Source organism: Pseudoalteromonas sp. Z9A6 (assembly GCF_011378805.1).
GTDB classification, from domain to species: domain Bacteria; phylum Pseudomonadota; class Gammaproteobacteria; order Enterobacterales; family Alteromonadaceae; genus Pseudoalteromonas; species Pseudoalteromonas distincta.
The window spans coordinates 57,672-115,342 of the sequence record NZ_WTKZ01000008.1; the positions used below are offsets into that span (position 1 = coordinate 57,672).

General features: G+C 38.3%; 54 protein-coding genes, 7 tRNA genes and 1 pseudogene. 18 read left to right on the forward strand and 44 right to left on the reverse strand.

The window, feature by feature from the left end:
• Positions 1 to 17: 17 nt before the first annotated feature.
• The 17 genes from GQR53_RS05020 to GQR53_RS05100 all read right to left on the reverse strand — a co-directional run bounded on the left by GQR53_RS05020 (position 18) and on the right by GQR53_RS05100 (position 12,267).
• Positions 18 to 93: transfer RNA gene (locus GQR53_RS05020), tRNA-Lys, on the reverse strand.
• Positions 94 to 117: 24 nt separating this feature from the next.
• Positions 118 to 193: transfer RNA gene (locus GQR53_RS05025), tRNA-Lys, on the reverse strand.
• 83 nt (positions 194 to 276) lie between these two features.
• Positions 277 to 352: transfer RNA gene (locus GQR53_RS05030), tRNA-Lys, on the reverse strand.
• Positions 353 to 437: 85 nt separating this feature from the next.
• A tRNA-Lys gene (locus GQR53_RS05035) sits at positions 438 to 513 on the reverse strand.
• 84 nt (positions 514 to 597) lie between these two features.
• Positions 598 to 673 (reverse strand) — tRNA-Lys (locus GQR53_RS05040).
• A 70-nt stretch (positions 674 to 743) separates the two neighbouring features.
• A tRNA-Lys gene (locus tag GQR53_RS05045) sits at positions 744 to 819 on the reverse strand.
• A gap of 226 nt (positions 820 to 1,045) precedes the next feature.
• Positions 1,046 to 1,795, reverse strand: coding sequence for a tol-pal system protein YbgF (gene ybgF / locus GQR53_RS05050; protein WP_165743053.1), 750 nt, complete (start codon positions 1,793 to 1,795; stop codon positions 1,046 to 1,048).
• A gap of 13 nt (positions 1,796 to 1,808) precedes the next feature.
• Positions 1,809 to 2,351, reverse strand: a complete 543-nt coding sequence (gene pal / locus GQR53_RS05055) for a peptidoglycan-associated lipoprotein Pal (RefSeq protein WP_002960636.1) — start codon at positions 2,349 to 2,351, stop codon at positions 1,809 to 1,811.
• A gap of 34 nt (positions 2,352 to 2,385) precedes the next feature.
• Positions 2,386 to 3,744 (reverse strand): Tol-Pal system beta propeller repeat protein TolB, encoded by a 1,359-nt coding sequence (gene tolB, locus GQR53_RS05060; protein WP_165743054.1) that lies wholly within the window; start codon positions 3,742 to 3,744, stop codon positions 2,386 to 2,388.
• A 9-nt stretch (positions 3,745 to 3,753) separates the two neighbouring features.
• Positions 3,754 to 4,680, reverse strand: a complete 927-nt coding sequence (tolA, locus tag GQR53_RS05065; RefSeq protein WP_165743055.1) for a cell envelope integrity protein TolA — start codon at positions 4,678 to 4,680, stop codon at positions 3,754 to 3,756.
• A 4-nt stretch (positions 4,681 to 4,684) separates the two neighbouring features.
• Entirely contained in the window at positions 4,685 to 5,113 is a 429-nt protein-coding gene (gene tolR / locus GQR53_RS05070) for a protein TolR (RefSeq protein ID WP_002960641.1), read from the reverse strand.
• Positions 5,100 to 5,804 (reverse strand): protein TolQ, encoded by a 705-nt coding sequence (gene tolQ, locus GQR53_RS05075; RefSeq protein ID WP_002960643.1) that lies wholly within the window; start codon positions 5,802 to 5,804, stop codon positions 5,100 to 5,102. The genes tolR and tolQ overlap by 14 nt, the downstream gene beginning before the upstream one ends.
• A gap of 968 nt (positions 5,805 to 6,772) precedes the next feature.
• Positions 6,773 to 7,780, reverse strand: a complete 1,008-nt coding sequence (ruvB, locus tag GQR53_RS05080; protein ID WP_165743056.1) for a Holliday junction branch migration DNA helicase RuvB — start codon at positions 7,778 to 7,780, stop codon at positions 6,773 to 6,775.
• A gap of 7 nt (positions 7,781 to 7,787) precedes the next feature.
• Complete coding sequence (ruvA, locus tag GQR53_RS05085; protein ID WP_002960647.1) at positions 7,788 to 8,405, reverse strand: Holliday junction branch migration protein RuvA; 618 nt, start codon at positions 8,403 to 8,405, stop codon at positions 7,788 to 7,790.
• Between the two features lie 2 nt (positions 8,406 to 8,407).
• On the reverse strand, positions 8,408 to 8,932 hold the full coding sequence (ruvC, locus tag GQR53_RS05090) for a crossover junction endodeoxyribonuclease RuvC (RefSeq protein WP_002960649.1): 525 nt from the start codon (positions 8,930 to 8,932) through the stop codon (positions 8,408 to 8,410).
• 130 nt (positions 8,933 to 9,062) lie between these two features.
• Positions 9,063 to 11,564, reverse strand: coding sequence for an FtsX-like permease family protein (locus GQR53_RS05095; protein ID WP_165743057.1), 2,502 nt, complete (start codon positions 11,562 to 11,564; stop codon positions 9,063 to 9,065).
• The gene (locus GQR53_RS05100; RefSeq protein ID WP_008137049.1) at positions 11,554 to 12,267 is read right to left on the reverse strand and encodes an ABC transporter ATP-binding protein; all 714 of its coding nucleotides are present in this window, start codon (positions 12,265 to 12,267) and stop codon (positions 11,554 to 11,556) included. Before GQR53_RS05100 ends, GQR53_RS05095 begins: the two co-directional genes overlap by 11 nt.
• Between GQR53_RS05100 and GQR53_RS05105 the strand changes: the two genes are divergently transcribed.
• Both GQR53_RS05105 and GQR53_RS05110 read left to right on the forward strand, forming a co-directional pair.
• Positions 12,268 to 12,891, forward strand: a complete 624-nt coding sequence (locus GQR53_RS05105; RefSeq protein WP_165743058.1) for an arylesterase — start codon at positions 12,268 to 12,270, stop codon at positions 12,889 to 12,891.
• A gap of 111 nt (positions 12,892 to 13,002) precedes the next feature.
• Positions 13,003 to 13,079: transfer RNA gene (locus GQR53_RS05110), tRNA-Pro, on the forward strand.
• Positions 13,080 to 13,287: 208 nt separating this feature from the next.
• Here the strand turns inward: GQR53_RS05110 and GQR53_RS05115 are convergent.
• From GQR53_RS05115 to GQR53_RS05135, 5 genes are all read right to left on the reverse strand, one after another.
• Complete coding sequence (locus GQR53_RS05115; protein WP_165743059.1) at positions 13,288 to 14,352, reverse strand: replication initiation protein; 1,065 nt, start codon at positions 14,350 to 14,352, stop codon at positions 13,288 to 13,290.
• 77 nt (positions 14,353 to 14,429) lie between these two features.
• Positions 14,430 to 14,648, reverse strand: coding sequence for a helix-turn-helix domain-containing protein (locus tag GQR53_RS05120; protein ID WP_165743060.1), 219 nt, complete (start codon positions 14,646 to 14,648; stop codon positions 14,430 to 14,432).
• A 287-nt stretch (positions 14,649 to 14,935) separates the two neighbouring features.
• Complete coding sequence (locus GQR53_RS05125; protein ID WP_165743061.1) at positions 14,936 to 15,415, reverse strand: dual specificity protein phosphatase family protein; 480 nt, start codon at positions 15,413 to 15,415, stop codon at positions 14,936 to 14,938.
• Positions 15,416 to 15,446: 31 nt separating this feature from the next.
• A complete protein-coding gene (locus GQR53_RS05130) occupies positions 15,447 to 15,815 on the reverse strand; it encodes a hypothetical protein (RefSeq protein WP_165743062.1) in 369 nt (122 codons plus the stop codon).
• Between the two features lie 88 nt (positions 15,816 to 15,903).
• Positions 15,904 to 16,095, reverse strand: a complete 192-nt coding sequence (locus GQR53_RS05135; RefSeq protein ID WP_149592645.1) for a hypothetical protein — start codon at positions 16,093 to 16,095, stop codon at positions 15,904 to 15,906.
• Positions 16,096 to 16,187: 92 nt separating this feature from the next.
• Between GQR53_RS05135 and GQR53_RS05140 the strand changes: the two genes are divergently transcribed.
• From GQR53_RS05140 to GQR53_RS05170, 7 genes are all read left to right on the forward strand, one after another.
• The gene (locus GQR53_RS05140; RefSeq protein ID WP_149592646.1) at positions 16,188 to 16,448 is read left to right on the forward strand and encodes a helix-turn-helix transcriptional regulator; all 261 of its coding nucleotides are present in this window, start codon (positions 16,188 to 16,190) and stop codon (positions 16,446 to 16,448) included.
• Between the two features lie 98 nt (positions 16,449 to 16,546).
• A complete protein-coding gene (locus GQR53_RS05145; protein WP_165743063.1) occupies positions 16,547 to 18,034 on the forward strand; it encodes a hypothetical protein in 1,488 nt (495 codons plus the stop codon).
• Positions 18,035 to 18,683: 649 nt separating this feature from the next.
• Positions 18,684 to 18,905 (forward strand): hypothetical protein, encoded by a 222-nt coding sequence (locus tag GQR53_RS05150; protein WP_008136222.1) that lies wholly within the window; start codon positions 18,684 to 18,686, stop codon positions 18,903 to 18,905.
• Positions 18,898 to 19,779, forward strand: coding sequence for a site-specific integrase (locus GQR53_RS05155; protein WP_165743064.1), 882 nt, complete (start codon positions 18,898 to 18,900; stop codon positions 19,777 to 19,779). The genes GQR53_RS05150 and GQR53_RS05155 overlap by 8 nt, the downstream gene beginning before the upstream one ends.
• 657 nt (positions 19,780 to 20,436) lie before the next feature.
• Positions 20,437 to 21,042, forward strand: coding sequence for a hypothetical protein (locus GQR53_RS05160; RefSeq protein ID WP_165743065.1), 606 nt, complete (start codon positions 20,437 to 20,439; stop codon positions 21,040 to 21,042).
• A gap of 11 nt (positions 21,043 to 21,053) precedes the next feature.
• Positions 21,054 to 21,359: a hypothetical protein gene (locus tag GQR53_RS05165; RefSeq protein WP_165743066.1), complete on the forward strand. Its 306-nt coding sequence runs from the start codon at positions 21,054 to 21,056 to the stop codon at positions 21,357 to 21,359.
• 1 nt (position 21,360) lies between these two features.
• Positions 21,361 to 21,762 carry a protein-export chaperone SecB gene (locus GQR53_RS05170; RefSeq protein ID WP_165743067.1) on the forward strand — a complete coding sequence of 134 codons (402 nt, stop codon included), beginning with the start codon at positions 21,361 to 21,363 and terminating at the stop codon, positions 21,760 to 21,762.
• Between the two features lie 87 nt (positions 21,763 to 21,849).
• Here GQR53_RS05170 and GQR53_RS05175 read toward each other — a convergent pair whose 3' ends face one another.
• The 7 genes from GQR53_RS05175 to GQR53_RS05205 form a co-directional block, all read right to left on the reverse strand.
• The gene (locus tag GQR53_RS05175; protein WP_165743068.1) at positions 21,850 to 23,112 is read right to left on the reverse strand and encodes a tyrosine-type recombinase/integrase; all 1,263 of its coding nucleotides are present in this window, start codon (positions 23,110 to 23,112) and stop codon (positions 21,850 to 21,852) included.
• 370 nt (positions 23,113 to 23,482) lie between these two features.
• On the reverse strand, positions 23,483 to 24,214 hold the full coding sequence (locus GQR53_RS05180; RefSeq protein WP_165743069.1) for a hypothetical protein: 732 nt from the start codon (positions 24,212 to 24,214) through the stop codon (positions 23,483 to 23,485).
• 141 nt (positions 24,215 to 24,355) lie between these two features.
• Complete coding sequence (locus GQR53_RS05185; RefSeq protein WP_165743070.1) at positions 24,356 to 24,685, reverse strand: hypothetical protein; 330 nt, start codon at positions 24,683 to 24,685, stop codon at positions 24,356 to 24,358.
• Between the two features lie 144 nt (positions 24,686 to 24,829).
• Positions 24,830 to 25,285 (reverse strand): RNase H family protein, encoded by a 456-nt coding sequence (locus GQR53_RS05190; protein ID WP_206013170.1) that lies wholly within the window; start codon positions 25,283 to 25,285, stop codon positions 24,830 to 24,832.
• A 160-nt stretch (positions 25,286 to 25,445) separates the two neighbouring features.
• Positions 25,446 to 26,189: a hypothetical protein gene (locus GQR53_RS05195; protein ID WP_165743071.1), complete on the reverse strand. Its 744-nt coding sequence runs from the start codon at positions 26,187 to 26,189 to the stop codon at positions 25,446 to 25,448.
• A gap of 4 nt (positions 26,190 to 26,193) precedes the next feature.
• A complete protein-coding gene (locus tag GQR53_RS05200) occupies positions 26,194 to 26,955 on the reverse strand; it encodes a hypothetical protein (protein WP_165743072.1) in 762 nt (253 codons plus the stop codon).
• 1,378 nt (positions 26,956 to 28,333) lie between these two features.
• Positions 28,334 to 28,918, reverse strand: coding sequence for a recombinase family protein (locus GQR53_RS05205; RefSeq protein WP_165743073.1), 585 nt, complete (start codon positions 28,916 to 28,918; stop codon positions 28,334 to 28,336).
• Positions 28,919 to 29,395: 477 nt separating this feature from the next.
• On the opposite strand from GQR53_RS05205, the gene GQR53_RS05210 reads away from it, so the two are divergent.
• Together GQR53_RS05210 and GQR53_RS05215 are read left to right on the forward strand one after the other, a co-directional pair.
• On the forward strand, positions 29,396 to 29,599 hold the full coding sequence (locus tag GQR53_RS05210) for a hypothetical protein (RefSeq protein ID WP_165743074.1): 204 nt from the start codon (positions 29,396 to 29,398) through the stop codon (positions 29,597 to 29,599).
• A 34-nt stretch (positions 29,600 to 29,633) separates the two neighbouring features.
• Positions 29,634 to 30,194 carry a hypothetical protein gene (locus GQR53_RS05215; RefSeq protein ID WP_165743075.1) on the forward strand — a complete coding sequence of 187 codons (561 nt, stop codon included), beginning with the start codon at positions 29,634 to 29,636 and terminating at the stop codon, positions 30,192 to 30,194.
• Positions 30,195 to 30,263: 69 nt separating this feature from the next.
• On the opposite strand, the gene GQR53_RS05220 is transcribed toward GQR53_RS05215, so the two are convergent.
• From GQR53_RS05220 to GQR53_RS05230, 3 genes are all read right to left on the reverse strand, one after another.
• Positions 30,264 to 31,160, reverse strand: coding sequence for a site-specific integrase (locus GQR53_RS05220; RefSeq protein ID WP_165743076.1), 897 nt, complete (start codon positions 31,158 to 31,160; stop codon positions 30,264 to 30,266).
• Positions 31,161 to 31,588: 428 nt separating this feature from the next.
• Positions 31,589 to 31,837, reverse strand: a complete 249-nt coding sequence (locus tag GQR53_RS05225) for a hypothetical protein (protein WP_002960658.1) — start codon at positions 31,835 to 31,837, stop codon at positions 31,589 to 31,591.
• 92 nt (positions 31,838 to 31,929) lie between these two features.
• On the reverse strand, positions 31,930 to 33,567 hold the full coding sequence (locus tag GQR53_RS05230) for a cyanophycinase (RefSeq protein ID WP_165743077.1): 1,638 nt from the start codon (positions 33,565 to 33,567) through the stop codon (positions 31,930 to 31,932).
• A gap of 262 nt (positions 33,568 to 33,829) precedes the next feature.
• Here GQR53_RS05230 and GQR53_RS05235 point away from each other — a divergent pair, with 262 nt between their 5' ends.
• The 3 genes from GQR53_RS05235 to GQR53_RS05245 all read left to right on the forward strand — a co-directional run bounded on the left by GQR53_RS05235 (position 33,830) and on the right by GQR53_RS05245 (position 35,629).
• Positions 33,830 to 34,216 (forward strand): hypothetical protein, encoded by a 387-nt coding sequence (locus GQR53_RS05235; protein ID WP_165743078.1) that lies wholly within the window; start codon positions 33,830 to 33,832, stop codon positions 34,214 to 34,216.
• 98 nt (positions 34,217 to 34,314) lie between these two features.
• Entirely contained in the window at positions 34,315 to 35,229 is a 915-nt protein-coding gene (locus tag GQR53_RS05240) for a zinc dependent phospholipase C family protein (protein ID WP_165724316.1), read from the forward strand.
• Position 35,230: 1 nt separating this feature from the next.
• On the forward strand, positions 35,231 to 35,629 hold the full coding sequence (locus tag GQR53_RS05245) for a hypothetical protein (protein ID WP_002960664.1): 399 nt from the start codon (positions 35,231 to 35,233) through the stop codon (positions 35,627 to 35,629).
• A 23-nt stretch (positions 35,630 to 35,652) separates the two neighbouring features.
• Here the strand turns inward: GQR53_RS05245 and GQR53_RS20655 are convergent.
• Together GQR53_RS20655 and GQR53_RS05255 are read right to left on the reverse strand one after the other, a co-directional pair.
• Positions 35,653 to 37,923 (reverse strand): annotated as a pseudogene (locus tag GQR53_RS20655) (EAL domain-containing protein).
• A gap of 126 nt (positions 37,924 to 38,049) precedes the next feature.
• Complete coding sequence (locus tag GQR53_RS05255; protein ID WP_165743079.1) at positions 38,050 to 40,899, reverse strand: UvrD-helicase domain-containing protein; 2,850 nt, start codon at positions 40,897 to 40,899, stop codon at positions 38,050 to 38,052.
• 271 nt (positions 40,900 to 41,170) lie between these two features.
• Here GQR53_RS05255 and GQR53_RS05260 point away from each other — a divergent pair, with 271 nt between their 5' ends.
• From GQR53_RS05260 to GQR53_RS05270, 3 genes are all read left to right on the forward strand, one after another.
• Positions 41,171 to 41,908, forward strand: coding sequence for a hypothetical protein (locus GQR53_RS05260; RefSeq protein ID WP_165743080.1), 738 nt, complete (start codon positions 41,171 to 41,173; stop codon positions 41,906 to 41,908).
• A gap of 114 nt (positions 41,909 to 42,022) precedes the next feature.
• Complete coding sequence (locus GQR53_RS05265) at positions 42,023 to 42,937, forward strand: M14 family metallocarboxypeptidase (RefSeq protein WP_165743081.1); 915 nt, start codon at positions 42,023 to 42,025, stop codon at positions 42,935 to 42,937.
• A gap of 73 nt (positions 42,938 to 43,010) precedes the next feature.
• Positions 43,011 to 43,421: a hypothetical protein gene (locus tag GQR53_RS05270; protein ID WP_165743082.1), complete on the forward strand. Its 411-nt coding sequence runs from the start codon at positions 43,011 to 43,013 to the stop codon at positions 43,419 to 43,421.
• Positions 43,422 to 43,463: 42 nt separating this feature from the next.
• On the opposite strand, the gene ccoG is transcribed toward GQR53_RS05270, so the two are convergent.
• The 10 genes from ccoG to GQR53_RS05320 all read right to left on the reverse strand — a co-directional run bounded on the left by ccoG (position 43,464) and on the right by GQR53_RS05320 (position 56,579).
• Complete coding sequence (ccoG, locus tag GQR53_RS05275; protein WP_165743083.1) at positions 43,464 to 44,846, reverse strand: cytochrome c oxidase accessory protein CcoG; 1,383 nt, start codon at positions 44,844 to 44,846, stop codon at positions 43,464 to 43,466.
• A gap of 145 nt (positions 44,847 to 44,991) precedes the next feature.
• The gene (locus GQR53_RS05280) at positions 44,992 to 46,410 is read right to left on the reverse strand and encodes a sigma 54-interacting transcriptional regulator (protein ID WP_165743084.1); all 1,419 of its coding nucleotides are present in this window, start codon (positions 46,408 to 46,410) and stop codon (positions 44,992 to 44,994) included.
• A 93-nt stretch (positions 46,411 to 46,503) separates the two neighbouring features.
• A complete protein-coding gene (locus tag GQR53_RS05285; RefSeq protein WP_007580355.1) occupies positions 46,504 to 47,808 on the reverse strand; it encodes an AarF/ABC1/UbiB kinase family protein in 1,305 nt (434 codons plus the stop codon).
• 68 nt (positions 47,809 to 47,876) lie between these two features.
• The gene (locus GQR53_RS05290) at positions 47,877 to 48,431 is read right to left on the reverse strand and encodes a DUF1439 domain-containing protein (protein WP_002960677.1); all 555 of its coding nucleotides are present in this window, start codon (positions 48,429 to 48,431) and stop codon (positions 47,877 to 47,879) included.
• A gap of 95 nt (positions 48,432 to 48,526) precedes the next feature.
• Complete coding sequence (locus GQR53_RS05295) at positions 48,527 to 51,208, reverse strand: DUF349 domain-containing protein (protein ID WP_165743085.1); 2,682 nt, start codon at positions 51,206 to 51,208, stop codon at positions 48,527 to 48,529.
• Positions 51,198 to 51,479, reverse strand: coding sequence for a DUF1315 family protein (locus GQR53_RS05300; RefSeq protein ID WP_007378333.1), 282 nt, complete (start codon positions 51,477 to 51,479; stop codon positions 51,198 to 51,200). The genes GQR53_RS05295 and GQR53_RS05300 overlap by 11 nt, the downstream gene beginning before the upstream one ends.
• Before the next feature lies 1 nt (position 51,480).
• Positions 51,481 to 51,807: a hypothetical protein gene (locus tag GQR53_RS05305; protein ID WP_002960680.1), complete on the reverse strand. Its 327-nt coding sequence runs from the start codon at positions 51,805 to 51,807 to the stop codon at positions 51,481 to 51,483.
• 139 nt (positions 51,808 to 51,946) lie between these two features.
• The gene (locus GQR53_RS05310; RefSeq protein WP_165743086.1) at positions 51,947 to 53,449 is read right to left on the reverse strand and encodes an alanine/glycine:cation symporter family protein; all 1,503 of its coding nucleotides are present in this window, start codon (positions 53,447 to 53,449) and stop codon (positions 51,947 to 51,949) included.
• A gap of 376 nt (positions 53,450 to 53,825) precedes the next feature.
• Positions 53,826 to 54,953, reverse strand: coding sequence for a M14-type cytosolic carboxypeptidase (locus tag GQR53_RS05315; RefSeq protein WP_165743087.1), 1,128 nt, complete (start codon positions 54,951 to 54,953; stop codon positions 53,826 to 53,828).
• 183 nt (positions 54,954 to 55,136) lie between these two features.
• Positions 55,137 to 56,579 (reverse strand): glyceraldehyde-3-phosphate dehydrogenase, encoded by a 1,443-nt coding sequence (locus tag GQR53_RS05320; protein WP_002960684.1) that lies wholly within the window; start codon positions 56,577 to 56,579, stop codon positions 55,137 to 55,139.
• Positions 56,580 to 56,753: 174 nt separating this feature from the next.
• Here GQR53_RS05320 and GQR53_RS05325 point away from each other — a divergent pair, with 174 nt between their 5' ends.
• Entirely contained in the window at positions 56,754 to 57,554 is an 801-nt protein-coding gene (locus GQR53_RS05325) for a DUF2989 domain-containing protein (protein ID WP_165743088.1), read from the forward strand.
• Positions 57,555 to 57,671 lie beyond the last annotated feature (117 nt).

Consider the following 57,671-nt stretch of genomic DNA (forward strand, 5'->3'; position numbering starts at 1 on the left):
TCATAAGGAATAAAGAATGGTGGGTCATGATGGATTTGAACCATCGACCAATTGATTAAAAGTCAACTGCTCTACCAACTGAGCTAATGACCCGCTCTTATATAACTTTTCATAAAATGGTGGGTTATGATGGATTTGAACCATCGACCAATTGATTAAAAGTCAACTGCTCTACCAACTGAGCTAATAACCCGTTCTATGCACTTATTCAATTATGAATGAAGCTTACGTAAATCCGCCGATTGATGCCAAACCGTATTCACAAGGAATAAAGAATGGTGGGTCATGATGGATTTGAACCATCGACCAATTGATTAAAAGTCAACTGCTCTACCAACTGAGCTAATGACCCGCTCTATTGTTACGTTTAAATGCAACTTACTACTTTGCGTAATTCCGCCGATTGGAACCAGTCATTATTCACAAGGAATAAAGAATGGTGGGTTATGATGGATTTGAACCATCGACCAATTGATTAAAAGTCAACTGCTCTACCAACTGAGCTAATAACCCATTCCAGATGCTAACTTATTACTAAGTTAAAGCTTACGTAAATCCGCCGATTGATGCCAAACCGTATTCACGAGGAATAAAGAATGGTGGGTCATGATGGATTTGAACCATCGACCAATTGATTAAAAGTCAACTGCTCTACCAACTGAGCTAATGACCCGCTCTGACGTTGCGTTTTATAACAACTTAGTATTGTACGTAAATCCGCCGATAAAAGACCATTCAAAGAATGGTGGGTTATGATGGATTTGAACCATCGACCAATTGATTAAAAGTCAACTGCTCTACCAACTGAGCTAATAACCCTCTCTTTTTGTCGCATTTCGAGTGGGGTAACCATTCGTTTGCTGCGGGCGCTTATAATACTTATTTATAAAATGAGTGCAACCGAAATTGTCTCTTTTTTTAAGTTTTTATGTCTAGATGCACAAAATTAAACCGTTTGTGCTCAAACTACATGCAAATCCAAGATTCTTCGGGAGTTTCCATGTAGTTTGCTCGCCTTAACTAGAAATTTAATCGCTAGTGAACTTTAGTTTCCCAAACGATCAGTTGCTAGTTTTGCAGCGGTAGTACTTGGATATTGATTGATAAGATCGCTCAATATTTTTTGTGCTTGCGCCGCTGAACCTTGATCTTGTAAAAGTGTGCCTAACTTTAGCATTGCATCGGGGCGTTTATTAGAATTTGGAAATTCGTTAACAACCACTTTAAAATGCTCTACCGCTTTTACGCCATCATTTTTAATAGTAAGCAACTGCCCTAACCAATAATGCGCGTTAGACGCATATACAGAGTTTGGATAGGTAGTTAAAAACGTTTGAAATTCAGGAATCGCTTGATCATAACGTTTATCTTTCATTATTAACGCAACAGCACGCTCGTACGCTTCATTTTCAGATAAGTCACTGCTGTAGCTCTGTGCATCGTTTGGCTGCGCCTGTTCGGCTACTGGAGCTGCTGTTGGCTGTGTATAAGCCTGGCTCACGCGGTTTTCAATTTCTTGATACAACTCACGCTGACGCTGCAGTACTTTTTCAAGTTTGTAGCTTTGCTCTTCAGTTACACCGCGAATTTGACTTACTTCGTCTTGTAACAAGTTAAGTTGTTGCTGTAACTCTACTTGTAAAAAGTTACGCGACTGCATCATATTCTCAAGCGACGCTAATCGCTTCTCAATACTTGATTGTGAACTTGCAGCTTCTGAAACAGGAGCGGGAGCAGCCATTAACTGGGTGCTCCCGCTCAATATCATGGCTGCCAAAATAATTTTCGGCTTCATAATATCTCTTATCTTAGTAAACTAGTACCGCACGGCGGTTTTTAGCGAAAGCTGATTCAGTGCGAGATTTAACCATTGGCTTCTCTTCACCGTAGCTTACCACTGACATTTGGCTAGCTGAAACACCTAAGCTTAATAGGTATTTTTCAACTGCTTGGCCACGGTGCTCACCTAGTGCAATGTTGTACTCTGGAGTACCGCGCTCATCTGCGTGGCCTTCAATTAGTACTTTAACTGATGGGTTTTGAACTAAAAACTCAGCATGTGCACGAAGTAAATCTGCGTACTTACCTTCAACAGTTGCTTTATCAAAGTCAAAGTAAATTACTTGCTCTTGACGAAGTGCTTCGTACTTTTGACGAAGTTGCTCTTCTGCTTGTTGCTCAGGAGAGATTGTAGCTACTTCAACTGTATCAGTGTTAGTTGATTGCTCAACAACGCCTTGATTTGATTGGTTTGCAGCACCTTCATCAATATCAGAAGATGAGCTACAAGCTGCTAATGTCATTACTGGCACAGCAATTAGCAGGCCTTTAAGTATTTTGTTAAGTTGCATTGAGTAGATTCCTATTTTGAGTAAACCAGTAATATTACTGTAAGTATGGCGACCAAGCTGGCGCCTTTACTTGTCCGTCTAGCACAGGTAACCGTGCTTTAAAGCGGCCGTCCATCGATACTAGCGCAAGTACCTGTTTATTATTATGGAGCGTGCTGTATATAATCATCGAACCATTTGGCGCTATGCTCGGTGATTCATCTAGGCGTGTTCTCGTTAATACTTGAAACGCGCCTGTAGCCAGCTCTTTCTTAGCAAGATGGTACTGCCCGTTGGTACGGTTAACCATCACTAATTCTTTTCCATCTGGTGTTATAGAACCAGCAAGGTTCATATCACCATCAAAGGTGAGTCGTTGTGACCTACCTGTTTTTAAATTTAACTTATAAATCTGAGCATTACCACCCCTTTCAGATGTAAACACAATATCTTGGCCATTAGGGTGCCAAGATGGCTCAGTATCTATGCTACGATGATTTGTTAAGCGTGTTTCTTTACGTGTAGCAAGGTCAAGCATGTAAACTTCTGTCGCACCCGTCTTATCCTTAGAAAGCACTAATAATAGCTTTTTACCATCTGGCGAAAACTGCGGTGCACCATTAATACCACGGTAGCTTGCTATTATTTCACGCTTACCTGTGTATATATCTTGAATGTAAATTTGGCTTTGACGGTTTTCAAACGTTACATACGCTAATTTAGTACCATTTGGTGACCATGCTGGCGACATTAATGGTTCTTTTGAACGAAGTAACACCTGTTCGTTAAAACCATCGTAATCGGCAACAACTAACTGATAAGGTTTAGGATCGTTATCACGTACTATTACATATGCAATTTTAGTTAAAAACGCGCCCTTTTCACCCGTTAGCTTTTCATAAATTACATCACTAATGCGGTGTGAATAACGACGAAAACCACTCTCGCCAATAACACTTTCACGCGCTTCTAAAATATGATCTTGGCTTTTAACTAACTTACCGTTACTCATCATTTGCGTATTGCCACCAGTAATTTGGCCACGAATCACATCAACTAATTCATAACGGACTAAATAACGCCCATCAGTTTGTTGTTCAACCTCACCAACAAGAACAGCTTCAACACCTTTATTAACCCAAGACGCATAATCAATTTCGCCATCTTTACTTGGCTGTTGCGGCATTTGCGCCACATCAACAGGTTTAAACTTACCACTGCGCATTAAATCGGCAGCAATAACACCACTTAGCTTTTCAGGGATTGGACCAACACCTTGGTATTTAAAAGGTACAATGGCTATAGGCCTTGCACCGTCTACACCTTCTGTTATTACAATTTCAAGCGCTGCATTGGCAACACCCGTAAACCCAAACAGTAAAACTAAACAGGCTATTTTTATTTTGTTGAACATATCATTCCTTTAAAATTCTGGCTTGATTGTTAAATTAATATTCTTAAGTTTTTCGAATACGTCTTTATCTTTAGATACCGGTAATGTGTCAGCCATGCGCACTGCTCTTAATGCAGCTTCACATACTAACTTGTCGCCACCTAATGATTTAACTTGCGTTACTAAACCATTAAAGCCCAAACGAATATTAACTCGGCACTGTTGGTTTTTCATTTTTTCATCAATCAGTAAGTTTTGCTGAATACGCGCCATAATTAATGCACGGTACTTATCCACTTCGCTCACCACTTGTTGCTGACGTATTTTACTACGGGCAGCCTGCTCTTTGGCAAGTTGCTCTTGTAACATTTGCTCTTGCATTGCTTGCTGGCGTTTACGTTCGGCCTCAGCAGCACGCTCTTTTGCTTCCTCTTCACGCTTTTTGCGCTCAGCCTCTGCTTTTTTAAGCGCTTCTTCTTCAGCTTTGCGTTTGTCAGCTGCTGCTTTTGCTGCGTTTTCAGCTTCTTGCTTTTGCTTTTCGGCTTGCTTAGCTTTAGCACGCTCTTTTTGCTCAATGGCACGTGCTTTTTTAGCTTCTGCCTCGGCTTGCGCTTTTTCTTTCTCTTTAGCTTTACGCTCTTGCTCTAGCTTTTTAATATTACGTGCTTCTGATTCGCGTTGCTTGCGTGCATTGGCCGCTCTGCGTTCTAAATCACGGATACGTTTATCTTCAGCACTTTTTTTATCTTTTTCTTTCTTTTGAAGTTCAGCAATTTTTTGCTCAACTTGTTTTTGATCAACTGTAACGGCTGATACCGCTTTATCTGGCGTAGGTATAGCCGAATTAAGTGTTACTTCCATTACTTTAGGTGTTGGCGGATGAATATTTGCAGAAGCATACAAAAACCCACCAATCCCTAAATGAAGTACTATTGATTTTACTACTGAACTACTCATACAGCTACTTCCCCTCAAAGGATTCAGTCATTAATCCTACTGATGGTACGCCTGCATTTTTCAAAAAATCCATTAGTAATAATACTTCTTGATACGACACCTTACCCGAGCCTTTAATCATTACCGGCACGTCAGGATTTTTCATTAGCTGTAATTTTATAACCGCCGCTACATCAAGTGCTTCCATAGGCTCTTCAGGATCAGTACCTACACTCACGTAATATTTACCTTGTGCGTCTATTGAGGCAATAATAGGCGGAGTATCTTTAGTATCAACTAAATCAGACTCTTCCATTTTAGGTAAATCAACTTTTACACCATGCGTTATAAGCGGTGCTGTAGCCATAAATATTATAAGTAGTACCAACATTACATCAATGTAAGGTACTACATTAATCTCTGCGACCGGACGGCGCTTTTTACGCTGATACATTCGCTTGTGCCTCTATTTGTGTAGCTGCTTGACGGTGTAAAATATTAGCAAACTCTTCCATAAAGTTAATATAGTGAGACTCAAGCTTTTCAACACTGTTTGAAAAACGGTTATAAGCAATAACAGCAGGGATCGCGGCAAATAAACCCATAGCAGTGGCAATAAGTGCCTCTGCAATACCAGGTGCTACCATTTGTAATGTAGCTTGCTTAACTTCACCTAGTGCAATAAAGGCATTCATTATACCCCACACTGTACCAAACAAACCGATGTACGGACTTATAGAACCTACTGTTGCTAAAAACGATAGACTAGATTCCATTTTTTCAATTTCACGAGAAAGCGCAACACGCATAGAGCGGTGCGTTCCTTCCATAACAATACTCGCACTTTGAAATGTATTCTTTTTATGACGAGCAAACTCTTTAAAGCCCGAAGTAAACAAAGCTTCAATGCCTTGAGACTGACCGCTGCGTGACGATATTTCGTTATATAATTTGCTTAAATCAATACCCGACCAAAACTTTTGCTCAAATTTCTTAGCATTTATTAGCGCATCCGATATTGCTTTTTTACGTTGAAATATAATTGTCCACGACATTACAGACATGGCAACTAGCCCTAACATTACTAATTGAACAAGCAAACTTGCTTCTAAAATTAGATCTAAAAAATTAAGCCCTGATCCCACGTTAAACTCCTAAATAATTTCAAAATACGGCAAATTGGTTAATTTGTGTAAATATGACCGCTTACACGGCCAAAAGTTGCATCTAGTGTATCTAGTCCATTTCAAGCTGACAACGGTATTGCTATGAATAGGCAACAAAAAACGTTAAAAAAACAGCTTTAGTTGGCATTTCCCTTTGCCTCAGTATTTTATTTAAACTTTGAAACAAACTCGCTAACTATAAATATGCGTAAATATATGCATGAAACGTCATAAAATGCGCCGTTTATTCAAAATAAGAGCATAAACACTCAAAACCTATAAGCCTCACCTGTACGTAATAATAAAACTAATACCGAGCTATAACGAAATAAATTACTTAAGTTATAAATTTCATAAACTTATAAATTTAACGATTAATTAACGCACAAGATTCAAACAACAATAAAACTCACTAAATTAGTTTTTCTAATCTGAAAATACAAATTTTCTAGTTTGAACAAAAAAGTAAACTTACGTATTATTCTCCCATACCGAGCTAGCGCACTGAATGAGATAGTTTCATTAAGCCAAGTTCTTAGTAATAGGGTATTTTATCGTATTACATTGTTTTACTCTTTCTGGATAAAACCAAATTTAGTAAAACGTAGTTCCCCTGGATTACTTCCTTCAACTTGTTGTTTGCCCGCATTTTTTGCGGGCTTTTTTTTGCCTGCAATTTAGTGCGCTACATATTTTATTTATAAACTAATAATTGCCCTACCTAATTTACAATAAGTAATTCGCTTACTAGTTTGAATGGTACGCAGGATAGCTTCGCGAGTCTTAACGCCCTGTGAATTAACAGTTAACTATAAAGCGTATTAGTATTTTGAAATAACATTTGCAACAGAGTGTTGAGGTTTTGAGTATAATAATTTGAAACAAAGGGATACTGAGACAATTACCTGCTGCGCAATAAACCACAGCAAGTAATGTATATGATGAGGCTAATCTTTTTTAGGAAGTAAACCAAAGTGATAGTATGCACTGTCAGACACTATGCGCCCACGTGGTGTACGCTGAATAAATCCTTGTTGGATCAAAAATGGTTCTATCACATCTTCTATTGTTTCGCGCTCTTCGCCAATAGCAGCCGCTACATTGTCGAGCCCTACAGGACCGCCCATAAATTTTTCGATTATGGCGAGTAAATACTTGCGGTCCATATAATCAAAACCACTTTTGTCTACGTCAATCATATCAAGGGCTTGCTTAGCTACATCGGCGTTTACTGTGCCGTCAGATTTTACTTGAGTGTAATCGCGTACACGGCGCAATAAGCGGTTTGCAATACGCGGTGTGCCGCGCGAGCGCTGAGCAATTTCGGTAGCGCCATCATCACACATCTCTAAATCAAGGTAATGTGCAGAGCGCCCTACTATGTGCGATAAATCTTCTACAGAATAAAACTCTAATCGCTGCACAATTCCAAAACGGTCACGCAGTGGCGATGTAAGAGAGCCTGCTCGTGTGGTTGCACCAATAAGTGTAAATGCAGGTAAGTCTAATTTAATAGAACGCGCAGCTGGGCCTTCACCAATCATTATATCAAGCTGGTAGTCTTCCATTGCGGGATACAGTATTTCTTCAACTTGTGGGCTTAATCTGTGTATTTCATCAATAAACAGTACATCGCCTTCTTCTAAATTGGTAAGTAGTGCGGCTAAATCGCCTGCTTTTTCAAGTACAGGGCCTGATGTTGTTTTAATACTTACGTGTAATTCATTGGCTACAATATTTGCAAGCGTGGTTTTACCAAGCCCAGGTGGGCCAAATATTAATAAATGATCGAGCGCTTCACCACGGGTTCGGGCAGCTTCAATAAAAATTTCCATTTGCTGCTTAACATGAGGCTGGCCTCTATAGTCGGCTAAAAGTTTTGGTCTTATTGCACGATCTATAGAGTCTTCATTTGTTTTTTCAGTCGCATCAATTAAGCGATCCGCTTCAATCATGGGTTACTCACAACATAGATTTTAAAGATTCTCTAATAAGAACCTCAGTAGACATATCGGGTTTACTTATCGATTTTACTGCTTTTTGAGCTTGTGGCAATTTATAACCTAATGCAAGCAGTGCCGATACGGCATCATCCGCTGCATTATTAGCAATTGTCGCATCGCTCATTGGCTCTATTACTGCGCTGTCGCTAAATGGCGTAAATAAATCATTACCCCAATCTTTTAGCCTGTCTTTCATTTCGAGTACTAAACGCTCGGCTGTTTTTTTACCTACACCGGGTAATTTAACAAGCGATGTTGAGTCTTCGTTATTTACACAACTTACAAATTGTTTTGCCGACATGCCCGATAAAATAGCTAAGCCAAGTTTTGGCCCTACGCCATTTGCTTTTAATAGCTCTCTAAACAAGGCACGTTCAACTTTATTGTTAAAACCAAACAATAGTTGAGCATCTTCACGCACTACAAAGTGAGTGTAAACAATCGCATTTTCACCAATTTTTGGTAAATCGTAAAAACAGGTCATTGGCATTTGTACTTCGTAACCTACACCACTTACTTCGAGTAATATTTCTGGTGGTTGTTTTTCGACTAAAATACCATTTAAGCGGCCTATCATAGTTATTTCCTTAAACGTCCTCTAACGGTTTTGCTTGCGCTGCCCGCTAGTTTAATTAAATTTTGTTCTGAGTGGGCGTGGCAAATCGCAATAGCGAGTGCATCCGCTGCATCGGCCTGTGGCGTACCGGGTAGTTTTAAAATATTTTTTACCATGTGCTGCACTTGTGTTTTATCTGCGCCACCGTTACCCACTACTGCTTGCTTAATTTGCCTAGCTGAGTATTCAAATACGGGTAAGTCGGCCATCGCAGCGCCAACAATCGCAGCGCCTCTAGCTTGACCTAGTTTTAAAGCTGAATCGGGGTTATGAGCCATAAACACTTTTTCAATGGCAAAGGTTTCTGGCGAAAACTGCTCAATAAGCTGTGTAATACCTTGGTAGATCATTTTAAGCCTAACCGGAAAAGGATGATCGGCAAGCTTAATACAGCCACTGCCTAAGTATGTAAATTTAGAACCTTGGTGGGCAACAACGCCATATCCGGTCAAACGTGAACCAGGATCGATCCCTAAAATAATGGCCAAACTTGCATTCTCATTGTTATTATTTTTAAATTACGCCAATAATGCCAGAGCACTGTATAAATTACCAGTACAAAAAAACAAAAATGCCCACGTACTAGGTGGGCATTTACAGGAGCATGTTAGTTTAAGCTTACCCTAGGGCACGTACTAATCCTTGGGTGTTTTGTTTAAGTGTTCGGGCAATCATTAAATAACCTAAACCAGCCACAAATACGCCGCCAGCTACCGGCCCAATAATCCATATATGTGGGTGTAGCTTACCGGCTAAATCAAACATTTGTTGCTGCACAATTAAAAGCGCTATATCACTAAAAAATGCGGCAACTAAACCGGCTAAACCACCGAGTAATAAAAACTCATACAGGGTCGCGTTTTTAATTAATCGGCTTTTAGCCCCAAGCGTTCTAAGTATTACAATTTCTTGCATACGCTCACCTAAACTAGCTTGCACTTGCGATATAAGCACAAGCGCCCCACACAGCACAACAATAGCCAGTACAAAGCCAATGGCGAGAGAGACTTGCGATATAGTTGTTTGTATTTGCTTAACAAAGTTATCAATATCAATGGCTGTAATAGTAGGGTAAGTACGTAATAACTGACTAAAGTCACGTTTTTGATCTGGATTTATACGTACCGACGAAATATACGTCGCGGGAAAATCTGCAAGTACATCTGGGCTTAAAATAATAAAAAAGTTAGGTTTAAGCGTGGCCCAATTAACTTTGCGCACACTGGTGATTTTAGCGTCGAACGACTGCGAACCAATTAAAAATGTAAGCGTATCGCCTATCTCAACATCTAAACGCTCAAGCATCGACTCCTCTACTGAGGCTTCAGCCATCGCATTTTCACCAAACCACGTGCCTTGTGTTACTTCATTTTGATCAGGCACATTTTTAAGCCATGTTAGATTTAGCTCACGACCAATACCTGCACGTGCTTCTTCGTCTTTTTTCTCGTTGTCTTGCAGCGATACAGAACGTGCTACCAACTCGCCGTTCACCGCATTTACGCGCCCACGAATAGTTGGATAAAACTCTGATACCTGAATGTCTTTTTGAGCTAAATATTCATTAATTGGCTCAAGCTCATTTTGCGTAATATTAACTAAAAACGCATTAGGCGCGTCGCTTGGAAGTTGCGACTGCCAATCAGCAATCATGTCATTTTTAAGCACAACTAAAAACAGAAGCAGTTTAATGGCTAACGAAAAACTAATAAGTTGAACAGCATTTACATTGGCGCGTTTTTGAATAGACGCAATGGCCAACGACCAACTATTACCTGGTTTTAAACCCAGTTTTCGGCCACCACCAAAAATAAGCTTCGATATTAAAAACAACACGCCAATTAAGGTAAGTGTGGTTATAAATAAGATAAGCGTTATTTTTATGTTGTTACTAAATAACCACATTAATAAAAACACGGTTAGCGCACTCATACCTAAATGCACACGGCTTACTGCCAACTTGTCGCCTAAGTTACGGCGCAGCACTCTAAGAGGTGGAATATCAAATAAATCAAACAACGGCTTAATAGAAAACATAACAGCACAAATTACGCCAGTACTAATAGCCACCAGCCACGGCTTAAAACCACCTAAAGGTAGCTCTGTGCCCATACTTTTTGATAAATAACTTGTTGCTATTTCTTGCAAGCCATAACCAATTAATAGCCCAATACTTACCGCCATTGCACACACAAGCAATAAATGAAGCATGTATATTTTGCGGATCATTGAGCGACTACCGCCCAATGTTTTCATCATTGCTACTGGGTCGTATTGACGTTCACAATAACGTTTTGCTGAAACAGCTATAGCCACTGCAGCCAAAATAATACCTAATAGGCCGGCAAGTAATAAAAAGCTCTCTGCGCGGTTTAAACTGTTTGAAATGGGTGATTGGCGGTCTTTAACGCCATACCATTGTTGGTTTTCTTTCATTTGTGGTTTAAGCCACTCGTAAAAGCTATTTATGTCGGCCTCACTACCGGCATAAAGTTGGCGGTAATAAACTCGGCTACCCGGTTGCACAACTTCGGTTTTTGCCACATCGTCAATATTAATAAGCACACGACGGCTGCTTGAAAACACATTAAATGGCGCATCAGGTTCTTCTACAATAACCTTTGAAACATTAAATAATGCAGCGCCAAGTTCTACTTGCGCACCTATATCAATGTTTAAACTATAAAATACCGACTCACTTAGCCACACATTACCAGGCGCTGGCCCGCTATTGGCAACTTTAGTTTCACCGGTTAGGGTATCTTTAACTTTTAACTGCCCTTTGAGCGGGTATGCATTAGATGCTGCTTTTACTGAGCTGAACTGCATTTCGTCATTGGCAAACAACATAGTGTCGAAATACACCATTTGCGCCGTTTTTAAATTTTGGCTCTGTGCTTGAGTAATAAAAGCGGTGTCCAGAACATGGTCGCTTGCAAGTACACGGTCTGCTGCAATAAAAGCACTGCTTTTTTGCGCAATACTTTGCCCTATTCGCTCAGTAACCATCGACAGTGTAAGCACGGTTAAAACAGCAAGGGCGATAGCTGCGCTTATAACAGTGAGCTCACCACGGCGAAATTCTCGTGAAAATAATTTAAGCGCTAACTTAACCCACATTAGCAACGTCCTCTACTTGGCTTTTTACCAGTAAACCCGCTTCTATTTGAATAATGTGCTCACATTTTTGTGCAAGCCCTTCATCATGAGTTACTAAAATAAGCGTAGTGCCGTGTTGCGTGTTTAAATCAAATAATAAGGATTCAATCATTTTACCGTTTTTGCTGTCTAAATTAGCCGAAGGCTCATCAGCAAATAGTATTTTAGGTGTACCAATAAATGCTCGCGCAATAGCAACACGTTGCTGTTCACCGCCAGAGAGTTGCGACGGATAATGATCAATTCGATGGCTCAAGCCTACTTTTTCAAGCAAAGCAATTGCTTGCTCTTTTGCATCACTTTCACCAGCGAGCTCTGCTGGCAGCATAACGTTTTCAAGTGCTGTTAAGCTTTGTACTAACATAAACGATTGAAACACAAATCCAATTTTAGCCGCGCGCAGTGCAGCACGCTCTTCTTCATCTAAATTGTGTAATGGCTCGCCATCTAAAAATATTTCGCCGCTGCTTGCGGTATCCAGCCCCGCTAATAAACTGAGTAACGTTGATTTACCAGAGCCCGACGTGCCAACTATAGCAACAGACTCGCCATGCTTGACATTAAAGCTGATGTCGCTGAGGATGGGCAGCTCACCTTCAAAGGTAGAGACTACTTTAGACAAACCATTAACCTGAATTATATTTAATTGAGAAAGCGCTGACATATGACTCATTCAATCCTTCGTTTAGTAATCATTTTATTTTTAGTTATCAAACCGCTGAGCGCAGCAGCCGACAACACGATTTTAATACTCGGTGACAGTTTAAGCGCAGCCTACGGACTTCAACAAGAAGAAGGCTGGGTAAAATTGTTACAAGATAAATACGATGACGAACAAGCCGACATTGAACTTATCAACGCCAGTATTAGTGGCGAAACATCTGGTGGAGCCCTACGCCGTTTAGATGCATTGCTTGAGCAATACGAACCCACTCATGTACTTATTGAGCTAGGTGCTAATGACGGTTTACGTGGTTTCCCAGTTAAAAAAATGCAAACTAACTTAACGTCTCTTATTCAAAAAAGCCAAGCAGCTAATGCGATGACCGCCTTAATGGAGGTTTACATTCCCCCTAATTACGGCCCGCGTTACAGTAAAATGTTTACTGACACTTTTTCGCGCGTTAGCGAAGAGACAAATGCGCATTTAATGAACTTTTTTATGCTAAACATTGCCGGCCAACCTGAATTAATGCAAAACGATAGTTTACACCCTAACAAAAAAGCTCAGTTATTAATACGCGATGAGATGTATGACTCGATCAAAAAGTGGTTAAATAAAGACTAGCCAATTAATACACCGCAAGAGTGCCTTTTTAGGTCTCTTGCATAATAAACACCCAAACAAACAATCGCTTATTGATTTTTAAAAAAATACACGTACTATTGCATACAACGTCGGTATGTGGCGCAGCTTGGTAGCGCACTGTCATGGGGTGGCAGGGGTCGAGAGTTCGAATCTCTCCATACCGACCAATTAATTTATTTAAATATTAAGTACTTATAATTTAAATAAAACACATATTGCTACACGCACACTAAATATTATTAATACATGTAGCATATATGTAGCTTCACTACTTACAGCTAATTCAGCTCTCTCATATGTAGTTATTAGATAAATAACTTTAATATGTAACATCATGCCCTATCTTATTTCCTAATACCCTGATGTGCAGCATAATTAACATATTTCTAGTAGATGTTTATATTTAGCAACAGCTTGTCGAGTCATTCCTATTTCGTTGGCTATAAGCACCTGTGAAGGCTTTTTCCCTTCACTTTGTATCTTCGTCATTGCTTTAGTAATTTTTTCCTCTGTGTTTATTCTACGTGCTTTGTGTGTAAACTTAGCCCCCTGCTGTTGAGCAAGTTTTGTAGTTACGATCTTAATTTGCAGTAAAAATAGTCCGGCTCTCCCACGGTTATTTGACGATCTATATTTAAACCAAGTGAAATTAGCCACACTCTTAACAATCCCTTTCAATTCGGAGTGGTTTAATGGGTGGGTTTTAGGAAGATCTGACGAACTGAACTCATTACACGACTGAGCAATATTAAATAAATGACTTTCCCATTGCTCATATGTCCAATTCTCTTTCGCATAATTAATGCGTTCATATGCTATGAATCTGAGTTCATGAAATACCATACAGTTTCGCGACTCAGCGACCAAAGACCAATCAAAGTCATATCGGCGTTTTTTTGTCACCTTTGTTAAATAATTATTTAATTCATTTAGACTGTATTCATGTGCATGAAGGAAAGATGTATTCCAACTCGAATTTAAAGGATTTTTACTCAAAGGGCCGTAATAGTCTGCATCAGCGCCTAATTGCAATGTCATCCCCTTTTTTACATCATCTAAAAACCTGACTGGTTTTTCACGCGATGCATTTGATGAAGGTACAAATTGAACTGCATAAAATAGATGCGCGCCACCAACTACTTTAGAGCTATCAGCTCGGTCTAGACCACTTACAATTATATTCGGTGGCGGTAATAACTTATCTTCCCAGCTGAAAGTGTTTTCATCATCAATGTCAAAAACCAACCAAAACACGATGTTTTTAGGGTTTATCTGAATATATTTATGAGTTTTTAACGCTAACTCACCATACCGATAACGTGCTTCATGTTTTATATCTGCACTAAGTGTTCTAGGTGGTGTGGTTTGAAATAATCTTTGTGTTAAAAGCAACTGAGCACACTTATTCTCAACCACTAATGGCTGTAATGCTGAATTCATAATAAAAATACCTATGTCAAAAGTAATCAACATGGCAGGCAAGAAGTGTAATTTTTTATGCCTGCCATATTAGCAAGCTATGTGTGGTCACCATACTTTCGAAGCCAAGTATCTAAAGTCGACTTTTCAAATAGTAGTTTGTTACCTAACTTAATACTTTCAGGCGAAAGTTTTTTAGCCAACTGCTGATCCCCCGCTTTTAAAGCGGCTTTACTTTTATTACGAATATTATAAATATGTTGAGTAGAACAGCTTAAATAAGCAGCTGCTTGTTGAGCGGTAATATATCCAGGCATAACAATCTCCAATACGTTAAAGAAGCGAAGAAATGCGCCACATAGATATGGCTTAATTGCATACACATACGTGTATGTACCTCGTTACGTATTGAAGGCAGCCCGTAAGCGCCTGTTTTTTCACTGTGAAAGTGATAGGTAGAATGTTCTGAACTTAATTAAATAGAGAAATTTCTTCGCGTTATAAATAAGCATATAACATATGCTTATTTATAAATTTAAATCACTTAGGAGTATAAATCAAGGAGTTTAGTCTCTAACGGGTATTGGGCTTTATAACACTCTATTTATAACCACCGTTTTTGAATGTAGCCCAAGTTTCCAAATTTAGGCTTATATTCACTGTAGTAGTTTTCACGAAATACTTTATCCGCGTCTTCCCTATCTATTAAACCGTTTTCAAGTAAATACATTAAAGCAATAGATGGGCTTCGAGATTCACCCAAGCTGCAATAGATAAATACTTTTTCTTCATTGTCTAAAGCTCTTTTTATAAAGCCTAACGCAGGATCGATCATTTCATTACTTACATATGCAGGGTTATCACCATCAATTATATTTAAATAAATCGCTTCCTCCGTTTCTTTGAATAAGTAGTAAGGGTTATCTTTGTTGCATCCCCTGCCACTCCAACCAACAACAGATTGGTGGGTTACATAGCCATTTGCTCTGTTTAAAGCACAAACAATTTTCATACCCTTTGATTTAGCAAGCTCATATTCTTCTTTAGTACCTACATAAATATCAAAATCGCCAATTTTTTTCATAATAAATCCCTTTAAATTTTGTTTGTGCCGTTTAATGAATTACTGAACGATGGGTTTTCAAACTATCACTACAATCATCACAAAGCATAAGCATCCACTTAAACACTGATTGAACATGTGCCTCAGGATAGTAATTATCGCGTCTTTTCACTTTTTCTGATCGATTATAAAACGATGAAAAAGACTCTAGCTGTATATCCCAAACCTCTGATTGCTCATTACTATAATCGTAAAACATGAAGTCTAAGGTAAGTAACTCACTAAGCACTTGTGCTTCATTAAGCTTACTTAAGTTATTTCTAATCGATAATAACTTATCACGGCTATTATCTTGGCCTTGCAGTTTAATATATAAAAAATCAATCGCGGGTAAAAATGCATAAACATTAAAATTAATCATAAAAAACTACGCAGCTTTTCAACTGCGTAGCCTGTATTTTGTGTAAAAACCCACCTAACAATTGCACCTAACAGAGTAGCTGTCAAAACTATTTGTAGAACTCACCACGGCTATGGGCGTCTCGCGCTTCTTGCTCTGTGTAGCTATCGCCATAATGATCGACATTTCCAGTTCCATCATTGTATTCATCTATGAACTTATCTTGCTCAGACTTATCATCAACATCCAGTAAAATATCAACCGTAACGGCTCCTATAAACTTAACTGCTTTCCACAACATTTGCTTCACTCGCTTCTATCTAAGTATTCCTTAGTATCGTGAACACATTAAAGCTAAGAAACTCTTAGTTTTCAAGTTAAGAATTAAATATAATGAAAACGAATGATGGTTCACCGTTTCCAAAACGGCTAAAAGAGGCAAGACTAGCAAAAGGACTTTCGCAAAAAAAACTAGGAATACTGGCGGGAATGGATCAGTTTGCGGCTTCGCCTAGAATGAATCAGTACGAAAAAGGCGTGCATTCACCCGACTTTCAAACAGTGCGAGCACTAGCTAAAGTATTAGAAGTGCCAACAGCATTTTTTTATTGTGAGGAAGAAGATATAGCTAATGCTATACTAAATTATAAATAAAAAGCTCATTAAATTAGTAAGGTATAGACATTTACCTTGCTGTTAATACTTGCTTACAATAATGTATAAGCCATTAAAAATAAAAAGAAGTGACAGGTATGTTTACTAGTAAATTTGAAGATTTATTGAATAAAGAGAAATCTTACTTATGGTCAAAGACTGCTGAAATTGAAGAGAATTTAAGGAAACTAGAATCAAGTCTCCGCGAGGATTTTATAAAATCAGGTACCGAGCTGCAAAAAGATGCTAACTATTCTTCTCGAAAAGTGACCGAATATAAAAATAAATCAAATAAATCAAAACAACTCGCTGAAGAAGCTGCTAAAGAAAGTATTAACTTACTTGATAAAATAAAAAAATATCACTCCGAATCTGAATCAAATAATAAACAAGCACAAGTTCTTCTTGAAGATGCTCGTGAAGCGGTTAATTATCTAGATGACTTAAAGCAAAAAACTACAAGCATTCATGATCAGATAACTGATCAATACGATACTTTATCTATACTTCCTGAGAAATTCTCTTCACTTGAAGAAGACCTTAATGAGCTAGAAGAAAATATAGGTACTGCTGAATCGAATACCCAAAAAATAAAAAGCCTACTGACACAATCGATTAATCATAAAAACAAGTTAACAGAAATTTATGAAGACTTTTATGGCTATGAACAAGAAGACGAAGAAGGAGAGGTTCATAAAGAAGTTGGCAAATTAGACAAACTTGAGTCTGAACATTCTCAAATAAAATCTGAATTAGAAATAACTAAAGAGGATTTAACCGAGCTTTCTAAATCGGCCTATCAGCGACTAGATCAACAGATCGATAACAATAAAGCTGATATTGACATTTTTATTTCTGAAAAGGAGGAAACCATAAAAGGAATTGAAGAAAAAATCAAATCTTTACTTCCTAATGCACTTACCGCAGGTCTAAGTCATGCTTATGAAGCAAAAAAGCTTGATGAAGTTAAAAACCATGAGCAGCTAAATAAGTATTTCTACTACAGCATCATTGCTATGGTCATTGTTTCCCTAGTACCTGTTATGCTCTCTGGAGTATTACTGTGGCAAGGTAAAGAGCTAACTGAAGTTATTCTAGATTCTCCAAAAATGTTTATGAGTGTATTGCCTATATATTTACCTTTCCTTTGGCTAGCATTTTCAAATAATAAAAAAGTTAACCTATCTAAGCGTTTAATTGAAGAATACACCCACAAAGAAGTTCTTAGTAAAACATATGAAGGCCTTTCGACACAAATCCAGGGCGTCAAAGATCAAGAAGCTTCTTCTGAGTTAAAAACAAAACTTCTATTTAATATATTGGAAATTAATGCTGAAAACCCAGGTAAATTGATTTCCAACTACGATAAGAGTGATCATCCTCTCATGGAAGCATTAGATAGAAGCTCTAAATTAACAGATTCGATTGAACGTTTAGCCAAAATACCAGGATTTAGCCGATTAGCATCCAAGCTTAGTGAAGGTTCACAAAAAATAATTAAGGAACAAGAAATTAGAGTAAATCAAGGATTAGAAGTCTCTGAGTCTTTGAAAGAAGATAAAGCTTCACCTAATCAAACAAATTAGCCATAGAAATATTGATAGTAAAAGTATTACTGAAACTATTTAAATATAAGTGTATTGGTTTGCTTTTTGGTAAAATATAGTCAAAAAGCAACCAAGCTTAATATATTTCTACCGCTTACAAATAAGCGACAACCAACGAAACTTCATCGGATATCATAAGGGTTTTCTAATACCTTACTTCTACAAATGAGCTAAAACCAATTTTAATAGAGGCATCATGAGCAATAGCCTCTCTTTAAACATTGGGGCTTCGCCCCTGTCCCCCGCTATGTCGAAGCAGAAAATCGGCTTACACATAGCGGGGGACAACACATTCATACTCTTATACGCAGGTTTTATTTGCAGATTGAAAAATATTTCTAAAGTGGTAATCTTATTGCTACTGAAGCTCTAACGAGCCAGAAAAAAACAGGCGCTATTCTGCTGCCTTCAACACGTAGTAACGAGGTAAATACTATCTTTTCAAAGGTAGTAACCAACCAAAAACGGCGCACTCCAGCTGCTGACAACACGTAGAAATGAGGTTAATAATCAGGCGAGATCAGTCCGAGCCTTTCGCATATGCGAAAAACAGGGGCGAATAGGCTTAAGTGCCGCTGAGCTTTATTGCCAGTCAATCTTACAACCTTAATACGACTGGAGTCATACCATGAAATTCGATGCCCTAATCGAAGTCCAAAAATTAAAATTTGAAAGTAAGTTAATCGCAGGAAGCCGTAAAAAAACATCTAAGCTTGATAAACATAAATTCGAGCTAATAGAAATTTACAAGCAAGGGTCAAACATTGTCGAGCTTCAGCGCTGGCTAAAGCGTAAAGGTATCAATGCTCATTGGTCAACAATTCAAAGATGGATTAAAAAACATGGCTAAATTTGCGAAACCAAAAACTCAAGCACACAATGTCATAAAAGGGCTTACAAAAAGTAAGCTTATAAAGTCTCTTGGAACTGCCAGAAACTACGAGCAATCACTTAACACCGTTGCCTCTTGGGCTAAAGATATTGGCATAAACGGTATTCAGGCAATGACCATCGATCAAGCACTCAATTATTTAGATTACCGTAAAGAAATAGTGGGTCAAAAGTCACTGGATATGGAGCGCCAAGCTATACAAGCAATGATGAGGCTAAACGGCAAACTTAAAGATAAGCAAACACTCCCTGTTATTAAATCAATTAATCAGCAAATTCTTAAATCACGTTCCTACACCACAGAGCAAGCACAAATAATAAGTAAGCACCAAACGTCTAAATATTCATTATCAACACAAATAGCACTCTCTTCGGGGCTTCGTGCGCATGAATTATTGACCATAGCCAAAGTTGAAGAGCGCAAAGCAGATAAACGGCCAGCTTTTGATTCAAAATGGTCTGGTAGAAACGGTGTACTATATACAGTGACAGGCAAAGGAGGCTTAACACGCGAAGTCCTAATACCTCACGATTTATCAGCTAAATTAGAACTTCGTAAACTTAAACAACCTGCCACTGTTGTTGATAGAAAAATAAACTACTTACAGCGTTACGATATTGGAGGTGGTAAAAAATGGTCTGATTCATTTAATAAAGCATCAAACCGTACGCTTTCATTTTCTAATGGAGCACACGGACTCAGGCATAGCTACGCACAAGAAAGGCTATTAGAGTTGATACTTAACCAGTATCCATATCAAATAGCATTAGAGACAGTTTCACAAGAAATGGGACATTTTAGGCCAGAAATCACTGAGGTGTATTTACGTTAAGTTAAAGCTACCGTGAAGATAGCTTTAATTTCAAGTCTTATCTATTTCTTTGAAGATTTACTAGGTTTTAATCCTGGGGTGTTCCCTGGAGTATTTTTGTTATCACGTCTACGTTTATCAGGTTTGCCAGTTGAATCAGCAATTGGTTTTGGTCCAGGTTTAAGAGCCACAATCGTTATCCTTTCAATTAAGAGGAAGTCCCTCAATTATGAGTATAGCTTTAAACAAAAATTTAGAGGTTGTTATTGATAAATACTTACTTCTTCATTAATTCGAAAAGATACAATTTTGAATGAAATCTAAAAGTAACGTGTTAAGGGTTCGCGTATGTAGTACAGCGTAAATATAATGACTTTAAAAAACTTAATTTGATGCACTCAAACTAGCTAGGTTTCAATTAAATATATCAATTGTACGCCTCAAACGCCCAACTCTTTTCAACTGCCGCACACGTCCTCAGGCATAGCTTCGCTCAAGGAAAAATAATTGAGCTTAATGCATTAGGCTTTAAATATAAAACGGCCTTAGAGACTGTTTCACAAGAGATGGGCATTTTAGACCTGAAATCACCGAAGTGTATCTTCAGTAAGAATTCATAACTAATTGCTATCATTTAATAAAGTGTTGCTACACTTGAAGACAAAATGTACTATAGCGATGAAAATAAGTGTCTATAATAACAATCAACATAAGAAACAAAAAATGACTGCTCACTTTGGCTACCACACTTGTAAATTGGAGAATGGATTCGAGTACATTGTCGAAAACATACCATTTCGCAGTGGTGATGGGGCTAACCAATGGCTCACACAGGGTTATTATTTCTGGACTGACTCTGATTATTGGGCAAAAAAGTGGGGGAAAGCAGGTCGTAGAGCTATAGGGGTATTTAGTTTAGACTTGTGTTTCAAAAAAGAAGTTTTAGATTTAGTCGGTAATGTTGAACACCAATTAGAATTTATTGAACTAAAAAATATAATACTTAATAAACTTGGTGAAGATGAAAAACGTAAAAGTGTAACAGTAAATCAAATATTAAATAAGTTAAAATGTTCTAAAGAAATATTTCCATATTTAGGTGTTAAAGCACAAGATGGAAGGAAGATAGAAAATATTAGTTTTGTAGATTCCCAATTTAATAAAGCGAAACTAGGTTTAATCACACGACAACAGCTTTGCGTTTTCGAGGAAGCAAAAGACCGCGTTGCCTTGTGTGGTTTCATTGAGCCATCAAAGTATGCTGAAAAAATGCCTGCGGCATGAAGGAGATAAGTATGTTAAGTTTACAAGAACGTGTAATATTACTCAAAGAAGAGTTATCTAAAGTTTCTGCTGAAGAATTATACAATGAACTTCAAAGCTATGAAGCTGTTGGTCCATTAGCTTGTGACTTTCTGAGCGATGAGTCAGATACACTTTCACATAAATACTGGAAACACTCCTTCAATAGTTTCCAAGCACATTACAATAATATTCATGATGAAATCACTGTTTTAGAAGTTACATATGTAAAAGATGAAAGAAGCAGTTTTATTTCAGCTTGTAACGATGATGATTACAATAACTGTTTAGCGGCATAAAATGAATATTCAACTACACATTAACAAGGCAAAAGAGATAAATCTAATTGACAAAGACCAAGTTGAGGACTTTGACCAAATTGATGAGTTTGGGTTCCATTATGAACCGAAGTTTTCAGATAAACCATCAGATAAATTTGATATCTTTTTTGCTCTAAGACTAAAAATTAAAAACTCTCATTTACTGTTACTCGAGTATGAATCAACTTTTAAACTTGATGATAAATTTGATGATGAATTTGTTAATTCTCATTTCCCGCATGTGAATGCTCCTGCAATTGCTTTCCCATATATGAGAGCTTTTGTAAGCACTCTTTTATTAAACGCAGGGTATGAACCAATAATGCTTCCAAGCGTTAACTTTTCTGCTATGTACAAAGATATGCAAGAAAAAGATAGTTAATGGAATTGGTGCACATGTTAAATCTAGAACATGTGAACCAAAACCTTTTTTCTGGGCAATAAATATTTTTAATAATGAAACTTGATTTTAGCTAAGCTTTAAAAGCTTATTTCCCCACAAAACTAAAGCAATTCTTCTTTTCTCCATATATTCCTGCATATTATAAACGCCCTGCACACCTTGTAATTGATGATTAAGTATTTTTTCAATCACTATAGGGTCAGTCCCAATATCGGTATCACCTAAACGAGTCGCGACTGTCCTCCGTAAGTCATGAGGTACAAACTTAGGGACTCCCAATTGCTCTAATTTACGGCTTATGGAGCGTGACAATGAGTGCCTGTCAATCGGCTGCTCACCTGGGCCTGATTTATTAGTTGTTGTACTCGGGAATACATATTTTGAGTTGAGATAGCCAAATGCTGCGCGCAGCTCATCAAGCAAAATAACCATATTTTGAGTAATTGGCACTTTGTGGGTTCTCTCGCCATATTTGTTTTGCTTTACTCGCTCTGCTGGGATTGTCCATATCATTTTATCAAAATCAAATTCTTGCCACTGTGCGCCTGTAACTTCTATTGGCCGACAACCTGTTAAAGTAATACATTTCAATGCGTAAATAACTTGCTGGCTAACACCTAGCTTTGGTAAGCGTTCAAAAACTTGAATCACTTCGTCAAACTCCAGTGCTCTGGTTCGAGACTTTTCAAGGCCACCTACGCTTTTCTTTTTAACCGTACTTACAGGATTGCCCTGCATAAGGTCTCGCTCAACACCGAAGTCGAACATTTGTTTTAAAATAGAGAGTGTTTTATTTGCTTGGGTATTTGAACCTCGATCTTTTATTGGATCAAGCACCTTATTAAGAATGTCACGCCGAGTTATCTCTTTGAGTTTATAATTTCCAATAAAGGGCAAAATGTCTTTTTTAAACATTCTCATTACAGGATCTACGTCTTTTCGGTTAACTTTAATGTCTCTTTCAATAAACTCTTGGGCAAGCTCTTCAACGGTTGGTGATGTATCTTCGATAAACTGCTGCTTTAGTGATAGCTGCTTAGTTTCGTATACGTCTTCACCTAAAGCAACTCGCCCTTTTAAGCTTTCAACTTCCTTGCGGACATCTTTTAAATCGCACTCACCAAAGTATCCTAAATGGTAATTACGCTGTTTACCTTTGATGCCACCAAAACGATAATTTAAGTAAAGTACAATTTTACGCTTTTTATCATTTTGTGTTTTACCTACACGTGCATGAAATCCACTTAACTTTGTGTCATTTATCCGTTTAATAGGTTCAGGGACTGAGCTTAATAACGAATCAGTTAATAACATTTTCACGACAGACATATGTAGCACCAAATATTAAAAATAAAGTACATGCAGCATATATGTAGCATCACCCGTATTCAACTACTTAATTCTACTTAGAGCTAACCCACACTAATAAATTAAATTTAAATCATTCATAACAATCAGTTAAATAAAAACTTAGTACTACTTGTAGCTACCTACTTCTACTTTAATCTAATCGTAACTTTTATGGGGTGGCAGGGGTCGAGAGTTCGAATCTCTCCATACCGACCAACTTTAAAAGCCTCAAAGATAATCAGAATCAACCACTTAGCAACACTTTCAGTTACTTCATGCAAGTCCTTCAGAAGCTTTAAATATACTCAAATTTGTGAACGTTCACAAGCCTGTTCACACATTCACATAACTAGTAAATTCTATAAAACTTCTTATATTCCTGTATTAAATCCATTGAAAACCCTAAGTCACCACTTAGTGCACCAGTTATAGCCTGTTGATATAATTGATTAATTTTAGAATCTCGATTAACAGCGTAAGCTACCCAATCAGACAAGTGATTTACATCAATACCTCGATGCTGCTCTTGAAGATAACCCTCAAAGCTGCCCATGAGGCTATCGGTCAGCTGCTCTATTTCTTTCTGAACACGTTCAGGTGTAACACCGTAGCTTTCACTAAGCTCCTGTAGCGCTTCATAGGCTAGTGTATTGCCAGCTAATACGTCTGATACAACATCGCTCGTAACCGCTGAGCCGAGTACGTCTTCAATTTGAGAGGCTGTATTCATTGTCTCAGCATCGTCTATAAGATAAGCGTCAGGGTTGTCGTAGGCTTCATCAGCTTCTTCAGGTTCAAACATTGCGTCAGCGTCTTCAAGGTAGTCTTCAAAGTTACCAGCGTAAATTGATTTGCTTACTAAGCCTGCTTCAATCATGTGGTCTACTTGTCCAGTGATACCATTCACAGTAATCAAGGTATCTGGTTGTATGTCTTCAAACTGTACGGGCTTACCTTGAGCTGTCTTAATGTCTGTCACTGCGTATTCATTGTTAGCTTCTTCAAGGTGTTCTTCATGCTCTAATAGTTGAGCTACTTGCTGTTGTGTTGTAGGGCATAGTTCATCGTAATGAATTGACATAAAGTCCTCCGTATATAAATTAATTAGTTAATTATCAAATGGTTACTGTTAAACCCTAAAGCTGTCAGAGGGTTTTCAAGCCTAGCTTTAACGGTAGTAATGTGATTGGTTAGGTAAAGTAAATGAATAGCGTAGAGCTGCTTATAGGCGGTTATACAAGCATGAAGCACATACCTTAGTAACCACACTAGATAGCTCTTCAGCTTTCTCAGTTTCACCACGTGTTAACGCAGCGAATGCTTCAACAACCACCATGTAGAACTCAACGTCTACCCACATTGCGTATGCGTAGAGTGCTTCGAGTGTTGCTAGGGTCTTAGTGCTAGGTTTCCCGTCTTTATCACGTCCTCCCTTTTCTACCCGCAAATTTGCGGTTTCAAAAAGTTTGTCTTTAGCTTTACCGCGCCAGTCGCTAGGTTGTTTACGGCCTTTCAAACCGAACTTACGGTAAATGTCATTAAGGTCAAACATGCCTTCATCGTTTGAAGTGATAGTTGCTGTTGTGTTGTTGAATGTTAAAGTTACTTCTCGTTGGGCTAAGGGTTTAACGCCTACTTACATTGGATAGGCTTCGAGTTTTGCCTAAGTACCTTTCTGACTTCATTGCGCCATCGGTTAAGCTGCTGCTTCACTCGCTAAGCTATCTGCAAGTTCATTGCCTTCAATACCAGCATGGCCTTTTACCCATGTAACGATAACACTCGGCTTAGACTGCTTGAGGTCATCAATAAGCAACCATAAGTCCTTATTAGCTACTGGCTTCTTACTGGCATTCTTCCAGCCTTTAGCTTTCCAACCGTTAAGCCACTCGTTGTAGCCTTGGCTAATGGTTTTGTTATCTGTGTGGATAACGTCACGGCCATTGCTAAGCTCTAGCCCTTTAATCAGCGCTAACATTTCACAGCGAACATTGGTCGTAGTACTTCCATCTTCAGGCTCAACGCGTGACTTGAAGGTTTCTATAAGCTCACCATTAGAGTTATAAACAGCAACGCCTATGCCTCCCAGCTTACAACCAGTCTGATTGTTAGGTGCGGCTCCGTCTGTATATATCATTTGTAAATTGTTCATTTCAGTTCCTCTTGTAGTAATATTTTAATTAAGCTCTATAAGCCCCTATAAGATCGAGTAAAAGTAAGCAATAGGATTGCTTGGCTTATAGCTGAAGCTCTTCTTATACGATCGCGCAGGGGCAAATAGGATGGTTTCTGTGGTTGATTTACTGATAGGTTTATTTGCTATTTACAAGCTGAGTGCTAAGCATGGTATTGACAGCTTCAAGCTCTTCTTGCATAGCTTCGTGACGCTTAATGCTAACTTTAGCCGACTCGATGTAGCTCTTACATTTATGTATGTGTCGGCTAATTCTTACTTTGTAGTCTGCTTCTGTTTCTTTAATTTGACGTTCACGCTCTGCTTGGCTTGTGCTGTCATCTTTGCGTAACTTAGCCACCTCAGAGGCACATTGCTTCTCCAGCCCTTGTGACGCATCAATTATCGATTGCTCGTTATGTTTGATTGTCTGGTTTTCCATGGTCAGGTTAATGCTATTCAATGAACTGACAAGCTCAGCTCGTCTTTCAATTAGCTTATCTACGCTTGGCTCAATCACTGCAAAGTCTGGGCGTTTAGTGCCATTGGGTAGCTCTAAGCCCTCAGTAGTATCTAACCAGATAGCATCAAGATGTTTGCCTTGCTCTTTCTTGCTCATGAACACCAACTTCCAGTAATGTGAACCTGCAATACCATTAAACTCAGATACAGCGGCTCTTCGATTCTCACTGAGCTGCTTAGCGTGTACTTCAGCTTCACGTTTATCAATGGCTTCTTGCGTGTATTTGATTTGATAGTCATCGAACTTGATGCGAGTTTGAGACGGTGTTAAGCCAGTTAGTTGCAATAGGTCTAAGCAAATAGCCTCTAATGCGTTTACACGGTCGATTAATTTGTTAGTTGTTTCCATTTTTTTACTCATATGTTTATCCTACTAAATATTTTCTGTGAATAGATTTAATGATGCGAAGACGGGTAAGTGACCTAGCGTACTCAGGGTCACCTTTATGCTTAGCTGCAAACACTTCTTTGGAAGCATTAGACAAGATTAAGCGGTTAGCGAAATGGCGATACCACAACGCCACATCGTTCGCTGAGATAAACGCTAGGGTTAATACAGGCTCAAGGATGCTGAGCATCTTCACAGCTCTATTGGCGTTTAATCTGTAGCCCCTTAGATTTCCTTTAGGTGTTTTATGCTTTGGCATTCTGACTCGTCTTAAGCAGCTCTTACGGCACACAAATACAGCAAAGGTCTTTCTGTTTGGGAACAGACTTTTCCTGTTGCTAGCCGTTAGGTAGATGCACAGCCATTGCTTCATTGTCTCCCGTCTGCCTACGCGTTCGACTGAGTGCTTGAGCAGGTAAAGTAGCTGTTGTTTTATTGGCAAGTCACCTAACCTACGATACTGTGATAGTGGTTTAAGGGCTTCAGCTTCATCAAGTAAACGGCTAAATGCTACGTTAAAATCATCTAGCTCAGCTTCTTCATACCATTGCTTTCCCCCGTTAAAGCCTAGCGCTAGCTCTTGGTCATATGAGGCATATCGTCTACTTAATGCTGGTGGCTTGAATGTTGGGTGGCCGTTATGATGCGCGCTTTCTCTATGCTGCTTACAGTACTGTGAGTACTTAGTGTTAAACTTTACATTAGAGCAGCCCCACACCTTACATGTAGCATTTGGCATAGGCTTACACCTCGGCTTTTAAGTACTTATGAAGACACTCGTTGATAATGCTGCTAGCGCTTGACTTGAAGCCTCGTGACTCTTGAAGCAGCTTCTGGTGACGCTTGAGCATTTCAAGATTTGTCTGAGTCAGGTTTACGCGAATGCTTGAGTGCGAAATGACTTTGTATGGTTTGGTTCGGTTTGTCATAAATATTCTCCTGTTTACTGGTTTTTTGTAAAAATAATTAAGCACAATCAAAAGAAGACTCTGCGACTACATGAGGGTGATGCAGCGGAGGAACTGACGAACAAAGTCCTCTCTTTATTGTGCTATATTGTGCTATGGCTATAAATGTGAAAGGGGGGCATGGTCTGTGTGCGTGATATTGGAGGATGAACACATAGGCAAGTTGCAAGGCACACAGATTGAGCCAATCAACTACAGATTAATAAGCACACTAACTTGGTTGTATTATAAGTAGATGGTAGCTAGTACAGCCTTAAGGAAGCTTCAAGTGCGTGTAACGCTACTTTGAGCTGTCTTGAAGTTGGCTTAAGCTTGTTTCTTATTAGTCATTCTTGATTAATAATCTATTGATAAATAACCAATGGAAGTCTTATAGCTAAACTTATAGTTATCTAAGTTGTTGGCTTAGTTTGATGACTTAGAGTTGCCCCCCTTACCCCCCACAAAAAGTGAGAAAGTAAGAGGGAAACCATAATCCAATAAGTAAAGATGCTTACGATGTTGGCTTGAGTTCGATTGACTTGTCGCTTGCCCCTGAGCCACTGCTCACCACCACAGAGTTAGCGACTGAGTATAGTCTCTGCGGTGTCCTTGTGGATGCAAGTAGAACGGCTACTATTCTCCTTAAGTCAGGGAGTGGTAACCAATTGATTTACTGTGGTTTATTTTGGTATCTTTTAATAAGGTGTCATCTTTCTTTTAACACGCTAATAGGGCTATTCCACTAATCAATCAAAGCAAGAATGATTCAGGATTAAAGTGAGACTATATCTATAGCCATGACGATCTGTAAGCCACTCAGGAATCCCTTGTCCCCCTTAGCAATGCAATGGCATTCATAATGAATTAAACGATCTTATAGCGGCTCTGAGGGGCTAGCATGATTGGCTTTCAGGGAAGGAAGGTCAAAGTGATAGTTAACCTTAAGCAGCCCAGTGACCTAGGGTTTGCTAAATGAAGTATGGTCAAACTACAATCTATATCAAGACACCAGCTCACAGATCGTCAGTGGCTCTACAAGCAGAGATTTAGCCTCAGATAAGCCAATGTGCCCACGCTAAATAACTCGATCTTATAGAGCCTTACAGAAGCTTATAGGCAAGCATTAAGCCCCACATGATAGTCCTCTTGCTTGGCTAAGTTCATCGGTTACTCAGCTACTTGCTCTGTCATTTCTTTTTTAATTAATTGAACAGTAGAAGCAGCAATGCCCAACTCTTTAGCTGTCTTACGGACGCTAAGCCCTTCATCAAGTAGCTCCTTAACTTTGAGCCTGTCAACCGACTTCTTCCTTCCCTTAAACTTACCAGCAGCTTTAGCTAGCGCTATGCCTTCACGTTGACGCTCTAAGAGCATTGCACGTTCAAACTCGTAGACAGCGCCAAGCATCTGTAGCATTAAGGTTTGCATTGGGTCATTAGTGTTGCCAGTGAACGTTAAGCCTTCTTTATGAAATACCACGGTACAACCTGAGTTGTTTATGGTTTTTATGAGGGTCTGTAAGTCAACGATGTTGCGTGCCATGCGAGATATATCATGCACATGAATAGTGTCACCTTCACGCATAAAGCTGAGTAATGCTTCAAGCTCAGGTCTGTCTCTATCCTTACCTGAACATTTATCAGTGAACACTTTGTCAAGCTCTACGCCATCCAACTGCCTAGCTGTGTTTTGCTCAACGGTACTTACTCGAATGTAGCCAATGTGTTTACCTTTAAGAGAATGATTAGCCATAATTAACTCCAAACTGTACTGATTTAACTTTAAGACCATTTAATTATCTGTATTGAAAATTATAAGTCAAGTCTTTTCGGTACAGGTTAAGCAGTAAAACTGTACTGATAGCACTGTACTGATTAGCCTATACCGTATTCAGTACAGCTTAAAGTTAACCATGAGGTCGCGAAGCTGTTTGATTGATAAACACTACTATTACCGACCTTCATGCCTTGAGGCTTAAACTAATTGTTAAGAAAATAAAATGCTAGTAAACGAGTACGCTGCGATAGAGTTGGTTCTTCATGGGGGTAAGGGGGGGAATCAAGCGTTTCTATATAGTCGAATAGGGTCACAGATTTTTTCACCAAAACATTCACATCCTCCAAAATTAAATAACTGTAAGCTTGTCATTGACTTTTTTTTGAACTAATGTAGGATGCGCACGCTGTTAAAATACGTTGAATATTAAGAGTGCTTACAAAGGGGCATATTATGATTAGGTTTTTTGCAAAGAAACGATCTAATAAAAAAGAAACTACTGATATCGAATCAATACTTGCGGTTCTTGAAGGACTTTCACTTGATATTGAACTCGATAAACCTACTAACAGTAAATCAAAAGCATCATTAAACAAGCGACTTAAAGATGCGTTTTCTATAGCGCAAACAGAAGTAAAATATAACGCAAAGGTATAACTACTAATCTTGTTATAACATGGAAGTATAAGGTTTGAATAAAAATAAAAATTGGGTTTATGAATGCCTTGTTGAAAATGATACTGACCCCGTAGGGTTTATAGCATATGCTTTTTACAAAAAATCCAAACATGATGCTGCGAAGGGCATGCGTGATAAAGGAATGTCTGAGGAAGAAATATCACGTAAAGTTCAAAATCATCACGATACCGTTCTCCAAAGCAATGAGCTTTTAGAGGGCTTTAACGCTAGGTCTAAAACGTTCCTAACTGAAATTAATAGTAGACTCAAAGCAAGCGTTAAGGAAGAGCTTCAAAAAGAATATGATAAAAAAATTAAAGAGTTAGAAAAGAAAGAAAAAAAAGCACTTGATACGGCTTTGCGCCAACTAAAAAATGCAGCCAAGTCCTCTCCCCCTCAAAATAGAATATCTAAATCTTTCTTCTGGCTTTTAAATGGCTTTTCTGGCGTGTTCGCTGCAATAATTATGGCCTTTTTGGTTGGGGGCATTATATATGCAGCATCTCCTGAAGCTAGAAAAGCCGAAACAAAAAGAGAAGTAATTACCGAGATATTAAACTCTATGGGTAGTTAATTTTTCGCAACAAGAAAATCTCGAACCGTCTGTTTGTCTACCTAACTTAGATTTGGTTATTTGTTAACTCTACTCCATGAGGCCAATCACATCATTTACTCCTAAGTGTGTGTAACGCTCTAACATTTCTGTAGACCTATGCCCTGAGATAACTTTAAGCTGATTAACTGACAAGCCTCTTTTAGCATATCGAGTTATCGCTGAATGTCTTAGGCTATGAAATGATAATCCTTCGATACCTAAGCGCTTGCATGAGCGCCTAAAAGCCTTCGATAAGGACTCAGCATTAACGTTGTAAAGCATTCTATTATCGTCCATTACTTGCAATCTACGTTTTAATATATCAATTGCTTTAGAGTTAAGCGGTACATATCGAGAGTGACCATTCTTAGCCTCAGGAATATATAGCCTATTGCTCTCAAACTCTATATGACTTCTAGCTATCCTAGCAACCTCACCTCTTCGCATAGCTGTTTCATAAGATAATGCCGCAGCTGAAGCCACCAGCGGGGGTAAATCACCTAGTATCATGTCATATTCAAGCTCAGTGATTACTCGGTCACGCCCTTTACTTTCTGGTGGGTACTTGAAATCCTTAAATGGAAACTCCCAGTCAAGGCCAAGTTGTTCAATACCAAATTTAACAATACGAGATAGCATCTGTAGGTCTAACCTAGCGGTTGAGCTTTTGACTACTCTAAGCCTGAATTTCTTGTAGTGTTCCAAGTCTAATTTTGTAGGGGGTGTATCAAAGCTTTTCATTAAGCCACGTACACGATATTTGACTGATTCACCTTTGAGCTCTATGTATTGTTCACATACAGAATGGAATGAGACAGTGTGTGTGCCTGTCTTAGCGAAACGCTCAGCATCTTCAAGATTAAGAAATGTCCTTGAGAGACGGTTACCTTTTTCACGAATCTGTACGTTCCAGTTGCCTGATTTGAGTTGTCTAATAGTTGCCATTAAAGCCTCCGATAATTTTTAGATTAACGAAAGGACTTACTTAAAGTATTCACGTAGTGTGTCTTGCAGTATTGGGTATGATTAACGCAGCGTTATCTCGCAGGGCTCATGGGGTGGCAGGGGTCGAGAGTTCGAATCTCTCCATACCGACCAATTAACTAAACCTATATCAATAAGTTAAACTTCTCTTCAAAATATAGCCAAAATTCATCTGTTTTGATTCTACAATTTATCCGTAGCACTATCTTATTTATCTAAGCGCACTTAATAAAACTGAGTTTAGCTGGCTAGTTTTGTGGTTTTTGAGGGGGTTGTATTTAATTGTTATTAACTTGAAGTGGCCTTTGTGGAATCTATATGAAGGCATTTGATTTCAATTTATTGAAATTAAAATAAAAAAGCGCTCTAAGCGCTTTTTTATTAAAGTACTAGTGCTTGCGCCCTACACCATTACGTACCATATCTTGCCCTGTTTGGAATACATCTTCTGTAATACTGCGCGCTAAAAGCAGCTTTTGTTGGTCGTCAAACACGGCTACAAAACGACTACCATCACTATTGTTTGTTGCCATACCAACGCCCGAAACACCTTTAAGGCCAAGACCGCCGTTTTCTACATTTAATAAAAAGCTTTCTAATTCGGCTAGACTAGAAATTACATCATTTTCTTTATTCATTTTAACACTCTTTTAGTAAGGCTTTTAAATCATTATGGTGGCTATTTTATAGAGAAGAGCCAAAAACTTAAACCCTTGGCTCAGGTTAGTCACTAAATCGACTTTATAGCTAACTCTAAATTGCTTAGCGCACAACCAAACTCTTTTGCATTTACGCGATGATACTGTGTGTCACTCGTTGCTGTAAGGCTAATTATAAACTCGTCTTGTTGGGCTACCGCACTTTGCTCTTGGCTTAAACACATAGCTTGAGTAAGTGAACGCAGTTTTGAATTTGTTAAAATTGAGCCAAAACGCTGCACTGGCAGTGGAGGTATTTTTATAGCGGGTAACGCTTCATCTATTGTGCGTGCACTTAAGGTAAACGTGTTATTGGTAATTTCAATTACACTGCTTGTAGGCCAGTACGAATAGCTATAGCTCTTACTCTCAGGTTGGGCTTTACCTTGGTTAGCCAAATGCACTACACCACTTTTGCCTATTACGGTTATTAAGCTACCTTCTGGCGATTTAATAACAACTAAGGCTGTATTTTCATCAATACCAAAACCATGTTGAATCTCTGTTTTAGTATTTTTCACTTCGTTTTTATTTAGCGCTGCTGCAAGCCTAAATGTACGGTTTTGTTCGCTAAATTGAGTATCTAGTACACCAAAGTTAAAACTGCCCAGCCCACCAGCATTAGTGTTATTTCCACTTTTACGAAGTGCCTCAAGGCTTGTCGTATTTGTAAGCATGCTCGTCACTTTACTTTGGATTGCTGCGCCCGCTCCTTCACCTACAATTACTGGGCGAGTTTGCAATGCTTGCGTCCACGGGTATAGGTTATTGTTTTGATCAAATAATACCTTATGAGTTAATGCTGCATTACCGCTATTAAACATCACACCGGTACTATTTTTAATAAGTGATACAAGTGCATTAGTGCCATTTTTACATAAAGCGTATTCGGCCTTTGTGCGATCGGGATAAATCACTTCACGGTTATACACATTCATTAATGTATTTCTAAGCGCTGGTAATTCATCGCACGAGTTACTCGTAATCGCTTTAGCAAGCGCTGGCGTTAGTGCTAACCATTGAGTGTTTATATTTAATTGTGCCAAAAGACTTTGCGCTACATCTGCCGACTCATAAGGGTCGCGGCTCGAAGCCGTAATAGCAAGCATGGTTGGTTTTGCGTTATTAACTTTTAAACTGCCCGACACAAATTGTAAAATATTATTAGTCGCAACCTCATTATTAAAATCGGTATTTACTTGCTCTTTTAAACGCTCACCGTTTTTATTAAGTAGCGGTACTTCTAGCATATCAAATACAAAGTTGTACTCTTGCTGAGTTAGACTTTCTAATTGCTGATTATTTATATCGCGCCACTGCCAGAGTAAATCTGTTTTTGATACGCTATTTAACGATTTACTTTGTATGGTTTTAAGTGTTTTTAATACAGCCGTTTTTGCCTCAACATTATTATTAGGCCAATGCTGCGCGATGTTTTTTATTTGAGAGCTGCTAAGTGTATATAAATTATGTGTCTTACCCTCAATAACAGCCTCTTTTTGGCAATTATTAAGCTTGGCGCTAGTACAGGTAGTAAGCTCTGACCCCACTAAAATTAAAGTTTGGCTTTGCTCTTGAGCCACTGCATTTATTGAAAATCCTGCACCGACCAATGCCACTACCATACCCAGTAACTTCGGCTCTTGATCACGTAAAAATGCACATATCATAATGTAAACTCTAATATAAATAATAAAACTAATGTGCTGTAGTTTAACAGCTAGCCACTTGCGCCTAAATATATTTTTATAAATGTTAAATAATTCAAGTCTCTGAAAAACGTTCGGGTTGAGCACTGCATTTAAATACATTGTTTAGTTTACCCCTCTGTCTTTGTAAATATTATCTAAACAAATTCAAACGGAGCATTTATTGACCAATTTCATTGTTTAAATTACGGTGGTGAATCATTTTATGTAACTGGGGTGAAATATGGACTTTTCTAATGAAGAGATAAATTTTTTTGCTGAGTTATTTAAGCCTAATAAAAAGTCACATGCTCACAACAGTCACGTTTTAACGTTACAAAGTTCAGTACCAGCCAATATTGCTCACTTACTTAGTAGCGCTAATTTAACCCTGCTCGCAGAAGTTGCACACTATCAGTTATGGTTTCCGTTGGACTTAAAAATTGATAGCGCCGGTATAATCAAACCTATTTTAAACGCCCCCGAAGTAATAGACACACAAGGTATAGCCGCTAAAATAGCGCAAATCCATAGCGGTCAAGAGCAACTAAGAGCTTACCTATTTGAAGAGCATAAACGTCAACATGCTAAATTATACGAGAATGGCCAATTAGTTGAGCAGCTAATTTAATAGGTGTTTACCCCGCTATACTTGCATTTAGTTGGCTTTATTTAACCCCCTCTCAATGTTAATCTGTACCCTTATTAATAAATCATAAGGATATGACAATGCCAGGTGCTTTTGCGCACATCACTGCTGTTAATATTGCAACGCAAACCAAGTCACTCGCTAAAATGGATATGCCTAAAAAAGCAAAGCTTATTTTAAGCCAACGCCAAGCATACCTTGAACTAGGCTGTGTAGCCCCCGATTATCCTTACTTAGCTGTAGCGCAGCCTAGCCAAAATGCGTGGGCCGACCTAATGCACTATGAGCACACAGGCGATTTACTTAAAGCCATGATTGAATACTGTAAAACACTTGAAGGTGAAGCATTTGAAAAGTGTTTTGCCTGGTTATGCGGTTATATGGCCCATGTTGCTGCAGATATAACAGTGCATCCGGTTGTTGAATTAAAAGTTGGCCCTTACGCGCAAAACCAAACGGCGCACCGTACCTGCGAAATGAATCAAGACGCGTTTATTTGGCAACGTTTAAACTTAGGTGAGTTAGGTTATGCTGACCGCGTGCAGCAAAATATTGGATCTTGTACTAACAAAGACGATAATTTTGATACCGATATTGCAAAAATTTGGCGACATGCTTTATTAACGGTTCACCCAAGCTACGCAGCACAACACGCTCCTAACTTTAATTCATGGCATAACGGTTTTCAGCTTGTAGTAAATAATGTTGAAGAAAGCTATCGATTATTTGCCTGTGCACGCCATGTTGCTGCTGATTTAGGCTTGTTTTATCCTCGCCCAAACGAAGTAGACCCCACTTTTATTGAACATCTAAAAACGCCGCACGAGCCTATGCATTACAACGATATTTTTGACTTTGCCGTTAGTAACATTCAGCACTACATAACCATTATTGCCAATGCCGTATTTTTAGATACTGATTACAGTGCAATTAAAAATTGGAACCTAGATACAGGCTACGATGAACACAACACGATGACGGTATGGAGCAAATAAAATGAAACACTTACTTTATATAAGCCTCATAGTATTACTTAGCGGTTGCTACACTCCTAAAAAAAACAATCCAGAAGTGATGGCCGACTTAGCCTCACAATTAAAAGATATTGCTACAGCCGTTGATGGCACACTAAAATTTAGTGAAACATCCTATTCAACAACTGATGAGTTATTAAAAGCCGCTGTTAATAACGATTTAAGCAAACTTGCACCTTTTGGGGAATACACGCTTATTGTAAACGTACAAGATGATAACGCAGTGCTACTTTTATGTGATGCCAATACGGCTTTAATTGAAGATGCAGGCTGTACTGCTCAATCAGATATACAGCATTGGGGAGCAGGAGTTATTCATCAGTGCGAAATAACTATAAACGCCCAACAGCTCTGTAACTAGGTAATAAAATACCTGCTATACATTTAAAGTTGAGCCGTCATCTCTTTGGGGTTAAACACTAAGCCATGGCGGCTAACATGCTCTGCAAAATTTTCGGCTGACATTGGTTTCGCAAAGTAAAAGCCCTGAAATTCTTTACACCCCATTTGCGCCATTATTGCTACTTGCTCTTAGGTTTCTACTCCTTCGGCTATACACTTAATATCAAGCTCTTCACACATAACGTGCACCGCTTTAACTAAACTTTTTTGACGCGTAGAACTTGTTACTTGACTGATTAATGAGCGATCTAACTTAAGTTTGTTAATAGGGTAATCGGCAAGGCGTGCAATATTAGAATACCCCACTCCAAAATCATCAACCGAAATAGTAAAACCCCACGATTGCAGTGTTTGCATAAGCTTTAGCGAATGCGCTTGGTTTGCCTCAAGAGAGGTTTCAGTCAGTTCTAACTCTATTTGAGGTGGCTTTACGTTGAAGTCGGCAAGGTATTTAACCAGTTTTGACATAAAATCGGTTTGGCTAAAATCAATTAGAGATATATTTATTGCCACCGGCACAGTCGGTAAACCCGCCTTAGTCCAATTGGCAATTTGAGCGCAGACTTTTTGAATAATCAGATCGGTTAACCTACTGACCATTCTGTATTCTTCAGCAATAGGAATAAATACCACTGGCGACACATTACCTAGTATAGGACTGTTCCAACGCGCTAAAGCTTCAAGCCCTATACATTTACCCGTTGCATCTACTTTAGGTTGATAGTGTACCGACAAATCGCCCTGCTGAAGCGCTTCGTCTAATAACATCGAAATTTCGTATTTTTCGATAAAAGCTTGTGATTGCTTTTCGTTATAACCACTTAGAGGCATATTACAGTTTGCAACTTTAAGTGCTTCGCACGCATTACTAAGTACTGTTGTGCTGTTTTTTCCGTGATCAGGATACTTTGCAAAACCAAATAAAAATGATTGCTGACACTTAGTGCCAAACACATTATAAGTTTTATCTAATGTATTTTTTATTTGCATTAATAGCTTATCTTCAAGCTCGTTTTGCGAGTTTGCGCCAATTATAAAAGCAAGCTTTCCTACTCCTATATGGGCACACAACAACGGCCCATCTGCCATCGCCTTTAAACGCTTGTACGCGTTAATAAGTAATGCTTGAGAGTCGGCTTTAGTGAGCTTTAAATTTAAGTATTCACTATTTGCACTTTGGGTAACAACGATAAAAAAACCTTTTTGGTATTTGCTTGTTAATCTGTCGCATTGCAGCTCAAACCATTCTCTATTAGGTAGTTTTGTTTGCGAGTCTCTAAAGCGTAAACGTTTATTTTCTTGTTCCATCATCGATAAGTTTTGTTTAATGAGCTGCTCTTGCGTGCAATCGTAAAAGTCGTATACACGGTAGTTTGTACTCATTGTTATTTGCTGGTAGCAGGCTTTAAAATAGCTTTTTTTGTACTTCACAATTTTATTTTGAGCATTAGGGGCGTCAAAAACTAAAGTAGGAAATAAATGAGAAAGGTTAACGCACTCTTCTTTTAATTCTTTTTTTATACCAAACATATCAATAGCGTGTTGATTAAAATCAGTAATGACAAGATTTTCGTCAACAATAATTTTGGCTTTATTTGATTCGGTGAACAGGCTTCGATAAAGCTCATTTTTATCTTTAAGGTGTGTATTAGCGCTTATCATTGTTTTGTTTAAACGCTTAGCAGCCACAATTGTGCGTGCCACAGCAAGGGGAATACAAATGTTAAAAAATAAGAATATTAGCCCTGTAATGTATAAGCTGGCATCGGGAAGTTGTTGAGCAATGCCAGTTAAGCCCGATACATCAACGTTATTGATGATCATATAAAACGGTACAATATTTAATACGCCATAAGCAAGGGCTGTTCTATAACCAAGTAGCATAAGTGCGATTATTGGGCAGGAATACATATACATAGAGCCCACTTTAGCAAGCTCTAGGTCTGTTAAAAATAAGTTCATTGACACGCTAGCAGCTACAATGGCTATTAAAAGTACATGAGCGCTGAAGTGATAAAAACGCTTACTTGCTATAAGCAAACCGCATACAGTCGCAAAAAAACTGCTTGTTAATACAACAATATAAATTAAGTTAAACTCAATAGCGCTTGCGTACGTGTGGCACACCACAGCAAAACATAACACCATTACTAATGATAGAATAATGCGCAGTGCACTTACTCGCCAATTAGCAACCTGATCAGGGGCTGAATAGTGATCGTTTAATAAAAAGAACCTATTGAAAAAATGCATAATAAACAACAGTTAAAGCTCATTCTTCTATTAGACATTGATAACTTGTTAAAATCAATCAAATGAATATAATTTCTATTTACATTGCTCTATAAAATAGACAGGTGTAAACCTGCTCGTTAGCCGTTAAACATTCATTTTTCGAGTGTTTTTACAGTTATCCTCTTTAAGCGCGAAACCACTGCATCCTAAAAATTCACCGTGCTTAGATTTTCGTTTACGCATTTCGCGACCACACTTTTCACAAATTGGATGCTGCGTTTTACACTCTGTATTCACACATTGTGAATACGTGCTTTTATCAACCGATGGGCTACTACAGCTTTTGCACACTCGCAATTTAGTTTCGCAAATTTGCGTATTAGTACAGCTATAATAGTCACCATACTGACCCGTTTTTGGCACAATTAACCCGTCGCTGCACGTATTACACTCTCTTTGCTTAAGTTGCGACTTGTTAAACAATGTTGAAGCGATTTGAATAGGATAATCGTCATTTACTAGTTCTTTTACAAACGCGGAGCATGCATAAGGGTCGGCAATTAAATACGCTTTATGTTTAGCGCGCGTGATACCTACATAAAGCAAACGCCTTTCCTCTGAGTGAGTGAATTCATCTTGCTTTGGTAATAACGACTCCACCAGCACGTTATTTTGATTATCGCTAGGAAACCCTAATTTACCTTGTTCAAAGCCAATAATAATACAGTAATCAGCTTCAAGCCCCTTAGCGCTATGCAATGTCCAAAAATAAAGAGGGTTTGTATGCTTTTTCCCTTTTAAATGCCGCTGCACGCTATTTAACATGTACCTATATCGACTAAGGATGGCAATGCTCGCTGATGCATCGTTTTTTTTAATAGTGCTTATGCTCTGCTGTACTTTTATTTCTACCGATTTAGTACCTTGGTATAAATCGTCTAATAAAATGACTTGTGGTGTAGTTACTTGTGTATGTGTGCTGATCTGCTTTTTATATTGCTCAGGGTTTTGCATTACAAAGCGCCCTGCTACATCACTAATACTATTGTTATATCTAAATGTTTTTTGCAACATGGTAAGTGAGTGGCTGCCCACTAATTCATTAAAGCGTGTGGTAAGCGCTAAATTACCACCCGAAAACCGGTAAATTGCCTGCCAGTCGTCACCTACGGCTGTAAAGCGTATTCCGTTACCATGTTTTAATATGGCATTTAAAAAAGCCATACGCGCGCTTGATATATCTTGAAATTCATCAACTAAAATGTGGCTCCACGGAATATTAAAGTCTCCGCTTACTATCGCCTTTGTCGCTTGAATAATCATGTCGTCAAAATCAATGGCATTTTGCGTGCTTAGTTCATTTATATAGGCGTCATGAATTTGCACTAACAAGTTTGCATATTGTTGATAGTTTTTAATACCACTTTGCTTGATGCGCTGCGCTATTTGCTTATTACTTAGTTGCTCCACTCGAATAGCTTGTAAGCATTTTATGTACTTATCAATGCCTTGCTGTAACTGCCCTGAGTTATTTAAAGTATGAAATATTTCGTCGTTACTCATAGGTGTTAATTCAACATTATGCTGCTTTAATTGCTTTGCGAGAGTTTGCTCTAGCTTTCCTTCAACCCAGTTGTAATGAAAGGTTTCGAGTAAAGTGGTGCCATTTTTTTTATGTAACTTACGCTTAAATGCAATTTGCTCGTTATAGTGTTTTTTATCTATATCGGCACGAGTATTCCCTTGCCTATCAATGCCAAAGTGCTCTAAGTAAATATCGTATTGAGGTATATAAAAGTCTGGTTGGTATTGCCCACTTAGCTCTGTGCCTTGATTAAAGTGATAATTCACCTCATAACTGTGCGCCACGCAATTCAAATGTAGCCAGTTTGAAATAAGCACTTCCTGATAACTTTTTACTTTATGACCCGCAAGGCTACGGTATTCGTTATCGCGTACGTACCGCTCGCACTGTGCATTATCTTTAAAGCTAAATATATCAATCGGCTCATGGAGTAAATCTACAAATGCTTTTAAAAACTGTGGCTCGGTTTGTATTTTTTTACTTACCCACCCAGTTAACCAACTATTTAATTGAACTGGGTCGGTTGCAAATTTTGACAATTCGATTGGCTTTTTAGCACTTTGTAATAATTTAAGCCCAAGCGCATGAAACGTTAAAATAGTGGGTGCTTTGGTATGCAATTTTGCATACGTGGCGCGTTTAATAAAGCGCTCTTTAAGCTCATTTGCTGCTGTTTTATTATAGGCCAGCACCAAAATTTGCTCAGGCTTGGCAATATCACACGCTATTAAATCTAACGATTTTGCGACCATCACAGATGTTTTACCTGTACCTGCTGCCGCTAATACTAGGTTTTTATCGTTATCGCGTATAACCGCTAAGCGCTGCTCTGTTGTTAAGGGATTTGACTCTACTTGATTAAAAAAGTCATTTTTAAGAGTTAGCTGTTTTTTTTCATATTTATGGCGCAGCTGTGCGATTGCATCGTGAGTATTGGGTGTGGAGCTCAGTATATTTAAAAATTTAATACTGCTTGGCGATAAGTGTTGTTGCCATGTGTTTATACTTTGAGCGTATTGTTTAGCAAGTAAAAACACCTCGTTATTAAGTATTTTCATGGAACTATCACGTAAAAACTCATCTAAAGCATAACGCTTTAGCAAAGCCTTGGCGTTATTTACTTTTTGCTCAAGCATGGCTGAAAATTGCGTGTTAAGGGCGGTATTTAAAGACTTAGCTTGCGCTTTGTTTAAAAAGCTAATTGATGTATTGCTACTATCGCACAAATTAATTTTAGCGCTAAATAAACGATTTTTAAGTATTGAGTAATTATAAAAGTCTTTAATTAAAAATATCCGCGAAGGAGCACTTCTAAAATGCACAACAAGGCGCTCTTGCTCAAAAGTTACGTGTTTAATACGGGTAAAAAAACGGCCTAGCCAACTTGGAGTAGCATTATACTGCGCCATAATACTCAATATGAAGATATGCTTTGACTTGATTGTAACATACTCTTTTATATTACATTTAACGCTAAATAGTAGTCATTTATAAAGCAACCTCTTAGCAGGCTGACTTTTAAAACTTAATATTATCATTTTACTCACAACCATTAACAATTTTAAACATTTACAAATAGCGTGTTGTGTAACAATGCACAAATACACTTAATATATTTACTAGGTATATCCGCAATTAAACAATTACTTATAGCTAATTCAGTGGTTAAAAGGAGCTAACATGCTTAAAAAGTGCATTACCACAACTGCTTTAATTTTATTATTATGCGCCTGTACAACAGAAACAGAATCGAATTTAGTAAAAACAAAAGGAATTTGGGCAGGCTTTGAGCTGGTTTCTGACGGTAACCGCACGCGTGTTAACGCAGAGCTAAATGCGGGAGATGCTAATGGCTCAAACATTGTTTTAAGCGATAGCGACTCATTACAAGCTGTTGTTAATAACACTGCTATTGTACTTACAAAAGATACCGACTTTTTAGACGTTGATTACCAAGCGTATATAAATGCCACTGACGATAATCAACAGTTTGATATAAAATTTAAACGAGACGATGGCATAAATGCGAATTCAAGTGTGGAGCTACCTTTAAATTTTATTATTTTAACCCCGAGTAACAACCAAACTTTTAGTATTAATAGTCCCCTTACAGTTCAGTTAGATGGCACTGATCCCAATAGTACTAGTCAAGTAGAACTTAGCAGTAGCTGCACTAACAATAATAATGAAACACTTTTACAATCAATGCTTTTTGAGCTTAGTACTTCGCGCCTTGAAATAGATTTGCAAAGCTTAGATATGTTTAGCTGCTCGCAAGTAGATCAAAGTAAAACGTGTAGTTTAACCGTTAGTGTAAAGCGTGAACGACTAGGTAGTATTTCGGGTGAGTTCGCAAACCAAAGTTATATTAAAGCCCAGCAATCACGCGCTATTAAAAATATGACTTTAACGTTTTAATTTGCACGCTAATTTACTCAGCGTTAAGCTACGCCTTTATTAAGTAATTTTACCAATTGTAATTGCCCTCCTTATTTATAGGAGAACAAATAACAGTTGATATAAAGGTTTATTATGACTAACAGCACATACCCTATTGGCACACCAGGCAAAAAATGGAATAACAACGATAAAGCCCAGTGGTTAGCACGCCAAAACATTAAACGCAGTTACCAAAACGAAGTCGTAACGCTAATTAATGACCTTAAAAGCACCTTAGATATAGAGCAATACGGCGAGCTTAATTACGCCGCTGGTACTTACCCATTATATATATTAAAAACGCCTAACTTTAATGCCAATAAACCAACTGTTTTAATCACCGGTGGTGTACATGGCTACGAAACCAGTGGCGTACATGGCGCACTTAGGTTTGCTAAAACATCGGCTATGCAATATTGCGAACAGTTTAATATTATTGTTGCCCCCTGCATTAGCCCTTGGGGATATGAGACTATAAACCGCTGGAACCCAGACGCTATTGATCCTAATCGCTCATTTTACGAAGGCAGCCCAGCTCAAGAATCAGCCGCTATTATGGCGTTTGTAAAATCATTAGGTACTGACTTAATCGCTCATATTGATTTACACGAAACAACCGATAGCGATAACAGTGAATTTAGACCCACACTTGCTGCCCGTGAAGGCATAACAAACACTAATTGGAACATACCTGATGGGTTTTATTTAGTGGCCGATACCAATAAGCCTGAGCCTGAATTTCAAAAAGTAATTATCGAAGATGTAGCAAAGGTCACACACATTGCACCGAGTGATGAAAATAACCAGTTAATAGGCGTCCCTCAAGAGCAATTTGGCGTTATTAATTACGCAGCACGCGATTTAGGTTTGTGTATGGGCTTTACAGATGCACCCTATGTAACCACAACAGAGGTATACCCTGATAGTCCAACAGCCACAGATGAAGAATGTATTTTGGCGCAAGTAGCGGTTATTAAAAGCGCCCTTAACTATATTAAAGCACTTTAATAAGTTTGCAGCCGCTTGTACCCTCTTGGCTGCTAAACTAAATTTAGATAAAAAGCTAATTTAGGAGGTATTAATGGAATACAAAAATAAAAACGGACACGTTAATTTATCGCTTGAAAATAATATAGTTATTGCACAATTTAGCGGAAACCTAGAACTTGAGCTTTTAAGTAATTTTAAAACAGCGCTTTTTGAAACCATTCAATCATTTAAAGGCGAGAAATGGGGTTATATAAGTGACTCATCAAACGTTGTAGCAGCAACCCCACAGGCCGAGCAAGAAATGGTAGCCATAAGCCACAGCATGCAGCAGAATAACTGTTTAATTAGCGCGTTTGTGCTTACATCACCTATTGCTATAAGCCAAATGCAACGAATAATGCAAAACGCCAAAAGAGACGTTTCTTTCAAAGATTGTCTTTTTGATAATCTAGAATCGGCAAAGAATTTTATTTCAAATGAATTAAACAACGACTTGAGCTAAGTAAAGCTCAAGTCGTTGTTTATATAGAGCTTATATACTGTACTAATTTTTATAAAATTGGCTGTCTTTGGTTATAGTAATGCTGGCATCTTCTTGCGCTGATACTATAAATTGTAACTTACTCACTTTGTGCGCAATATTGTAACCATCGGCTGTTACAGTAACGGGGACTCTTTTCATCGCACCCGGTTGTACAAGCGTAGATCTCGGACTTGAGAGCGTTGCTCCTGGTAAACCCTCTATGGCAATACTGTAATGCAGTGCTTGCTGCGTTTTATTAATAATAGTAAGTGTATAAGGGTTTTCTACAAGGCCCTCGTAGTTAACTCTATAAAGCGCATTCCTATCGCGTAGTACTGAGGCTTCTATTGGTGTACGTTGCAGCATCCATGCAAACATCGAAATGATTAACAAAGCCGTTAATGCGCCGTACCCTACTAGCTTTAACCTAAATGGATTGGTTTTTTTACCTTCCATTTGTTTTTCACTCGCGTATTTAATTAAGCCTTTTTCGTAACCAAATTTTTCCATGGTATCGTCGCAGGCATCAATACATAAGCCACAGTTTATACATTCATATTGCAATCCATTTCGAATGTCTATTCCTGCAGGGCATACCTCTACACACAAGTTACAGTCTACACAGTCACCTAAGTTAAGCTCTTTTGGATCAGCTTTGCGTTTACGTGGTCCTCGGCTTTCACCTCGCTCGTTATCATATGTAACAAGCAACGTATCTTTATCAAACATAACAGCCTGAAAACGAGAATAAGGGCAAGCAATTGTGCACATTTTCTCGCGTAAAAACCCAGCATTACCGTAGGTGCAAAAAGCAAATAAAAACACCCAAAAGCTCGTTATACCTGACCACTCAAACGTAAGCATTTCCATATACAAACTTTTTGCTGGAATAAAATACGCCATAAACGAGGTGGCGGTTAAAACTGAAATAACAATCCACGCACTGTGCTTAGTTATTTTTTTACGCCAAGTGCTTAGCGTCCACTGTGATTTATCTAATTTAATTCGCTGATTTCGAGTGCCTTCTATGCGTTGCTCTACCCACGAAAACATGAGCATCCATATAGTTTGCGGGCACGTATAACCACACCAAACCCGACCAAGCCAGTTAGTTACAAAAAATAATGCAAAAGCCCCCACCATAAATAGTAGGGCTAAAATCATAAAATCTTGAGGAAGGAGTGTTAGACCAAAAATAGTAAAAGTTTGCGTTGCCACATCAAGCAGCACAGCTTGTTGTCCGTTATATTGGATCCACGGTATTGCAATAAAAGTTAGCATTAACAGCCAACCTAAATTACGGCGTATGCGCTGAAAAAATCCTTTTTGCTCGCGGATATAAATTGGCCCTTCGGTGTTATAGGGCTTAATGATCATGTCTTCTTCTTTAATATCAAACTTCATAGTACTTGCTTCATAATGACGGGTATTATGCAAGTATTTGCAACTTTCAGACCAAGCTGAAACTTTACTTACATCATTGATATTAAACAGTTAATTTCAACGCAACAAAATAAAATTCGCGATATTAAACGCGCTGCGCGATATATCACGAATCTTTAGCAATCCCTAACTTTCGCATTTTTGAGCGTAGTGTACTCTCAGGTAAGCCCAATTTAACTGCTGCCCCTTTATCACCCGATATTTGCCAGTGCGATAACGCGAGAACAGAGGTTATATGCTGCTTTTGGGCCTCATCAAGCGTAAGTGAAGGGTTAATAACTACTTCACCACCCGCTTGTAAAGGCTGACTTAGCTGAAGTACAGCCTGATTAGATAAAATAGCTTCGCGTTCAAGTACATTTTGCAGCTCTCTAATATTGCCTGGCCAATTGTAGGCTTGCAGCTGTGTAATTGCTTTTTTACTTAGCCCTTTTAAGTGTTTACCCAGTCGTTTATTTATCTGCGCAATTAAATTAGCGCATAAATAAGGAATATCCTCTTTTCGATCTTTAAGGGCGGGTACTTTTATAGGAAATACATTAAGCCGATAATACAAATCAATTCTAAACGTGCCTTTTTGTACCATTTCCCACAGGTCGCGGTTAGTCGCTGCAATCACTCTAATATTTACTTTTAGCGTATTGCTGCCACCCACGCGTTCAAACTCTTGTTCTTGCAGGACTCTCAGTAATTTACTTTGCGCCTCAAGTGGAAGCTCTGCTATTTCATCTAAAAACAAGGTGCCTTTGTCAGCAAGTTCAAAACGCCCTTTACGGCGTTCATTGGCACCTGTAAACGCGCCTTTTTCATGGCCAAACAATTCCGACTCTAGCAAACTTGGGGTAAATGCGGCGCAATTTACTTTTATAAAAGCTTGTTCGCTACGCTTGCTTAGTCGATACAAATTACGAGCTACTAATTCTTTACCCGTGCCATTTTCGCCAAGTATAAGCACTGTGCTGTCGGTTTCACTTACCAGTTTTATTTGATCTAACATGGTTTGAAATATATGACTTTGTCCAACTAGCCCTGAGTCTTGCCAATCTTCGTTAAGTTCTGCAATTAAGTAGTTGTTTTCATCTTTTAGCTGCTCACTTAAATGCTTTACTTGCTCAAGTGCCTCTTGCAGTGCATTTTGTGTTTGCTGTTGCAGTGATATGTCGCGAAATACCGCTACAGCACCAATTAACTCATCATTTTGATAAACCGGTGTTGAGGTGTATTCCACTGCAAATGAGCTACCGTCTTTACGCCAAAAAACTTCATTTTTAACTTCACGACGTTTTCCATCAAACATGGTGCAATATATTTGGCATTCATCAGCGGGATAAGGTGTGCCATCAGCATGAGTATGGTGATGATATTGATGTATTTTTTTACCTAATAGTTCCTCAGCGCGCCAACCTGTCATGCGCTCAGCGGCAGGATTAACAAACACCGCATTACCCGACAGGTCAAAACCGTATATGCCCTCACCTACTGCGTTTAGCAATAATTTAGGATCGTTTAAAAATTGTTTTATCATAAATGCACCTCGCGAAATATCGCGAGCATTATGGCAATTTTATACATTAAGTGCACTCATTACTTAAAATGCACTTACGTGTAAATTAAAACGCTATAAATAGTGCTGAAATAGCGTTTTTACATCTATTTTTGCACCTAGCCTTGCGGCTATTAAATAAAGTCCTGCAAGTTTTCGGTGAATAAATAGCGCATCAACGGGCGGTGTATGCCATTGCTGAGATTGCGCACTAAGAGCAAGCCCTGCATTTTTAATTTTGAGCGCTAGTTCGCTATTTTTAAAATCAAATTCTCCCTCTGCTCTCAGTGGCTCGCACGCCATTAAGAATAAATCAATGACGTTATTTTTATACTCATCAACTAAGTCATTTTTAAAATAACCAATGTGTGAAGCCGCTCTAAGGACACCTTCTCTGTTGTTTTCACTACCCGCTTTAAATAAAGCTAAATAAGCGCGGCTAAGCTCGGTTGATATTTCTCGCGTTGCACCAAAATCAAATAAGACAATTTTTTGTGTATCAAGCTGATAATGAAAGTTGGCAAAGTTAGGGTCGGTTTGAATTAATTTAAATTCAAACATTTCTTTAAAAAACAAATCAATCAGTTGCTCTGCAACAAAGCTTTTTTGACTATCAGGTAGCTCTGTAATGCTCTCAATGGGCTCTGCTTTTATATATTCCATAGTAAGTACTTGTTGTGTACTGTGCTCTGGATATACGTTAGGCACTTTAAAGTGGGGATTACTTGCTAGTGCGTTTTTATAACGTATTAAGTACTGAGCCTCCCGCTTATAATCAGCCTCGGCTAATAACTGCGCTTTAGCCTCACTAATAAGTGGTTTAATATTAAGATCTTTTGGCAATAACCGAGAAATCGTTAATAAAGAAATAACGTTATCTACATCACTTACTACACTTTTTGCAATACCAGGATATTGAATTTTAACAGCAAGCTGATCGCCATTTTCTCTATAAGCTAAATGAACTTGCCCTATAGAAGCCGCTGCAAAAGGCCTTAACTCAATATGAGAAAAACGCGCTAGCCACTCATCCCCCCATTGCTCTTTTAACACCTCAACAAGCTGCTTATGAGGCATTGGATTCGCGTCCGAGCGCAGTAAAGCAAGTAACTGAGCCAATTCAGGACTAAGTAAATCACCGGCATCCATTGAAAGTAATTGCCCAAGCTTCATTGCCGCACCACGTAAATGAGATAGCTGTGTGGCTAGCTTTTCAATATTTTTAGGTTGTAGTAGTAAGCTTTTATTATCCCAACCTTTACCTGTTAGCGCGCTCTTAGCACCATCAACTAACATATTGGTAGCAACACCTGTGGCAAGTGAGCCTAATTTTGCAAAACGGGAAAGCCGAGAAGTGGGAACAGTTCGAGGAGCCGCCATAATATTAAAACCTAATTAGCCTGAAAGTCAGGCTAATCAATACGTATATTGTAAGTAGGTAGATCTACTTATAGACGAGGTACTAGCTTAATTGCGCCTTCAACCACTTTCATATCAAGTGGAAGTTTACTAAGTAGCATCATTTTAGGGTCATCCATGTTTAGAGTATAAACTGGGTTAACCGCTAAAAAAGCATTAATAACATCCATTGCTTGGCTATCAAGCGCACCTAAATTACCTTTAAAACCACCGGCATCTACACTCGAATCAAGTAATTTAATATTACGTAAAAACACCGCTTTTTTCTCACTGTCGTAAAATGGGCTACCTTCAATTTGCAGCTTTAAACGCACAGGGTATTTAAGTGCGAATGCATTAATTTCAGCGCTAGAATCGGCACCAAGCACAACAACATCTCGGTTATCAGGTCCAATGTTGACACTTAAGTCGTTTACATCAAACTGAACGGGTAAACCCATTAAGCTTACTTTTTCACTTAACTTTGGTAATTGCTTACCCAGTACAGATTCAACCTCAGAGTTGGTAAATGAATATACTGATATGCCTTGCGTGGTATTACAGGCAGTTAAAAATAACGCTGCAATAATAACTAAAATTCTCATGAGAACCCTTTTGTTTATGAATTAGTGATACATAAAAAAGCCGCTATTAAAGCGGCTTAGTAAAATAGTAACCAGCACATATTATGCTGGTTTTATTAAGCTGCAAGTGTCGCTTTAAGTCGCGTTAGTGTGTCAGGTTCAACTGAACCGTCACTGAGCGCTAATAACTGTTTTAAATAATAGTTTAAATCAGCATGATCGCCACGATGTTTGTCATCTAGCATGGCTACTTGTTCTGCCATTCTAAGTGACTTATCGGTTGAACTTACGTTCGCTAGTATTTCCATGCGAGTAATAAGTTGCTCTTTACTTAATGTTGTTTTAAGCGGTGCTTGATACTGACTTGGTAACGCTTCATTGTTTTCAAGTGCAGTAATTAATGCATCTAAATTAGCTTGCTCAGATTTACTTGTAAGCAATGCAAGTTTATCTTCAATAGCAGCTAGTAGCTTAGTAACCTTTGGCGCTAACGATCTAAATTGCGTGTACCCTTTCACTTTTGTTTCTAGGTCGTGCAACTGCGCTCTTTGATTAACATCACTAAGTGCTGCTTCAAGCTCAGCAAGTTCTGCAATTGCTTGTTTATCTGACTCGTTTTGCTCGAGTTTTTGCTGCTCAAACTCACTACTACGCTTAGTAAATGTTTCATCGTTATACTGACGAAACTTTTGCCATAACGCATTTTCAGCTTTTAAACCAGCAAAGCCAATGGTTTGCCATTGCTGCTGCATTTGCTTCAACTCTTGGCAAGCAGCGGCTAAATCATCGCTTTGTGATAATTGCTGCGCTTTTTCTACTAGTTCATTTTTAAGTGCTGCATTACTTTTATGAAATGCGTTTAATAAAGCCAGTACTTGTTGTTGCTCATTTTTATAACGATCGTTTAGTGTACGGTATGTTTTAGGGTCAACTTTACCCACACTGCGCCACGCTTTATTTAAACGATTGTATTGGCTTTCATATTGCTTCCAATCAAAGTCATCCTCAGCAGTAGGCTGCAAATGGAGCGCATGCATGTCGTTAATAATACTTTCACGTTGTGCTTTTGAGGCCTCGCGTTGTACTTCTTGCTCTGCGAAGTAACTACGGCAAGGCGCAAATAACAACTCGATTTGTTCATCAAACTGCACACCTTGTTGCTTTTCTTCATCTGTATCTAAACGACCTAACTCATTCCAGCGTTTACGTAGCGCTTTTACTTGCTCTGCGCGTTGTTGTGGATCTGTACACTCTTCGCTTACTAATGCACTTACTTCTTCTAATAAAGCTTTACGCTTTGGTGCTGCAGCGTATTTTTGCCAATCTTTCGCATCTGCAAGTTGCGCTTCAAGGTCTGCTTTTATGTTCACAAGTGGCTGCTGGTATTGCTCAGTAAGTGTATCAAATAACTCTTCAAAGCCTTTAAACACGCCAAAAGCAACATTAAAACGACCTTCCTCAATTAGGCGCTTAACATCACGAGCTTTGCGCTTTGCTTGGCTTTGGTTTTTTTCAAGTGGCTTAACTAGCTCATTCATTGGTGCTAAAAATTGCTTTTTATGCCCATTTAACTGTGTTTTAAAGGTACTTTGCAGTGCGCCATCTAAAATATTCAAATGATTACGCGCTGCTTTAAAGCCATTATTAAATTCAGTTAGAGTTGCATCGTATTGTGCTAAATCTTCTGCTGGCTTAATTTCGCATAATGCTGCAAAAGCGAGTTTGTACTCTTTAATAGCCGTTGTTAGCTCGGGTAATTTAGCAACTTGAGTAAATAGTTTTTCTAACTTGCTTACAGCGAGTTTTGATTGTGCATTATTAGCAAGTTCTGTTTCGCTAATAGCTTGCTTAGCTTGCGCTACTTTTGCATCAAGCCAATCTTGTTGAATTTGCTCTGGAGTTTCAAGACCAAGCTGTAAGGCATTTTCAATTTCTTCACCCAAAGCTTCAAGTGTTGCAAGTGCTAATAATTGACGCTGTTGTTGCGCTAATTGCTGCTGCTCTTTGTCATGTACTGCTTTTAGCTGTTCAATGTGTACATCTAACTTAGTGGTAATCGAAGTGTATTTTTCATCAAGAAGCTTTACACGCTCATCACTTAACCATTTAAGCTCAAGTGCTTGCCACTGGGCCATTAATTCGCCGGCTTGTGAATTTACAACACCAAAGTCTGTTTTTTCACGTAAAGCATTTAACTTAGCTAAAATAACACGTGTTGCACTTTCAACCTGAAGTGGCATTTCAATTGCTAAACGCTCATTTTCAATATGCGTTTCAAGTGCTGTTTTTGCATCACCTTTGGCATGTTTTACTAATGGCTTAATTAGTTGATGGGTAATAACAAGTTCAACTAACTGAGTTTGTAGCTCTTCGCCACCTTCTTTAAATGCTTTTTCTACTAATTTTGGATTTGCTAAACGTTTTAATAATTTAACGCGTACTTGCAGTTCTTTTTCTGCAAATGCTAACTTTTCGAGTGTTTTAACAGGTGCAAAACGCTCTATGTATTCACTTTTGATTTGCGCTGTTAGTGTACTTTCGCTATTTAAAACAGCATTAGATATTTGCAGCTCTGCTATATCTTTTAATGCTTGATCTTGTTTATACGCTTTCCACCATAGCGGCAAATTATTTACCTTTTGCAGCGCTTTACGGCGAATTTCAGCTGAGCTATCTTCAAGTGCTAACGTGTTTAATATGGTTGCATCACGTTCAATGTCTAATTTTTCGATAGCATCAAGACGTACTTGTTGCTTTGGGTGTTTCCACTTAGGTGTAAAAAGGTGCTTAAAGATCATGTTCACTAAACCTAGCTATTTCGTTGTCTGATTTGAATTCTTTTTGTAGTTGAGCTTTTGTCTTTTGGATCATTTCACCATTAGCACCAATCGTAAATTGCTCGTTTGATTGAGCCACCTTTGCTTGATACAACATAACCAACTGCACTGTTTGTTGCTTTTGTTCATCTGATAAAACGGTACCATCTGGCCACTTGCCAGTAGAAGCACCGTATTGTAAGCGTTCGAATAATTCGGGAGTAATATTTTGTACAAGATTGTCAATATTCATGTCATTTTTTCTTTTTTAGAGTCACTAAAATAATACGATTTATAAGGTACCAGATACAGCCTATGCCTATTGCGGCAGTGTAAGCATACCACTGAAGTGTTTCTTCTTGCGGTTGTAAAAAGTACAAACAGAAAAAACCACCTAAAAATAAGATAAGCGCCAAAAAGGAGTGATTTATAAACATCTGCTTTTTTTTAATTCGCTGTTCGCGCTGAAGCTGTAAAACTTGCTCGTCGTTTAGCTCTGCAATGTTGCTTTCGCAATGAGGACATTGCTTATGTTTATCTGAAATTGATTTTGCACATTTTGGGCAACGAATAATCGCCATACTTCTCTCCATACTACGCATAAAAAAAGCGCCTTTCGGCGCCTTTATTGTACTTGTTTTATTTCTCGTTGTCTTTTTTGAATTCAAACCAACAACTGATTTAGGGGCTATAATTTTATAAGTTGCCCACTAAGTTTAGTTACTCAGCGTCTTTAGACTGTTTTTCTAGACGCTTTTCCCAAAACGAGGCGTTTTTAATCCCTAATTTAACTGGGTCAAATGTGATTTTTCCGCCTTTTTTCTTCTGATCCTCATAATCGCTCAAACATAACAAAGCAGGCTTAGCTACAAAGAAAATAGCTAAAATACCCAATATGTTAATCCAAGCCATTAAGCCAACGCCAATATCTCCAATAGTCCAAATATAACCTGAATTATTAACCATACCGTATGCAACCATAAACATAATCACAAATTTCACAAGGACAAGCGGGATATTGCCTTTAAAGTAACGATTTAAGTAAGCAATGTTTGTCTCTGCAATAAAGTAATAAGCAAGTATTGTGGTAAAGGCAAAGAAGAATAATGCAATACCGACAAATGCTTGTCCGAAGCTGCCAAATACACTAAATAAAGCCATTTGAGTAAAGGCTGCTGATCCTACTTCAGTCGCTGCATCGACATTTTGTACAATAAATTGCCCTGCTGGTAGTTCACCCACAATGTTGTATTGCTGCGTTATTAAAATCATTAATGCTGTTGCAGTACATACAAAAAGAGTATCAACATAAACAGAAAAAGCTTGTACTAACCCCTGTTGAGCTGGGTGATCAACTTCTGCTGCAGCTGCTGCATGAGGCCCAGTACCTTGGCCAGCTTCATTAGAATATATACCACGTTTAACGCCCCAACCAATAGCGGCACCAAAACCTGCCTGCGCAGTAAATGCATCATTAATAATTAAATAAAATATATCGCCCACTTTATCTAAATTTAAAAATACCACGATTAGTGCGAGTACGATGTAACCCAGTGCCATAAATGGCACTACTATTTGCGTAAAGTTCGCAATACGTTTTATACCGCCAAAAATAATAAACGCTAAAACAATAAGGATGATTGCTAAAGCGACTAATTTAAAGCTACCTACATCACCAAAGCTAGTAGAAACCATGTTGCCATTGCCAAACACTTGGGTAAACGCATTACCTACCGCATTTGCTTGTACACCAGGTAGAAAAACACCACAGGCAATAATTGCCGAAACAGCAAATAAAACAGCTAGCCATTTTTGCCCTAAACAACGGTCAAAATAATACGCTGGGCCACCACGATATTGCCCGTTTTCTTCTGTTTTATAAATTTGGCCTAAAGTAGACTCTGCGAATGCGGTACTTGCGCCTAAAAAAGCAACAACCCACATCCAAAAAATTGCGCCTGGCCCGCCAAAACCAATAGCCGCTGCAACACCTGCGATATTACCAACACCTACTCGTCCAGATAACGAGACTGCAAGGGCTTGAAAAGATGAAATACCTTTATCAGACGTGTTAGGGCTAAATAATAACTTACACATTTCTTTAAAATGTCTAACTTGAGCAAATCGAGTTAATACTGAATAAAACAAGCCTGCGCCTAGGCATAAATAGATGAGTGCATTACTCCAAACAACATCATTAACAGCACTTACAAAAGCTTCCATGGATATCCTCTATAGTTATATTTATTATTTTTAATTACGAGACTCTGCTTTAGCTACTTCGCTACATAAGCTTTACGAAATAAGGTTTTACCTCTCCCGTCCCGACTCATGATTTAATTAATCTTAACTTAAGTAACCTAACTTTGTTAACACTTAATTTTCAAAATATATAATTACACACTTGGCGAAAGGCACTACATCCGTAGTATTTAAATGAAAGTAGATTGATTTGTACCGATACGGTGATGATACGCAGCGAAGAAGCGTTGAAAACGTTTTAAGAATAAAGCTGCTACATGATTATTTTTTTATACAAAGGGTTTTATTAAAAGCAAAAAGGGTATCAAAACTATTGATACCCATTTAGATAAGCGTTTTATCTTAAATCATCAACAACATTAACAATAGCCGCTAATGTATCTTGACCAAATTGATACGAACGACGATCTGACCAGCCATAATCTGGATCAGGTAAATCGTTGTTGTCTTTAAATGGCATTTCAATTGTGTACGTTAATGCTTTGAATTCTTCAGCCGTAGCTGATGAACCTACCGTAAGGTTAGCTTGACCTGGCTCATCTTTTGGATAGCCATGCTCATCTTGAAACTCTGGTGTAATAGTTAAAAGCGCAGCTTTAAAGCTATCTTCTAAGCCTTTTAAGCGTTCATCGTAACTTGGAATACCTTCACTGCCTGCCACAAAGTTATATGGGATAGCTTCATCGCCGTGTATGTCTAGGTGCATATCTAAGCCAGCTTCGCGCATTTTATTAAGCACTAAGTAAACCTCAGGGCTATTTTCCATGCTTGGTGTTTGCCATTCACGGTTTAAGTTAACACCTTTAGCGTTAGTACGAAGATGTCCGCGTGCGCTGCCGTCTGGATTCATATTTGGCACAACGTAAAATACTGCTTTTGATAAGAGCGCAGCTGCATGTGGGTCTTCGTCATCAAGAAGTTTGTGCAGTAGACCTTCAACATACCACTGCGCCATTGTTTCACCTGGGTGTTGACGTGCTGTGATCCAAATGGTTTTCTTGTCTTCACTTGGCTCACCAATTTTAAGCACATTCATATCGCGGCCATCGAGTGTTTCACCAAGCGTTATTAATTGGCAAGCGCCTTGGCTTTGTGCCCAAGATAATAAATCTAAATGGCGGTCGTAACTGTATGGCGCAAAGTAAGCAAAATATACGCTGCCGCACTCTGGTTCAATTTCAAAGCTTAATGTGCCATTTTCATAGCTTGATGGTACACGAAACCATGTTTGGCGGTCATATGATGCAACGGCTTGATACCCTTCCCAACCATCTGGGTAAGCTGATTTATCAAGCTCATTAATATTTAACTTATGCAATTGGTAAGGTGTTGTTTCAAGACGAAAGTGAAACCACTGATAAAATTCAGACTGGTGATCTTTATTAATTTCTAATTGAATATTTAAAGGATCGGTGGCTTCAATAACTTTGATATTACCACTGTCGAAATTGCTGCTGATTTTCATGAAAAAACCTTTAGGTTGAATAAGTTTATCTGCTTATTAATTCACAGAACTGACATTATTTTATAAATAGTAAAACGAATGTGCATTTTCTTAATTAAAGCCTATCACAAGGCATACGCTTTAAAAATAATACACGACCAAAAAAGCCAGCAACATGCTGGCTTTTAAGTCACTGCAAATAAATTAGCGAGGTAAGCTTGGGAATGACACTTCGGCCATATCGCGCATACAACGTACTACTTGGCAGCTGTAACCAAACTCATTGTCGTACCATACATATAAAACAATACGGTTATCTTCAACAATTGTTGCTTGTGAATCAACAACACCTGCGTAACGGCTACCTACTAAATCGGTAGATACAATTTCCGTTGATGCAGTGTAATCAATTTGATCACGTAAGTCTGAATGAAGTGCTGTATCGCGTAAAAATGCGTTTAGCTCTTCAACTGATGTGCTTGTTGCTAAGTTAAGATTTAAAATAGCTAGCGACACATTAGGTGTAGGTACGCGGATTGCGTTACCTGTTAACTTGCCTTCAAGCTCTGGTAATGCTTTTGAAACCGCTTTTGCAGCACCTGTTTCAGTAATTACCATATTAAGTGCTGCGGCACGGCCACGGCGCTCTGCTTTGTGGTAGTTATCAATAAGGTTTTGATCGTTCGTGTACGAGTGTACAGTTTCAACATGGCCATTATTGATACCAAACTTATCGTTTAATGCTTTAAGCGTTGGTGTAATTGCATTAGTTGTACAGCTTGCTGCACAAACAATTTTATCTTCAGGTAATATATCTTTGTTATTAACACCATATACGATGTTTTTGATATTGCCTTTTGCAGGAGCTGTTAATAATACTTTTGCAGCTCCCTTACACTCTAGATGCTGGCCAAGGCCCGCTTCGTCTTTCCAAATACCTGTGTTATCAACAATTAATGCATTGTCGATACCGTATTGAGTGTAATCAATTTCGCTAGGAGAGTTAGCGTAAATAACTTGAATGTAGCTACCGTTAGCTTTAATTGCATTGCGTTCTTTATCAATCGTGATTGAGCCATTGAATGGACCGTGAATTGAATCACGACGCAGTAAGCTTGCACGCTTTTCAAGATCCCCATCTTTACCACCACGCACAACAATAGCGCGCAAACGTAAATCTGAATATGGACCTGATTTTTCAATTAATAAACGCGCTAATAAACGACCGATACGACCAAAACCATACAATACTACATCGCGTGGCTCTTTCGCTGGTGAGTCTGTTATTTCTGCAAGTTCATCTTTTACAAACTCTTCTACTGAACGACCTTTTGCGGCTTCAGTGAACAAATAACTATATGCAAGCTTACCAATATCAATACGTGCTGAGTTTAATTCCATTTTGCTGATAGCTTCTAAAAATGGGAAGCTTTCGCGCAAACGTAATTTAGTGCCTTCAAACTGAGCAACGGTTTTGTGAGATTTGATAATATCGATAGTACTGGCATTTACGAGAGGACGGCCATATACAGCTATTTCGATACCACGATTACGGTAAAGCTTACCAATAATTGGTTGCATGCTTTCTGCGTAATCTTGGCGCTCTTGCCAACTATTTGTGTATTCTAACTCGTGAGATGAGGTCATTTTATTTACCTAAGTTTATCATTTTGAACGGATAGCCTTTAAAAATGCACTATATTTTGAGAGTAATGCACTTCAGGCAGGGCTATTCTAATTTAAACTGAAGTTATTCTCTACTGTTAGGCGTTAAATGATTGCGTTAGAATAACAAAGTAAATATTCATTTGGGGTTAAGGGATGCTTAAAAAAGCAAGTGTACTATTGGGTTTGCTAACATTGGCTGGGTGTGAAGAACCGTTAACACTCGCACAAGTGTGCAAAGAAACACCTGGCTTTTGTAGCGACTTAAACAAAGACAGCCACTGTAAAGATGAGCGTTCTGATGTAATTATCAAACGCTACATAGAATACAAAGACCCTTCTGATAAAAATAAATACCAATTACTCAAGGACTTTGAATCTTATAACCAATGCATAACTTTGGCCGCTAAAATTGAACATATTAAGTTAAAAGCTAAAAAAACGTCACGTATTGATGGTCAGTTAACGAGCATTAAAGAAATGACTCGATTATATCAAGATACCCAAAATACAAACCACCCAGGTTTGCTCTACTACCAATGGTCACGAAATAACAACCAAAGTGCGTTGACTAAATTATTGGCTATAGAAAATGATAAAAGTGTAACGCAAAGTGCCGAAATGCAATTTTTTTTAGCATCGTACTATATTAAATTTGATGATGAAAAAACTATTGATTTACTTTATAAAACTCTAGAGCTCAATAAAAAAGACAACATACCAAATCCTGAAGTGTATACATCACTTATTAGTCTTTTTTATAAACATGATAAGTTTAAGCACGCATATATATTTTCTAAAGTAGCGCAAATGTCGGGGATTGAAAATATTGATGTGTTTGAAATTGAGCAGAAATTAATCGCAAATGGTAAAAGCTTAGATAGCCTAGATGTACTTGCAGAGCAAACATTTCAGCAAATAATGGCAGGTGATTTTGTATCTCCTCGGGAGTTTTAATTTATAATCGCAAAAAGAACCTAATACCAATCTGCTTATTTATGGGGTCTATTTAACGTTAAGGAAATTACGCTAGAACTAGGCAAAAATTTTTGTATCTAGTTGTTCTAAATAAAA

Bases quoted from the DNA above. Each gene is read 5' to 3' on its own strand.
- GQR53_RS05155 (WP_165743064.1), top strand. From the start codon at position 18,898: ATGGCTAAATTTGCGAAACCAAAAACTCAAGCACACAATGTCATAAAA.
- GQR53_RS05320 (WP_002960684.1), bottom strand. From the start codon at position 56,579: ATGACCTCATCTCACGAGTTAGAATACACAAATAGTTGGCAAGAGCGC.
- GQR53_RS05195 (WP_165743071.1), bottom strand. From the start codon at position 26,189: ATGAGTAAAAAAATGGAAACAACTAACAAATTAATCGACCGTGTAAAC.
- GQR53_RS05290 (WP_002960677.1), bottom strand. From the start codon at position 48,431: ATGAGAATTTTAGTTATTATTGCAGCGTTATTTTTAACTGCCTGTAAT.
- GQR53_RS05315 (WP_165743087.1), bottom strand. From the start codon at position 54,953: ATGAAAATCAGCAGCAATTTCGACAGTGGTAATATCAAAGTTATTGAA.
- GQR53_RS05280 (WP_165743084.1), bottom strand. From the start codon at position 46,410: ATGATAAAACAATTTTTAAACGATCCTAAATTATTGCTAAACGCAGTA.
- GQR53_RS05300 (WP_007378333.1), bottom strand. From the start codon at position 51,479: ATGAATATTGACAATCTTGTACAAAATATTACTCCCGAATTATTCGAA.
- GQR53_RS05285 (WP_007580355.1), bottom strand. From the start codon at position 47,808: ATGGCGGCTCCTCGAACTGTTCCCACTTCTCGGCTTTCCCGTTTTGCA.
- ruvB (WP_165743056.1), bottom strand. From the start codon at position 7,780: ATGATTGAAGCGGATCGCTTAATTGATGCGACTGAAAAAACAAATGAA.
- tolA (WP_165743055.1), bottom strand. From the start codon at position 4,680: ATGAGTAGTTCAGTAGTAAAATCAATAGTACTTCATTTAGGGATTGGT.
- GQR53_RS05260 (WP_165743080.1), top strand. From the start codon at position 41,171: ATGCTTAAAAAGTGCATTACCACAACTGCTTTAATTTTATTATTATGC.
- GQR53_RS05160 (WP_165743065.1), top strand. From the start codon at position 20,437: ATGAAAATAAGTGTCTATAATAACAATCAACATAAGAAACAAAAAATG.
- GQR53_RS05210 (WP_165743074.1), top strand. From the start codon at position 29,396: ATGATTAGGTTTTTTGCAAAGAAACGATCTAATAAAAAAGAAACTACT.
- GQR53_RS05220 (WP_165743076.1), bottom strand. From the start codon at position 31,160: ATGGCAACTATTAGACAACTCAAATCAGGCAACTGGAACGTACAGATT.
- GQR53_RS05185 (WP_165743070.1), bottom strand. From the start codon at position 24,685: ATGTTTGACCTTAATGACATTTACCGTAAGTTCGGTTTGAAAGGCCGT.
- GQR53_RS05240 (WP_165724316.1), top strand. From the start codon at position 34,315: ATGCCAGGTGCTTTTGCGCACATCACTGCTGTTAATATTGCAACGCAA.
- GQR53_RS05120 (WP_165743060.1), bottom strand. From the start codon at position 14,648: ATGCCTGGATATATTACCGCTCAACAAGCAGCTGCTTATTTAAGCTGT.
- GQR53_RS05140 (WP_149592646.1), top strand. From the start codon at position 16,188: ATGAAAACGAATGATGGTTCACCGTTTCCAAAACGGCTAAAAGAGGCA.
- GQR53_RS05125 (WP_165743061.1), bottom strand. From the start codon at position 15,415: ATGAAAAAAATTGGCGATTTTGATATTTATGTAGGTACTAAAGAAGAA.
- GQR53_RS05095 (WP_165743057.1), bottom strand. From the start codon at position 11,564: ATGTGGGTTAAGTTAGCGCTTAAATTATTTTCACGAGAATTTCGCCGT.
- GQR53_RS05325 (WP_165743088.1), top strand. From the start codon at position 56,754: ATGCTTAAAAAAGCAAGTGTACTATTGGGTTTGCTAACATTGGCTGGG.
- GQR53_RS05200 (WP_165743072.1), bottom strand. From the start codon at position 26,955: ATGCCAAATGCTACATGTAAGGTGTGGGGCTGCTCTAATGTAAAGTTT.
- GQR53_RS05310 (WP_165743086.1), bottom strand. From the start codon at position 53,449: ATGGAAGCTTTTGTAAGTGCTGTTAATGATGTTGTTTGGAGTAATGCA.
- GQR53_RS05135 (WP_149592645.1), bottom strand. From the start codon at position 16,095: ATGTTGTGGAAAGCAGTTAAGTTTATAGGAGCCGTTACGGTTGATATT.
- GQR53_RS05145 (WP_165743063.1), top strand. From the start codon at position 16,547: ATGTTTACTAGTAAATTTGAAGATTTATTGAATAAAGAGAAATCTTAC.
- GQR53_RS05235 (WP_165743078.1), top strand. From the start codon at position 33,830: ATGGACTTTTCTAATGAAGAGATAAATTTTTTTGCTGAGTTATTTAAG.
- GQR53_RS05230 (WP_165743077.1), bottom strand. From the start codon at position 33,567: ATGATATGTGCATTTTTACGTGATCAAGAGCCGAAGTTACTGGGTATG.
- GQR53_RS05170 (WP_165743067.1), top strand. From the start codon at position 21,361: ATGAATATTCAACTACACATTAACAAGGCAAAAGAGATAAATCTAATT.
- GQR53_RS05105 (WP_165743058.1), top strand. From the start codon at position 12,268: ATGACTCATTCAATCCTTCGTTTAGTAATCATTTTATTTTTAGTTATC.
- GQR53_RS05165 (WP_165743066.1), top strand. From the start codon at position 21,054: ATGTTAAGTTTACAAGAACGTGTAATATTACTCAAAGAAGAGTTATCT.
- GQR53_RS05130 (WP_165743062.1), bottom strand. From the start codon at position 15,815: ATGATTAATTTTAATGTTTATGCATTTTTACCCGCGATTGATTTTTTA.
- ruvA (WP_002960647.1), bottom strand. From the start codon at position 8,405: ATGATAGGCCGCTTAAATGGTATTTTAGTCGAAAAACAACCACCAGAA.
- GQR53_RS05100 (WP_008137049.1), bottom strand. From the start codon at position 12,267: ATGTCAGCGCTTTCTCAATTAAATATAATTCAGGTTAATGGTTTGTCT.
- ccoG (WP_165743083.1), bottom strand. From the start codon at position 44,846: ATGAAGTTTGATATTAAAGAAGAAGACATGATCATTAAGCCCTATAAC.
- GQR53_RS05225 (WP_002960658.1), bottom strand. From the start codon at position 31,837: ATGAATAAAGAAAATGATGTAATTTCTAGTCTAGCCGAATTAGAAAGC.
- GQR53_RS05255 (WP_165743079.1), bottom strand. From the start codon at position 40,899: ATGGCGCAGTATAATGCTACTCCAAGTTGGCTAGGCCGTTTTTTTACC.
- GQR53_RS05245 (WP_002960664.1), top strand. From the start codon at position 35,231: ATGAAACACTTACTTTATATAAGCCTCATAGTATTACTTAGCGGTTGC.
- tolR (WP_002960641.1), bottom strand. From the start codon at position 5,113: ATGTATCAGCGTAAAAAGCGCCGTCCGGTCGCAGAGATTAATGTAGTA.
- GQR53_RS05180 (WP_165743069.1), bottom strand. From the start codon at position 24,214: ATGTCAATTCATTACGATGAACTATGCCCTACAACACAACAGCAAGTA.
- GQR53_RS05190 (WP_206013170.1), bottom strand. From the start codon at position 25,285: ATGAACAATTTACAAATGATATATACAGACGGAGCCGCACCTAACAAT.
- pal (WP_002960636.1), bottom strand. From the start codon at position 2,351: ATGCAACTTAACAAAATACTTAAAGGCCTGCTAATTGCTGTGCCAGTA.
- GQR53_RS05115 (WP_165743059.1), bottom strand. From the start codon at position 14,352: ATGAATTCAGCATTACAGCCATTAGTGGTTGAGAATAAGTGTGCTCAG.
- GQR53_RS05150 (WP_008136222.1), top strand. From the start codon at position 18,684: ATGAAATTCGATGCCCTAATCGAAGTCCAAAAATTAAAATTTGAAAGT.
- GQR53_RS05265 (WP_165743081.1), top strand. From the start codon at position 42,023: ATGACTAACAGCACATACCCTATTGGCACACCAGGCAAAAAATGGAAT.
- GQR53_RS05175 (WP_165743068.1), bottom strand. From the start codon at position 23,112: ATGTCTGTCGTGAAAATGTTATTAACTGATTCGTTATTAAGCTCAGTC.
- GQR53_RS05295 (WP_165743085.1), bottom strand. From the start codon at position 51,208: ATGATCTTTAAGCACCTTTTTACACCTAAGTGGAAACACCCAAAGCAA.
- GQR53_RS05270 (WP_165743082.1), top strand. From the start codon at position 43,011: ATGGAATACAAAAATAAAAACGGACACGTTAATTTATCGCTTGAAAAT.
- tolB (WP_165743054.1), bottom strand. From the start codon at position 3,744: ATGTTCAACAAAATAAAAATAGCCTGTTTAGTTTTACTGTTTGGGTTT.
- GQR53_RS05305 (WP_002960680.1), bottom strand. From the start codon at position 51,807: ATGGCGATTATTCGTTGCCCAAAATGTGCAAAATCAATTTCAGATAAA.
- GQR53_RS05205 (WP_165743073.1), bottom strand. From the start codon at position 28,918: ATGGCTAATCATTCTCTTAAAGGTAAACACATTGGCTACATTCGAGTA.
- ybgF (WP_165743053.1), bottom strand. From the start codon at position 1,795: ATGAAGCCGAAAATTATTTTGGCAGCCATGATATTGAGCGGGAGCACC.